Genomic DNA, 57,671 nt, shown 5'->3' with positions numbered 1-57,671 from the left:
TGACGACCAGCACCGGCTTGAAGCCGAAGCGCCGGAGGATCGGCGTCGTGCCCGGCTTCATCGCCAGATTGCCGGCAAAGACCGCCAAGGTCAGCATGCCGGCGTGAAAGGCGCTGAGCCCGAAACCGACTTGGAACATGAGCGGCAGCAGGAAAGGCACGGCGCCGATGGCGATGCGAAACAGCGAGCCGCCGGAGATGGTGATGGCGAAGGTCGGCGATTTCAGTCCGGCAAGATCGATCAGGGGATGATCGGTTCGCAGGAAATGGACGGTCGCGCCTGTGAGCAACGCGAAACCAACGCCGACATAACCCCATGCTTCCAGCCACACCAGATCGGGACGGCCGATCAGCTCAAGCCCGTACATCAGGCTCGCCAGGCCGAAACCGCTGACGACAAAGCCTGTCCAATCGAAGGGTGGTCGCGCGGAATTCTTGGTCTCCGGGATCAGCATGAGGGCAAAGATGAACGCCAAGATACCGAGCGGCAGATTGAGGAAGAAGATCCAGCGCCAGCTCGCATGATCGGTGATGAAACCGCCGAGCGGCGGCCCGAGAATGGGTGCCACGAGCGCCGGCCAGGTGATCGTCGCGATTGCCGAGATCAACTGATCCTTCGGCGTATTGTTGAGAACCAAGAGGCGGCCGACCGGCACCATCATTGCGCCGCCAATGCCTTGCAGGATGCGCATGGCGACAAAAGAGCCGACACCATTGGCAAAGCCGCAGAAAACGGAAGCCAAGGTGAAGATGACGACCGCGGTGGTGAAAACCAGGCGAGCGCCGAACCGATCGCTGATCCAACCACTGATCGGAATGAAGACGCCGAGCGTCAGCAGATAGGCGCTCATGCCGATATTGAGATCGACAGGACGGGCATCGAAGGAAGCGGCCATCTGCGGCAAGGCGGTGGCAATGACGGTGCCATCCAGGTTTTCCATGAAAAACGCGCCAGCCACGAGCAGCGCAATCTTAAGCGGCCGTGAGCTGGAAGCTTGCGCCACCTCCCCCCGTTGGCGCGTGGACATATCAGTCATTCACAAAATGCTCCGAATCCGCTTTTCAACCTCGTCATTTAAGCGGTTCGGAATCGTTTTCGATAGCCTGAAATCGTCCTACCATTCGACAGAATGATCACGTTTCATTCAACGGCCTGATCAGAATTTGATCATGATCCGCGCCTCTTCAATTCGACCGCGCTACATTGAACGCCGCGCCCAGGAGCCGTCGATCCGGCGCTAGTAGGCATGCGCACGCAAGACATGGTAGAGTCACCCCGTCGAGATATGGCGCAATGAGAACGGCCGAATCGGCATCGAGCAACTATGGAACCGCTGCGAGCAAACCGAAAATATCAGCACGAAGCCCCAAAAGGGGCCGTCATAAGCTGAAGATTTTCTCGTATCGGCTCTTCAACAGGAATGAGAGTCCCGGATAATGAAATACGGCATTGGCGCAACGACTGCCTCTCGGGTGAGCCCGGAAACGAAACTGATCGTGTCGCAGTCGCCATTCGATGCCTATGTGCGCAAGTACGGCACGATCCCGCGGCGGGGCGTCTTCGGCTATTTCGTGCATGAACTCGGCCGCCGCATCGTCGGCGGCGACTATCCCGTCGGCTCGACGCTTCCGAACGAACCGGAACTCGTGGAGCAGTTCGGCATCAGCCGCACCGTGATCCGCGAAGCGATGAAATGCCTTGCCGGCAAGGGGCTGGTGGAGATCAAGACCCGTGTCGGCACGCGCGTCAAGGATCGCTCCAACTGGCATCATCTCGATACCGACGTCATGGTCTGGTACTACGAGACCGGCCCTTCGGTGGAGATCATGCGCTCGATCAAGGATCTCCGGCGGGTGCTGGAGCCGGAAGCCACCGCGCGAGCCGCTGCGCGCGGCACCGCCGACGATCTCGCCGCCATCGCCTCTGCCTATGACGACATGGTTTCCACCATTGGCGACGTCAACACCAATGCCGATGCCGACCTGCGCTTCCACACCGCGATCTTTGCCGCGACCCGCAACATGATCTACGCGCAGCTCATCGATTTGATCGCCGTTGCGATCTACGCCAACCGAGCGCTTTCGAGCCATGACGAAGTGGCGGAAGGCCAGAAACGTTCCCTGCCCTATCACAAAGACGTCCTGGACGCGATCATTGCCCGCGATCCCGATGCGGCGCTCAAGGCCTCACATCGCCTGCTCGACGCCTGGCGCATCGATCGCTACGATTTCTGAGGCGGCAAAGACGGCCGTTGATTGTTTCCACGGCGCCGGAAAATCATCACGCAAGAGATTGTAATAACGATATAAACCCGACGGAGTGCATCGCATTCCGCCGGGCTTTGCGCAATATTTCAAATATGATGAGCTCAGTGCGTCATTGCTTCCTGCGCATCCGTCTTCGGTACTTGCCGGCGGCCGGCATCATGCGCCACCGGGATGAGCCAGGTGGTCGCGAAGGTCAGGATCGCGACGACGACAACGCCCCAGAAGCTCCAATGCAGGGCCGCATCGAAGACGCCGCGGATTGCCGGATCACTGGCGAGATCAGAAAGGCCGGTCGGCTGGTTCAGGACGCCATGCAGCTTGGCGGCCAGATCGCCGCTGCCGAAGTGGACGATGCCGATATTGAGCACGGCGCCCAAGGCGGTCGCGCCGAGCGTATTGCCAAGGCTGCGTGAAAAGATGATCGACGCCGTGGCGCTACCGCGCATCGACCATTCCACACTCTCCTGCACGAGCACGATACTGGTGAGGCTGATGAGACCCATGCCGAAACCCATCAGGAAGGAGCCGATACCGGCCAGAACCGGGCTGCTCTCCGGCGTCAGGAACAGGAGGAAGGCCGCGCCGAAGGGGAACATAAAGCTGCCGACGCGCAGCGTCCTGCGAATGCCGAACGCGCGGAAGAAGCGGCTCGATAGCATCACCGCCAGCGGCCAGCCGACAATCAGCATCGTCAGCGTGAAGCCTGCCACCAGCGGCGAACGGCCGAGCACACCCTGTACGTAGATCGGCAGAATAGTCGTCAGCCCGATCAGCGCCATGCCGGCCAGAAGCGTCGCCGCATTGCTGGTCGCCACTAGCCGCCGGCCCCAGAGCTCGATCGAGATGATCGGCTCCGGCGCGCGCCGCTCTTGCAGGAGGAACAGCACGCCGGTGACGACGAAGACGAGCGCGAGCGTGCCTAGAATGCCGAATCCGGAGTCGGTCTCGGTGAGGATCACCAGCAATGAGATGATCGATATCGAAAACAGGATCGTGCCGAGATAGTCGATCTTCGCCTCGCGCGGCGTGATCTGCTCATGCAGGAAAAGGGTGAAGCCGATGATGGTCAGCACACCGACCGGCAGGTTGATCCAGAAAATCCAGGCCCACGAGAAATTATCGACGATGATGCCGCCGGCAAGCGGGCCGATGACGGCCGACACCGCCCAGACACTGGCGAGCACGCCCTGCACCTTGGCGCGCTCCTCCAGCTTATAGAGATCGCCGACCACGGTCATCGTCACCGGCTGGATGGCACCGGCACCAAGGCCCTGCAGCAGTCGGAAGGCAATCAGCGAAGCCATCGACCAGGCCAAGCCGGCGAGCGCCGAACCGACGAGGAAAATGAGGATACCGCCGATCAGGATCGGCTTGCGGCCAAAAATATCCGACAGCTTGCCATAGATCACCGTCGTCGTGGACTGTGCCAGGAGGAAGGCGGAGAAAACCCAGCTATAATAGGTAAAGCCACCGAGCTGACCGACGATGCGGGGCATGGCGGTGGCAACGATCGTCGCCTCGACCGCGACCATGAAAGTCGCGAGCATGATCGAGACAATGACCAGCGGACGTCTTGAACGATCGGCCGTACTGGACATGACATTCCTTTCTGACTGTTCCGCCCGGCAGCAAACGCACGCGAACCGTCAAAGACGGCCATGGGCGAACGATAAATTTTGGAATCGACGTCGAAGGATTAAACAACTGCAGGGGCGTCGGCCTGCTGAAACATTATAGTAAGCTTTGCATACTTATGCCAGCATGTGTCAATCGTTTGACAAAGGGCATGCCTTGTTCGCCGATTGGCTCATCTTTGCGGCCGTGACGCCGCAATTCGCGTGTCACCATACGCCATCATGCAATACCGTCGCCTCTTCGCAAAGCATCGGCCCGACAACCTCGACTTTACGCTGGCCCGCTTCGAAGACGACGCGACAGGGCAGATCAAGCGTCGGATTTTCGGGATGATTGCCGATAATCGCCTTCAACCGGCTTTCACTGAGACCATAGACGACACGACCGACGCCAGCCCAATAGGCGGCGCCGGCGCACATGGCACAGGGTTCCGCGGAAGTATACATCGTGCATTGCACGAGGAAACCCGGCGAATATTGCTGCGAAGCCCGTGTCATCAGTACGCGCTCGGCATGGCCGGTCATGTCCTGCGTCGGATTGAAAGCGTTTTCCTGCTCCATCAGCACCGTTCCGTCGGGGCCGACGAGAATGGCGCCGAAAGGATGATTGCCGTTAGTTCGCGCCCGCGACGCGACCTCGAAGGATCGGCGCAAAAAGACTTCGTCGTCGAGAGGTGCGGTCATAGGTCCGGGCCTTGCGATGAAACAGGATATCAGCAGCTTGCGCGTTGCTAACCTAGCTGACAAGTCGCTATTTCGAGGCATGGCAGGAAACGCGCTGCCCTTAGGTGGCAGCGATCACGCTCTTCGGTTCCAGATAGGCCTCCAAGCCAAAGACGCCGTATTCGCGGCCGATGCCGGATTGCTTGAAGCCGCCGAAGGGCGCCATAGGCTCATTGTGAAATCCATTGATCATCACTCGCCCGGCCACGATGCGCGAGGCGACCGCGCGGGCGCGCCCGGGGTCGGACGAAATCACATAGGCTTGCAGCCCGTAGACGGTATCGTTGGCAATGGAGATCGCTTCCTCTTCACTCCTGTAGGTGAGAACGCAGAGGACCGGCCCGAAGATTTCCTCGCGGGCGATCGTCATGTCGTTGGTGACGTCGGTGAAAGCGGTCGGCTTGACGAAATAGCCGCTTTCCATATCGTCCGGCCGCCCCTCGCCGCCGACAAGGACCGTCGCACCGTCCTGAATTCCCAACTGGATGTAGCGCTGCACGCGCTCATATTGCTTTTGGCTCACAATCGGGCCGATTGCGGTTGCGGGATCACGGGGATCGCCGACTTTGATGTTCTCGACCGCAGCCTTGAGCATTGCATTGAATTCCGCCGCACGCGATTCCGGCACAAGTACACGCGTGCCGGCAATACAGGCCTGGCCGCTATTGGCAAAGCCGGCGGCGATGACATGCGGGATGGCCTCGGCAAAATCGGCGTCATCGAGAACCAGCGTCGGCGACTTGCCGCCAAGCTCCAGCGTCACCCGCTTCATGGTTTCAGCCCCTGCACGCAGGATCGCCTTGCCGACGGCGGTTGAGCCGGTGAAGGAAATCTTGGCGATGTCGGGATGGCTGCTCAATTCGGCGCCGACCACATCGCCGCGGCCGTTGACGATGTTGAACACGTCGGCCGGCAAGCCGGCATCGTGCAGGCACTCCGTCAGGATTTGCGTCTGCAAGGCGCTCATTTCACTCGGCTTGATGACGGCGGTGCAGCCGGCGGCAATCGCGGTCGCGAGCTTGTTGCAGATGAAGCCGTAATCGTTGTTCCAGGGCGTGATGAGGCCGACAACCCCAAGCGGCTCCATGAGCACCTCCGCCGATCCGATCCGCCGCGTGAATTCATAGTGCTCGAGCGTTTTCGCGGCATTGAGAAAACAATCTGCCGCATAACGCGTTGCCCAGGAGGCGCGGGAAACCGGGGCGCCATATTCCTCGATCGTCGCCTCCGTCAGAGCTTCAGCCTTTGCGAGAACGGAATCGTGCAGCCGGGTCAGCAAGGCGATGCGCTCTTCCTTGCTTGTCTGTGAAAACGACGGAAAAGCCCGCTTGGCGGCCGCGATGGCGCGGCGCGCATCCTCTGCGTCGCCGAGCCGGACCTTGCCGATGACTTCGCCCTTTGCCGGATTGAAGAGATCGAAAAGCTCCTCCCCGTGCGGCGCAACGAAACTGCCGTCGATGTAAATTTTGTCGATGATCCTCATGATGATCTCCTTGCCCGGCGATGCGGTTTTTGTGGCTATTTCCGATATAAGCCGATAGGTTTGGATCAATAAGCGGGACAAAACACCATGAAGTGGTGCGGAAATCGGGATAATGCATAAGTCCGGATTGATCGAACTCGAAGCCATCATCGCGGTCGCCCGGCGCGGCAGTTTCCGAGCCGCAGCGGTGGAGCTCGGCATGTCGCCGACGGCGCTGAGCCATGCCGTCGCCGGATTGGAAACCCGGCTTGGTGTGCGCCTGTTCAACCGGACGACGCGCAGCGTGTCGCTTTCAGCCGCCGGCGAGCAGTTTGTCGCCACGGTCGCACCGGCGCTTTCGGACATCCACGGCGCCATGGAAGCGGCAAACAGCCACCGTGACACGCCGGCCGGTATCCTGCGCATCAACAGCTCGGTCGGCGCAGCACGCCAGATCCTGACGCCGATCGTTCTTGAATATCTCAAACGCTATCCGGACATGCGTCTCGATCTGGTGACCGAGGCCCGAATGATCGATATCGTCGCGGACAGCTTCGATGCCGGCATCCGTACGATGGATACCGTTCCGAAAGACATGATCGCCGTGCCCTTCGGCCCGCCATTGCGCTATGCCGTCGTCGGATCTCCCGCCTATTTCGAAGCGCACCCAAAGCCCGGCAAGCCACAGGATCTAATGCAGCATTGTTGCATCCGTGCCCGGTTACCGAGCGGCGCGCTCTATCGCTGGGAATTCGAAAAACAAGGCGAAGTGCTGACCCTCGATGTTCCCGGTTCCCTCACTCTCGACGAGCCGACATTGATCCTGGAAGCGGCCCGCGAGGGTGCAGGCCTGGCATATCTTTCGGAATGGTCCACCGCTGCCGATATCGCTGCGGGACGATTGGTGCGCATACTGGAAGACTGGACGCCTGCTCTGCCCGGCCTCTGCCTCTATTATCCCAGCCGCCGGCTCCTGCCGGCCGGGCTGCGGGCGCTCGTCGATTTGATCCATGAGGTCGGCCGGCGCTGACTGCCGAAAGTGGCGCGCTCGCCAGCAACGCGCACGAGCTGCTCCCTGCAAGTCCGAGCAATGGACTTAAGCCATTTTTGTGATTTATTGCGATTAATTTGTTCAATTGCTAAACTTATTTTCAAGCCAAAATAATCGGCAAATACCCAGGCGGAACACCGAATTGCTCACCTCTTCGCAGCGACAGCTCCTGCGTGTCATCAGCGAATCCGGCCCGCTCAGCCGGACGGTTCTTGCCGCATCGATGGGGCTCAGCAAGGCAGCGATGAGCGGCATTGCCCGCGATCTGATCACGCTTGGCGTCCTGCATGAAACCGAAACGGTCTATGGCCAGGGCCGGCCGTCGATATTGCTTGATCTGCATCCTGAAGGCGCGTTCTTCGTCGGCATTTCACTGCTTGAGGATCCGGCGCCGATGGTCCTCAGCGATCTCAACGGTAAGATTATTGCCCGCGAGAATATGCCCTTGTCGCGCGATCCGGAGGTCATAGCGAGGCTGATCGCCGATGCGCTTCCGAAACTGCTCGCCGGGCGGCCTGATGTGGCAGCCAAACTATCGGGCCTTGGCGTGGCGCTCTCCGGTTTTGTCGACGAGAAGCAAGCCAATTGCGTGCAATCTACCCTGCTTGGCTGGCAGGACGTGCCGCTTGCTAAGATCATCCGGCAGAAGACCGGCATCGAGACCTTCATTGAAAACGACGCCAAGGCCATAGCCGTCAGCGAAAAGCTGTTCGGCAGCGCTCGCGACATCCGGAATTTCAGCGTCGTCTCGTTGGGAGACGGCGTCGGATGCGCCCATTTCATCCGAGGCAAGCTCTATCGTGGCAATCACGGCGGCGCCGGTGAGATCGCCCATTGCACCATCGAGCCCAACGGCTCGCCCTGCCGCTGCGGCAAGCGCGGCTGCCTCGACACCGTGGCCTCGATAAACGCGATCAAGGAAATGTCGAAGGCGGAAGGCCTTTCCTGCACATCGCTCACCGAGCTGGAGGAGGAGGCATCGGCCGGCAATGCCATCGCCATCCGTATCCTGCACCGGGCCGGTGGCGCCCTCGGCCTGGCGATCGCTCATCTCATCCAGTTCAACGATCCCGGCATGATCCTGATCACCCATGTCGAAGGCAATTTCGACGGATTGTTCGGCACCGTCGTGCAGCAGGCGATCGAAGCCAATGTGTTGCCGCGCTACGCCGGGCAGACGCCGATCCGCACTCAATGCGTCAACGGCGACATCTGGGCGCGAGGTGCGGCGAGCATCGCCGCCCATAATTTCCTGATTGGTCCCAACCCGAATTGAGGTTTTCCATGCGTATTGCCGTTGGTGGCATTCATATCGAATGCAGCACGTACAATCCGGTTCTGAACGAAGAAAAGGATTTCCGCGTCGTGCGCGGCGAGGAACTGACGGCCGCACCTTATTTCGCATTTCTCAAAGACTATGACGCCGAGTTCCTGCCGACGATCCACGCCAGGGCCATCGCCGGCGGGCCTGTTGCGCGCCACTCCTATGAAGCCTTCAAGGCGGAATTCCTGGAGCGGCTGAAGCCGCTCTTGCCGCTCGACGGTCTCTACCTCGCCATGCATGGGGCAATGTATGTCGAGGGCATGGAGGATGCGGAGGGCGATTGGATAAGCGCTGCCCGCGAGGTCGTCGGCGACGACTGCATGCTTTCGGCGAGCTACGATCTGCATGGCAATGTCACCCAGCGTATCATCGATGCATTGGACATGTATTCCACCTATCGCACCGCGCCGCATATCGATGTCGAGGAAACCATGCGCCGTGCGGTGACGATGCTCACTAAAAGCTTAAAGACCGGCGTGAAGCCCGTCCTGCTTTGGGCGCCGATCCCGGTCGTGCTGCCCGGAGAGCGCACCAGTACGGTCGATGAGCCTGCAAAGAGTCTCTACGACCTGCTGCCCGGCATCGATGCCATCGATGGTGTCTGGGATGCCTCGCTGATGGTCGGCTATGTCTGGGCCGACGAGCCCCGTGCTACTGCGGCCGCCATCATGACCGGCACGGACCGCTCCGTTCTCGAACGCGAAGCCAAACGGCTGGCGCAGGCCTATTGGGATGTCCGCAAGGATTTCGTCTTTGGTTGCGAGACCGGCTCGATCGAGGAATGTGTCGCAAAGGCAATCGGCAGCCCGACCGCGCCTGTTGTGCTTGCCGAATCCGGCGATAACCCGACCGGCGGCGGTGTCGGCGACCGCGCCGATGTCCTGGCGGAACTGATAGCCCAGGGCGCGACCGACGTCGTTTTCGCGGGGATCGCCGACAGAGCGGCAACCGAAGCCTGCTATGCTGCCGGTGTCGGCGCCAGACTCGATCTCACTGTCGGCACATCGCTGGACACTGAGGGCAGCAAACCGGTGACCGCCGCGTTCACAGTCAAGTTTCTGCTGAATACCGACGATGCCACAGACCGCCAGGCGGTCGTCTCGGTGGGTGGCATCGATCTGGTGCTGTCGGTCAAACGCCGCCCCTATCACAATATCGCCGACTTCACGCGTCTCGGGCTCGATCCGCACCAAGCCAAGATCGTCGTCGTGAAGTCCGGCTATCTCTCGCCGGAACTGGCTCCAATCGCCAATCCGAACCTGATGGCGCTCTCACCCGGGGTCGTCGACCAGTTCGTCGAGCGGCTGCCGCGGCTGCGCAAGCAGAAGCCCACCTACCCCTTTGACAGGGATTTTACCTTCACGCCCGAGGTGGCGATTTCAGCCCATTCGACAAACCGACGCTGATTGTCGCGGAGGTACGGCACCACAAAATTATTATGCATCGTAATATGTTGCGAAAGAACTTGACGCAGGGCGTGCGTTGACCTTGTATTGAACCAATTTAAAATTGGTCCGATATATAAAACATCATGACAGCGGGCAATCTTCCCGAAAATTCCACCTATGCCCTGGAAAAGCTCCGGGGCCTGTTGGAATCGGACAAACTGGAATCGGAAGGCAAGCTGCCGACAGAGCGGGCTCTTTCGGATATGTTCGGCGTCAGCCGCCGCGCCATCCGGCGGGCGCTGGAGGTGCTGGAGGCAGAAGGCCGCATTTGGCGGCGCCAGGGGTCGGGGACCTATGCCGGCCAGCGCCCGGATGACTGGAGCAGGCATGTCGGCTCGCTCGTCGCCGGCACCAATCTCATGGAAGTCATGGAAGTGCGCCTGCGCATCGAGCCGCAGCTCGCCCAGCTCGCCGCGATGCGCGCCAAACCCGACGATATCGAGCGCATGTACGAGCTGACGAAAAAGATCTTCGCCAGCGGCGATGCCGATAGCCGTGAACTTTGGGACGGCGCGCTGCATCGCCTGATCGCACAAAGCGCCGGCAATCAGTTCTTTCTGTCGATCTTCGATGTCATCAACCATGTCCGTCAGGATGAGGCATGGCAAACCATTCGCGAATTGGCCCGCAGCGCCAACAGAACGCGTCCGGTAACCTACACACAGCATATGGCAATCATCGATGCGATCGCTGCTCGCGATCCGATGAAAGCTGCCGAAGCCATGCGCGAGCATCTGCTGATGCTGCAGGAAAGCCTGATCCGCGTCACCTCGCTCGACGCGCAGCATCCGCAGAAGGAGCTGGCCGACGAGTTTGCCGAGGATTTGAAATGATCGCACGAAGCATGAATCATCTGAAAGGGCTGCTGCAATGACCGCATTTACGACACGTCCGGAAATTCTCGGCACCTTCGGTGTCGTCACCTCCACGCATTGGATCGCCTCGGCGGTCGGCATGAGCATCCTCGAAAAGGGCGGTAACGCCTTCGATGCGGCTGTTGCGACCGGCTTTGTCCTGCAGATCGTCGAGCCGCATCTCTGCGGTCCCGGCGGCGATATGCCCGCGGTCATTTATTCCAAGAAGAAGGACAAGGTCGAAGTCATCTGTGCCCAGGGCACGGCTCCCGCCGGCGCCACTCTCGAACATTATGCGAGCGAGGGCCTGTCGCTGATACCCGGTGACGGCCTGCTTGCAACCGTTATCCCCGGCTCCTTCGGCGGCTGGATGCTGATGCTGCGCGACTATGGCAAGCTCACCGTCCGCGACGTCCTCGAGCCGGCGATCCTCTATGCCGAACATGGCCATCCGGTGCTACCGCGCGTTTCCGAGACCATAGCCGGCCTCGCCGATTTCTATCGCCAGGAGTGGCCGACCTCCTATGAAACCTGGCTGCCAGGCGGCTTCGCTCCCGAACCCTGGTCGAACTTCAAGAACCCGGTGCTTGCCGAAACCTGGAAACGCGTGGTCGCGGAGGCGGAAAACAAAAGCGGCCGCGAGGCGCAAATCGAAGCGGCACGCGACGCTTACTATCGCGGCTTTGTCGCCGAGGCGATCGACGCTTACCTCCGCAAGGCGGAAGTCATGGATGCGAGCGGCCAACGCCACAAGGGCGTGCTGACGGCCGACGACATGGCCAACTGGTCGCCAACGATCGAAGAGCCGTTGACCTACGACTATCACGGCTGGACGATCGCCAAGATCGGCCCTTGGGGCCAAGGGCCGGCTTTCCTGCAGACGCTGTCGCTGCTCAAAGGCTTCGATCTCGCGGCCATGGAGCCGGCCGGCGCAGATTTCGTCCACACGATCACGGAAGCGATGAAGCTCGCCTTTGCCGACCGCGAGGTCTATTACGGCGATCCGAACTTCTCCAAGGTGCCGCTCGATATCCTGCTGTCGGATGCCTATGCCGAAGAGCGTCGTAAGCTGATCACCTCGCAAGCGTCCTATGACCTGCGTCCCGGCAGGCTGCCCGGCTTCGAAAGCCAATATGATCTCACCATGGACATGCTGGAAACGCCGGAAGCCAAGGCTGGCGTGGTCTACGAGCCAACCATGTCGCATCTGAGGGAGAAACGCGGCGATACCGTGCATATCGACGTCATCGACCGCGAAGGCAATATGGTCTCGGTGACGCCCTCGGGCGGTTGGCTGCAATCTTCGCCGGTCATCCCCGGTCTCGGCTTCTGCCTCAATTCGCGCGCGCAAATGTTCTGGCTGAAGCCCGGCCTGCCTTCGTCGCTCGCGCCCGGCAAGCGGCCGCGCACTACGCTGACGCCATCGCTCGGCCTCTATGAGGGGCGTCCGACGCTTGCCTTCGGCACACCCGGCGGCGACCAACAGGAACAATGGCAGCTCTCCTTCTTCCTGCGCTATGCCCATCACGGCATGAACCTGCAGGAGGCAATCGATCAGCCGCTGTTCCACAGCGCGCATTTCCCGAGCTCCTTCTATCCCCGCACACGCGAGCCCGGCAGCATTACGGCAGAAGCCAATTTCAGCGCCGAGGTGCTCGATGCATTGCGCAAGAAGGGCCACAAGCTGACGGTCGCGCCGGAATGGACGGTCGGCCGGCTGACCGCCGCACGGCGCGATGCCAGCGGCCTGCTGCGGGCGGCCGCCACGCCGCGTTTGATGCAGGCCTATGCGGTCGGGAGGTAATCTGATGCGGCTGGATCTGGCCGCATAACGCAATCGTGCCGTTGACTTCAGCCGGTTCGCGCGCTGATATCGGCAGCCTGTTTTCAAAATGATTTGGAGTGATTGTGATGACTGATACCGTGCTCGATATCCCGGTGAAGCGGATCGATGGCAGCGAGACGACACTTGCCGATTATCGCGGCAAGGTCATCATGGTCGTCAACGTCGCCTCCAAATGCGGGCTGACGGTTCAATATGAAGGGCTGGAAAAGCTCTACGAGGACAAGCGCGATGACGGTCTCGTCATTGCCGGCTTTCCTGCCAATGATTTCATGGGCCAGGAACCGGGCACGAATGACGAAATCTTGAGCTTCTGCACCCTCACCTATGACGTGCAGTTTCCGATGTTTTCCAAGATCGCAGTGACGGGCGAAGAGCGGCATCCGCTCTACAACAGCCTGATCGCCTCCGGCGTCGAAACGACCGGTGATGGGCCGATGCGGGAACGCCTGGCGAAACACGGCCTCGAAACCGGGCAGAATGGCGGGATCGTCTGGAACTTTGAGAAATTCGTGATCGGCCGGGATGGCAAGGTCGCTGCCCGCTTCGCACCTGATGTTACGGCAGACGATCCGCGCTTGCTCTCGGCTCTGGAAAAAGAGCTGGCCCGCGCCGGCTGAGGCACGACGTAGATTTCGAAAAATATATCATAATCCCAATAGGTTACGCTTTCTCTAGGGCAGCAGCGCAAAGATGCTTAGCCCGGTCGTATCATTGCCTCCCCTCCTAGCCGGGAGTATCTTCCGGCTTCCGAATATATCCGGACGGAACGCTGCAGCAGTTCTGATGGGAGGAGGATGTCATGCGCGAACCTGATATGCAAAAACTTGACGCCCTGGTCGGACGCCTAGTCGGCGACGTCGGCGCGGCGGTCTCGGGAGTGTTGGTGACACTCGGAGACCATTTAGGCCTGTTCAAAGCCATGGCGGACGGGACGCCGATGACGTCGACGGAACTGGCCGACAAGGTGGGCGTGAAGGAGCGCTATGTGCGCGAATGGCTGTCGGCCCAAGCCGCAGCCGATTATGTCAGCTACGACGACAAGACCGAACGCTTCTACCTGACTCCCGAACAAGCGATGGTGTTTGCTGAGGAAAACAGCCCCGCCTTCTTCACCGGCGCCTTTGACGTCGTTCAGTCCATGTGGATGGACGAGCCGAAGATCGCCAATGCTTTCAAGACCGGTAGCGGTCTCGGATGGCATGAACACAGCGCCTGCCTGTTCCGCGGCACAGAGCGGTTTTTCCGGCCGGGCTACAACAGCCACCTCGTCTCGGAATGGATACCGGCACTGGAGGGCCTCGATGAAAAGCTTCAGGCCGGCGCTGCGGTGGCCGACGTTGGTTGCGGTCATGGCGCCTCCACCATCCTGATGGCGCAGGCCTATCCGAACTCGACCTTCTTCGGTTTCGACTACCATCTCCCCTCTATCGAGCGGGCGAGAGCCGCAGCGAAGGAGGCAGGCGTCGCCGGCCGCATCACCTTCGAGCAGGCGTCAGCCAAGGATTTCCCGGCTGCCGGCTATGATCTCGTGGCGATGTTCGATTGCCTGCACGACATGGGCGATCCCGTGGGTGCTGGCAAGCATGTCAAGGAAAGCCTTGCTGACGACGGCACCTGGATGATCGTCGAGCCTTTCGCGCATGATTGCCTGAAGGACAATCTCAATCCGGTCGGCCGCGTCTTCTACGGCGCCTCGACCATGATCTGCACGCCGGCTTCATTATCGCAGGAAGTCGGTCTGGGTTTGGGCGCGCAAGCCGGTGAGATGAAACTGCGCAAAGTCGCCATGGATGCGGGCTATTCGCATTTCCGCAAGGCGACTGAAACGCCGTTCAACATGGTCTTCGAAGTCAGGGCATGAAGACCGCGCCGCGCGCTGTTGAACGCGCGGCGCGACTCGATCCTTCAAAGACGCTGACCATCTTCACCAAACAGGGACGCGAGCGCCGGCTGGAAATAGACCGGCTGCTCGCTCTCCAACGCAACCTCCTCATCGGCATCGATGCGCACCGACATGGTCTCCTTGCCGACCTGGCCCCAGACCAGATTGTCCGAGCCCATGGGCTCGACGATGCTGAAGGTTGCCGGCAGGCTGGACATGCGGCCATTGGCAGGGGCGAACTGCATCTGTTCCGGCCGCACGCCAAGCGTTGCGGGACGGCCATCGCCGGGCGTGCCAGAAAACTCATAGCCATTCAGGTCGATCTTGCGTCCATCAGTCAAGATGAAGGCGGGCGTACCCCCATTGCTCGCCACCTGCCCCGATAGGAAGTTCATGGATGGCGAGCCGACGAAACCGGCAACGAAGCGATTGACCGGCCGGCGGTAAATTTCCTTCGGCGCGGCGAACTGCTGGATGACGCCGCCGCTCATGACGGCTATGCGGTCGGCGAGCGTCAGTGCCTCGATCTGGTCGTGCGTGACATAGATCATTGTCGAGCCGAGGCCGGCATGCAGGCGCTTCAGCTCGACACGCAGCTCGGTGCGGAGCTTGGCGTCGAGGTTGGAAAGCGGTTCGTCGAACAGGAAGACATCGACGTCGCGTACCAGGGCGCGGCCGATGGCGACACGCTGGCGTTGGCCGCCCGAAAGTTCGCCCGGCCGTCGCTTGCGCAACGGATCGATCTGCAGGATCTGCACTGCGCGATTGACGCGCTCGGCGATCTCGTCCTTGCCCATGCCGGCGATGCGCAGCCCGAAGGACAGATTTCCCTCGACCGTCATCGTCGGATAGAGCGCGTAGGACTGGAACACCATGCCGATGCCGCGATCCTTCGGTTCCTCCCAGGTTACGTTTCTGTCGCCGATCCAGATCTGGCCGCCGCTGATGTCGGTAAGACCGGCGATGGCGTTGAGCAGGGTGGACTTGCCGCAGCCGGACGGTCCGAGAAGGACGATGAACTCGCCCGACTGGATTTCAATATTCAACGATTTCAGCACGCTGACGCTGCCGAAATCGATTGCTAGTTCGCGAATGGAAACATTGGCCATGGATTATCCCTTGACTGCGCCCGCGGTGATGCCGCGCACGAACCAGCGACCTGAACCGAAATAGACGATCAACGGAACCAGGGCCGTGAGGATGGTTGCCGCCATGTTGACGTTGTAGAGCTTCTCGCCCTGGGTGGAGTTGACGATGTTGTTGAGCTGAACCGTCATCGGGAAGTTTTCCCGCCCGGCAAAGACGACGCCGAAGAGGAAGTCGTTCCAGATGCCGGTAACCTGCAGGATGGCCGCCACTACCAGGATCGGGATCGACATGGGGATCATCAGCCGGAAGAAGATCTGCCATAGTCCCGCACCATCGACGCGCGCCGCCTTGAACAACTCCATCGGCAGGCTGGAATAATAGTTGCGGAACAGCAGCGTCAGCACCGGCAGGCCGAAAACCGTGTGGGTGATGATGATGCACGGCAGTGTCGAGTAGATGCCGACGCCGCGGTAGATGAGCACCAGCGGATAGATGAAGACCTGATAGGGAATGAAGGCGCCGAGCAGCAGGACGGCGAAGAGAACGTTAGCCCCCCTCACCCGCCAGAAGGACAGCGCATAGCCGGTCAGCGACGAGATGAAAATGGACAGTATCATGCTCGGTATCAGGATCTTCACCGAATTCCAGAAGCCGACGCTGATGCCGCCGCATTCGAGGCCGGTACAAGCCGTGCTCCACGCCTGCACCCAGGCTTCGCCTGTCCAGATCTGCGGAAAGGCGAAGATATTGCCCTGGCGGATTTCCGGCATGGATTTCAGCGAGGTGACGATCATCACATACAGCGGCAGCAGGAAGAACAGAGCCGCTATGACCAGAAAGGCGTAGAGGCCGATGCGCGCCGGAGACAAATGCTGCGGCTTGCGCCCGGCCGGCCCCTCCATGGCGACTGCGACGGAAGATGGCACTGTCATCAGTTCCCCCTCGGTTTTTCACGGAAATATTCGTAGTAGAGCCATGGCGTGACCAGGATGACCACGGTGATGAACATGACGGTCGAAGCTCCGGTCGCAAGACCGATATTGCCGCGGCCGAAGAGGTAATCCATGATGAATTTTCCCGGTACCTCGGTCGATATGCCCGGCCCGCCGCCGGTCGTCGCCAGCACCAGTTCGTAAACCCTGACCACGGCAATCGCCAGAAGCACGCTGGCGGTGATGATGGTCGGTCTCAGGATCGGAATGACGATGTGAAGATAGACGCGCCATGCCGGTATGCCGTCGATGCGCGTTGCCTTCCAGAGTTCGCGATCGACGCCACGCAATCCCGCCAGCATGATCGCCATCACCAATCCGGACGATTGCCAAATACCAGCGAGCACGATGACGTAGAGCGCAAGATCGCTCTGGACGATCCAGTCGAAGCGGATCCAGGTGAACCCGATCGCGTCGGCGACCTTTTGCAGGCCGAGCGTCGGGTTCATGATCCACTGCCACACGAGCCCGGTGACGATGAAGGACATTGCGAAGGGATAGAGGAAGATCGTCCGGAACGTATTTTCGAACCGGACCTTTTGATCCAGCGCTACGGCAAGGAGAAAGCCAAGGATCAGGCAGCCGGCGATGAAGAGGATGCCGAAGACGACGACGTTCTGCAGGGATAGCAGCCAGCGCGCGGTCGTGAACAGTCGTTCGTATTGCTTAGTGCCGACAAAGATGTTGACGGGCAATACCTTGCTGTCGGTGAACGATATCCAGATGTTCCAGATAACCGTCACGACATAGGCGAGCAAGACGATGATAAAGGCTGGGAACAGGGCAACATAGGCGGAAAGATGCCTCTTCTTCCTAGTGGCAGTCGTCCCGGCACCGGTCCCCGCAATGGTTCCCGCAGCAGTTTCGGGGGTACTCATGACCTCAGCTCCTCCTCAGCATTCATGGAAACCGGCGGCAGGTAGGACCTGCCGCCGCATGGATGTCGGATGAGGCTTACTTCGCCTGTTCGATGACCTGTGCGAATTGGTCGGCGAACTGGTCGGCCGTCATGCTTGGGGTCGTCCAATACTGGGCGACGAGGTCCTGTTCCGTCTGAACGATGTCCTGAGCGGTGAGCACATCCGGCGCCAGAATCTGCCGGCTCGGATCCTTGAGCGCCATCAGGCCCTTCTGGGCGCAGGCATCGAGCTTGGACGTGTCAACGTCGAGGCGGACCGGCACGGAGCCTTTCTTGGAGTTGAAGGCGAGCTGGCCTTCCTTGGACATGATCACAGTCGCAAGCAGCGTCTGTGCATCCGTCGCCGTCTTGTCCTTCAGGACCGGGAAGACGAAGATGTCGCCGCCCATCATGAAGTTGGATTCGCCCGGTCCGAGGATACAGCCGAAATCCTTGTCGGCGACCATGTTGGCATGGATGAACTCGCCCTTGGCCCAGTCGCCCATGAACTGGATGCCGGCCTTGCCGTCGATCAGCATGCCGGTTGCCACGTTCCAATCACGGTTCGGGCTGCCCGGGTCCTGATAGTTACGCAGCTTGGCGAAGACTTCCGCCACATGCTTGAACTTGTCGGACTTGACGGCGTCGGTGTCGAGATCCTTCCAGACCTTGGCATAAAGTTCCTTGCCGCCTTCGCCGAGAAGGATGGCATTGAACATCAACTGGAGTTGCCAGGGCTGACCGCCAACGGCGACCGGGATCAGGCCGGCGGCCTTGATCTTGTCGAGCGCAGCAAACATTTCGTCCCAGGTTTTCGGCTCTTCAGTCACGCCTGCCTTGGCGAAAACCGGCTTGGAGTAGAACAGCCAGTTCTGGCCATGGTCGTTGATCGGTGCGCCATAAATATGCCCCTGGAACTGGATGGCATTATAGAAGGCCGGCGTCAGCGCCGATTTCCAGTCCTGCTCTTTGGCGAGATCGTCGAGCGGACGCAGCAGGCCCTGCTGTGCCAGGTCGTTCATCTGCGTGCCGGTGTTGAACTGCATCGCTGTCGGCGGATTGCCGCCGATGATGCGGTTGATGCCGATCGGACGTGCGGTCGAGCCGGACCCCGCGATCGCGGTGTCCACCCATTGGCCACCGGCGGCGTTGAATGCATTGGCCAGTTCCCGCACGGCTGCGGCTTCGCCACCGGATGTCCACCAATGCAGGACTTCGGCTCTCTTCCCCTCAGCCTGAGCGCCGGTGACGCCCACCGCGATCAGCGCCGTGGCGCCAACCAATGCCATTAACAATCCACGCATATGCTCCTCCTCCTCTTGTGGCGTTCTTCTGAACGCCTGTATTTCAGCCGCCGCCGTCACAAGACCATCGGGTGCCGAATGCTGTCGTCCTCCAGAACCGCGCCGCCGGGCCTCCATTCCCTGCGGCGAACGGGCAATGCTTCCTCGGCATCGCCCGTTCGTCAAGCATGCAGTCTCAGAGGACTGCCAATTCTCCTAATTCTCTATAACCCAGCCTATGCGAAACGTCCCTCACTAATTGTGCGCGGGATCGGATCCGGACGGCCGCAACTGCTATGGATTGCAATCACCTTGCGCGATTGCGTCGAGCGCTCGAAAGCGGTCATCACTTCCAATGCGTGGAAGGCGAGTTCCGAGGATACGCGATGCTGGCGCCCTGCGCGAAGGGAATCTACCATTTCGGCCGCGCCCAAACCACGCAGCCCGAGATGGCCCGGCACGCCTTCCGTGTAGGGATGGTCGACGGGGATCTCTTCCCAGGCTTCACCGCCATCGCGGAATATCTCAACCTTGCCGCTAAAATTATTCGGGTCCGGTGTTACCATGCTTCCCTCGGAGCCGTAAATCTCGATCTGATTGTGCTTGTGTTTGATGACATCGAAACTCGTGGCAATGGTGATCGTCGCGCCGCTGTGGAACTCCATCACACCGGTCAGATGCGTCGGCACCAGCACCTTGATCGTCTCGCCGCGGCGCGGATCGGTCTTCACCTCGCGTTCGATGCGGGTGATCTTGGCGGTGCCGAAAACTTCACGTACCGGACCGAGCAGAGCAATCAGGTTAGTGACGTAATAGGGACCGACATCGAGCATCGGCCCGCCGCCGTGGCCGTAGAAGAAGGCTGGGTTCGGATGCCAATGCTCATGGCCGGGCAGAAGCAGCATGGCGGTGGCCGACACTGCCTTGCCGATGCGACCCTCATCGTACAGACGGCGCGTCAACTGATGGCCACCGCCGAGAAACGTGTCGGGCGCACAGCCGAGGCGCAGGTCGCCGGCGCGAGCGATCGACATCAGCTCCTCGGCTTCCGACATGCTGATGCCAAGCGGCTTTTCCGAATAGACATGCTTGCCGGCAAGAAGCGCCTTCTTGCTGATCATGTAATGCGAGACCGGCGTCGTCAGGTTGATGATCAGGCCGATTTCCGGGTCGGCAAGCATGGCATCGAGTGAGACTGCCTCTATGCCGAATTGGGCGGCAAGCTTTTGTGCTGGCCCTTCATAAAGATCGTAGACCGATTTGACGCGGATGAAATCGAACATGTGCAGGGTTGCGACATAGGTGGCGCTGATGTTTCCAGCGCCGACGATGCCGACTTTCATGGGTGCGGTGCTCATGAATATGGCCTCTAGGAAATGGTAATGTTGAGTTCAGCGGCGACGTCGCGCAGATAGTTCATGCCACGCCGCATCTCCTGATCGAATTCGGGTGTCGCCTCGCGGAAATGCGTCCAGTGCGACGCCCCGGGCGCATCCTCCAGCTCTAGCGTGATCGGACCGGAATAGCCGATCGCCTGCAGAGCGGCGAAGATCGCCTTCCAGTCGATCTTGCCGCGCCCCGGGCGCCAATGGGCATTGGTATGGCCCTCATTGTCGGAGAAATGCGTGTTGAAGATGCGGTCGCCGAGCGCCAGTACGACATAGTGCGGCATGTCCCCGGCCGGAAAGAGGTGGCTTGGGTCGAAGTTCAGACCAAGGTTCGAAGCACCCGTGCGCTCGATCAACCGCAGCATGCCCTGGCCGGAACTGACCCAGCGATAAGGATGCGGCTCGATGGCGACGCGCAGACCGGCTGATCCTGCGATTTCGCAGGCCTTGGCGAAACCATCGACGACGGCGTTGTATTCCGCCGTCCAGTCCCATTGCGGCTCGACGGCGGCCGTCCACTCCTGCGAGATCGGCCGCTGCAGGATCGGCTTGACGTCGGATTGGAATGGATAGGGCGTCATGCTGGTCATGATCGGCGCGCCGATCTCCGCCACGATATCGACGCCGCGCTTGTAGCCGTCGAGATCGACGGTGGAAAAGGCGGCGCCCGCCTGGCGGCTGAAGGGCAAATTGAAAAAGAAATTGGTGAGCGTCAGCCCCTCATCCGCAGCGATCTCCTTCAGACCGCGGATTGTCGCCGGCGTATAATAGTCCAGCATATCGACCGACCAGGCGGTGAGCTCGAAACCCCTGCAGCCGGTACGCGCGAGCCGCTTCAGCGACGCCTCGTAGGGCGGGTTCCAGTTGAACGTCCAGATTGGCGATCCGAAAAAAAGCGAGCCGGCGCCCATGACATCCTCCCATGGAATGCGGTTGCCTGCGAGATACGAGGCTCCCGTTCTCTAGCTGACATTCTCTGCCGAACGGAGCCTTTTACTCCCTCCAATCAGCAATTCGTAACGTTACGAATGAGGGATGGCTGTAATTCTGTCAAGCAATCCTTTTCAGCCCATTAGGCATGGATTCTCCGGCGTCACCTGAAATGATAACGTTACGAATGGCTTCGACGGATCACTTGATGTTTGGAAGCGGATCGAAATTATGCAGAGAGCGCCTGGCTGTCGTGATCCACGAATTCCGCATGCACCAGTTCGCGCAGATTGCCCGGATCGTCACCGTCGATCGCGCGGTATAAGAGGGAGGCAAGGCGCTCCCCGATGATATAGTTGGAATAATAGAAGGCACTGAGCGGCGGATTGAAGAAATCATGCAATCGGGTGCCGCCATAGGTGATCAATCCGAAATCCTTGCCCGCATGCCGGCCCGCCTTGCGCAGCCCGGCGAGGAAGCCGAGAGCGGCCTCTTCACTGGCGACAAAGGCGCCGGTCGCCTCCGGATGCCAGGCGACGATATTTTTCGCCAGCTCCTGGCCGCTGTCCGGCGTCGTTGCGGCAAAGTGAATAAGGTCGTCGGGAACGATGAGGTTGCGCGCCGTAAAGGTCTTGCTCCAGCCTTTGACGAATTGCAGGCTGTAAGTGAACTGGCTGGACGGCGCGATCAGAAGCGGCCGGTGATGGCCGGCATCGAGCAGCAGCCGCGCTGCTTCCGCACCGATCACCTCATGATCGAGATCAACGCTCGGGTGGACACTCAAGAGTTCGGTGCGCCCGAAGGTGACGAAGGGCGTGCCGACCTCCAGCAGATATTTGACGCGGTCGTCCTGCGGTCTCGTATGGGTAATGATGATGCCGTCGACAGAGCCCTCTTCGACGAGATCGCGAACCGTCGCCAAGGGATCGTCTGCCTGCAACTGCGGCACGACGGTCGTCCGGTAGCCGCAGCCCTTCATATGGCGCGACACGCCTTCCACCAGCGAGGCGACGACGATGTTCATCTCGCCTTCGCGCTCGAAGGGCAGCACGATGCCGATGGCATGGGTCTTGCCGGTGCGGAGATTGAGGCCGCCGAGATTTGGACGATAGCCAAGTTCGCCGGCTACCCGCTTCACCAGCTCGATGGTTTCGCGATTGACCTCAGGGCCTTCCTTCAGCGCGCGGCTGACGGTGGTGATCGACAGGCCAAGTGTGGTCGCGACCGTGCGCAACGTCACACGCTGACCCGCATCACGCCGCAAGCCGCGCCCTATCCCCGATCCCTGCATGCTGGACAAATCCCTTCGCTTCACTTCGCCTGCCCGACAATGCCCGCTGTCAAATGCGCGTGCAAGCACGGCCCTTGGGTCGTCAGGATGTCGCGATCTCTATTGATGGCTTTCCCCAACAAGAAAATCGAGGTCGCAGCCGTCCTCGGCCTGGAGGACGTGCTTGTTGTAGAGGCCGAGCCAGCCGCGGGTCTCGGCAGGAGGCGCCGGCGTCGGATCGCGCTTGGCAAGCTCCGCCTCGTCGACCAACAGATCCAAACGCCGTTCCCTGACGCTGATGCGTATCAGGTCACCGTTGCGGACCAGCGCCAGCGGCCCGCCTGCCGCGGATTCAGGCGAAATATGCAGTACGATCGTCCCGTAAGCCGTGCCGCTCATGCGTGCATCCGAGATGCGCAGCATGTCCTTCACGCCCTTGCGCGCCAGCTTGGCCGGTATCGGCAGATAGCCAGCCTCCGGCATGCCGGCAGCCTTCGGGCCAGCATTCTTCAGCACGAGAATATCGTCTTCCGTGACCTCGAGATCGGGATCGTCGATCCGCTCCGAAAGGTCCTTGAGCCCTTCGAAAACGACGGCGCGGCCGGTCTTCTCGAAGAGCCTCTCGTCGGCCGCCGCGCGCTTGAGGATCGCCCCTTTTGGCGCCAGGTTTCCGAACAGCGCCACGAGACCGCCGTCAGCGCGGATCGGCGTTTCGGTCGGGCGGATGATCTTGTCGTCCACCCAGGCATCATCATCGGGGACTAGCTCAGCAAGCGTTTCTCCCGTGACCGTGCGTGCCGATAGGTCGAGGTGATCGCCAAGACGCTTCAGCAATGCGCCGACGCCGCCGGCGTAGAAGAAATCCTCCATATAGGCATCGCCCGTCGGCTTGAGATCGACGAGCACAGGCGTTGCATCGGACATCGCATTCAGCGCCTGCAGATCGACCTTCAGGCCGAGACGTCCCGCGATCGCCGCCAGATGGATGATGGCATTGGTCGAACCACCGATCGCGAGCAAGGTCTTCAACGCATTGTCGATGCTCGCCTGGGTGACGGTCTCGCGAATGGTCGTTCCCGACGAAACCAAGCCCATTGCGGCAACACCCGTCGTTTCCGCTGCTCGCAGGCGATCGGCATGGACGGCGGGAATCGCTGCCGTTCCGGGTAACATCAGGCCCATCACCTCCAGCATGATTGCCATGCTGCTGGCCGTTCCCATCACCGCACAGGTGCCCGCGGTCGTCGCCAGGGCGCCTTCCACCGCATCGATCTGCCTGTCGTTCAGCTCACCGGCGCGATAGCGGCCCCAGAACCGACGGCAATCCGTGCAGGCGCCGAGCCGCTCGCCTTGATAACGCGAGGTCATCATCGGCCCGGTGGACAGCACGATTGCCGGCTTGCCGGCGGAGGCCGCGCCCATTACCAGCGCTGGCAAAGTCTTGTCGCAGCCACCGACAAGCACGACGGCATCCATCGGCTGGGCGCGGACCATTTCTTCCACATCCATCGCCATCAGATTGCGGAAGACCATGCTGGTCGGATTGAGGAAGACTTCACCGAGCGAGGTCACGGGGAAATCGAGCGGCAGGCCTCCGGATGCCAGCACCCCGCGTTTGACTGCCTCCACCAGCTCCGGCACGTTGCGGTGACAATTGTTGAAGCCGCTTGCCGTCCAGGTGATGCCGATGACCGGCTTTTCCAGCATGGTGCGCGAATACCCCATCGAAGAGGCGAAGGAACGGCGTAGATAGGCGGCAAAACGAGGATCGCCGTAATTGGTGAGACCGTTGCGGATACCTTTTCCCGGCTTGCTCATGTCTGCCCTCCCTTTAGGAAAACGCGCCTGGATCGACCGGCAGCTATCCGTCGGATCGGTTTTCCCCGAACCCATATCTCATTGCCATATTGGCTGAGCTACATGCAAAATGTCGAGCGCGGCGCTGTGCTAATGTTAGGATTGCGCTATCTAATTTCTCTCATCGGTCAGCAGGAAAGGCGCGTTCCCATGTCGCAGGCTGTGGTTTTCAAACTTCTTGGCAGGCGGGTGCGGCTCGGCCTGATCGGCGGCGCGCAGGGTTCGCTCATCGGTCCGGTGCATCGCACTGCCGCACGCCTCGACGATTGCTTCGATCTTACGGCCGGCGTCTTCTCCTCCGATCCGGAGCGGTCGCTAAACTCCGCCCATGCCTTTGGCATCAAGCGCGGCTATGCCGATGTATGGAGCATGATCGAAGCCGAAACCCTGCGGGCTGACGGCATCGACGCGGTCGCCATCATGACGCCGAACGACAGCCATTATGAATATGCGGCTGCTGCTCTCGACGCCGGTCTTGACGTCATCTGCGACAAGCCGCTGACCAACGATTACGACAGCGCGCTGGCGCTCGCCCGCAAGGCCCATGACCGCGGCCGTATCCTGTCGCTCACCCATAATTATTCCGGCTATCCCATGGTGCGCGAGGCGCGTGCCACCGTCACCGGCGGCGAGATCGGCGCTCTCCGTCTCGTCAATGTCCGCTATGTACAGGGCTCGCTCAGCCGGCCTATCGAGGCCGACCCGGACAAGATGGCGCCCCGCACCAAATGGCGGCTCGATACGGCCAAAGGCGGCAAGAGCCATGTGCTTGGGGATATCGGCGTGCATGCCCATCAACTGATGAGCTTTGTTTGCGGTCGCCGCATCGCCGCAGTGCTTGCCGATGTCGGCCCATCGTTACCCGGCCGCACGGCACACGATACGGCGCAAGTGATCCTCAGATTCGATGACGGTACGCGAGGCCAGATGCTGGTGAGCAAGGTGGCGACCGGCGCGCAGAATGTCGTCAGCATCGAGGCTTATGGCGAAGACGGCGGCATCTCGTGGAACCAGGCCGAAGCCAACGATCTGCGCGTCATGCGGCTGAACCGCGCCGACGAGCTACGCACGCGCGGCCTTCCGAGCCTGCATCCGCATGCCCAGCGAGGCACCCGCCTGCCCACCGGCCATCCCGAAGCCTTCTTCGAAGCTTTCGCCAATATCTATACCGATTTCGCCGAACTGGTTGCCGCCCGCATTGCTGGCGCCGAGCCTGACCCGCTGGCGGAACTGACGCCCAATGCCTGGACCGGCGTTGACGGCCTCGCCTTCATCGACGCCTGCCTGCAGTCGACGGCGACGGGAACGTGGGCTGACGTGGTCTATGAGCACGATCGGTATTGATGTCCGGATAGTGACTTTTCCATCCGGGTCCGCGCCACAGATTTCGATCCGCATTCCCCTCGCAATCGCACGAGAATCACATTAGACCCATCCGCATAAGTTGTATATTGAGGGGAATATAGTGGACAAATATACGAAGACGATTCTGACTGTGATCGCCGCCGCGCTGGTATTGATCGCATTGCAAAATTTTATCACGCCGGCACAAGCCGTCGGCGGTGGCTGCGGCTTTAACATGTACAATCCCTGCTATGTAAAAATCGGCCCCTGAAGGATCGCGACGACTCCATTGCGGCAATAATGATCCCTGCCGTGAGTTTCATGATTGGCCTTTTGCGCGCCATGTTTCAGCAGCAAAAGAGCCTTGGTAAAAGCGGCCTAATCGAGCGCTTTCAAACGGTTACGGGGATCGCATGAAGAAGTTGACGGCTATTGCGATCCTGTGCGTTTGTCTTGTCGTAGGAACGCTCTATGCCATGGCAGGCGGCGATTATCCGCCGCTCAAAGACGGCGATCTGATTTTTCAGACATCGACCAGTAACCAATCAAGCGCGATTATATTCGCCACTGGTTCTGCCTTTTCACACATGGGCATCATCAAAAACGACAATGGGGCAATCACGGTCATCGAGGCCGGGGCAAAGGTCAAGGAAACACCGCTGAAAACCTGGGTCAATCGCGGTTTGTTGAGACGGGTGGCGATCTATCGCGATCCGCGACTCACCCCCGAAACCGCACGGCAGCTCCTGTCCTACGCCCGCACGCTCTACGGCAAACCCTATGACCTGTTTTTCTCGTTCAACAACGATGCGATTTACTGCAGTGAACTGCCCTATCTCGCCTACAAGGCTGCGGGCATCGAGATCGGCAAGGTGCAGAAAATATCTGAGCTACACATCGACAACATGCTTGTCAGAAACCTGGTGCAGTCGCGGTGGCAGCGCGATAGCGAATGCACTGAGCGCGGCTACGATTTCGATCAGTGCTATAAATACATCCTCAATCAGAGCCTCGTCACTCCAGTGAGCATCGCCAATGATCCAAATCTCAGGATGATTTATTCGAACTACCCGCTGTGATGGGGTGTCCACCCCATCACCAAAGATCCTCGATGCCGAATTGGCTCCAATCCCGATCAGGAAGCCGCAACCTTGCGGGCAGCGGTAATTGCAGCGCGAGCACCGGCGCGGAGCTGTGCGGTTTCGGCGCCGGCAATGACGAGATCCAGGCCGAGCTTCAGGAATTGCCCGGCGCGTTCGCCGTCCGTGCCGAAGGCGCAGATCAGCTTGCCATAGGCGCGGCAACGCGCCACTGCATGCGCCAATGTCTGATCGATCGCGGCGCTGTCGGGCGCCAGACGCGCGCCATTCGAGAGCGCGATGGAGAGATCGGACGGGCCGATGAAGATGCCGTCGATGCCGTCGACCGCGAGGATTTCATCGATGGCATCGAGCGCCGCGCGGGTCTCGACCATGGCGATGGTGACAGTCAGGCCGTTGGCGCCCTGCAGATACTCGTCAGCAGCGATGCCGAAATGATTGAGCGCGAGCGAAGGTCCCCAGCTCCGTTCGCCGAGGGGCGGATATTTCGTTGCTTTCACTAGAGCGCGGGCGTCATCGGCGGAATTGATCATCGGCGCAATGATGGCGGAGGCACCGGCATCGAGCAGCCGCGACGCTGACGCGAAATCGCCGACCGGGATGCGCGCGATCGCCGGCTTGCCGGCCAGGCGCACCTGCGCAATGCCGTTCGCCGCGGAGGCCATGTCCCACATTCCATGCTGCATATCGAGGACGATGGCGTCGAAAGCTTCCTGCGAGAGGTGATTGACCAGCAGCGGATCGGGCGTGCCGATCCAGGCTGAGATCATGCCGCCATTTTCCCGGCGCTTCAGGCGACCCGCGAAACCGTCGATATCAGTGGTCATAATGATTTTCCTCAATTACCAAGCCCGCTGAGGGCGAGATATTTCACTTCAAGATATTCTTCCATGCCCTCTTTCGAGCCTTCGCGGCCGAACGGGCGACAGGCATGGAAATAATATCTTCGTTGATGCCGACAATACCGGATTCCCGCGCCTCGGCTACCCGAAAGATGCGCGCGACGTTGCGCGGATAGGAAAACTCACCATTGGTCTGCGGCTATCTTACAACGGCGACCGCGGCAAGCTGGGGTAGCTTGTCGCGGTCCAATATTTCGCTGCCCAGCAATGGGCGACCGTATCAATGAGCCCCTGCCCCGCCGCCGGGCTGCGGTTTGCGGGCAAAAAGCGTGGCGATTGCGGCGGTCGCCAAGAGGATGCCGATGACGGCGAAGGTGTCGCTGAAGCCCATGATCAGTGCTTGCCGCTTGATGATGCTGCCGAGGGCGACCGTTGCTTTCTGCGCGGCAAGGGCATGATCCGAAACGCCGTGCGACAGGAAATAATTGGTCGTCTGCGTCAGCCGCTCCCTCACCTCATCGCGCGCCAGCGTCACAGACTGGCCGATGATGTTGGAATGGAACTGCTCGCGCTTGGTGAGCACGGTGCCGAGCGTTGCCGTTCCGACCGCGCCGCCGAGATTTCGCAGCATGTTGGTCAAGCCGGATGCGGCGGCGGCATCGGCAGGTGCGATACCGGCGGTGGTGATCGCCGTAATCGGTGTGATGACCATGGCCTGCCCGATAGCGCGCACGATATTCGGTATCCAGAACTGATCACCCGCGGTGTCGGCGGAAAGCGTCACGTTCATGAAGCAGCTTATGGCAAAGATGGCGATACCGAGGAAGCCGATATAGCGGACGTCGAAGCGCTTCATCATCACCGGAACCAGCGGAATGAGGATGAGTTGCGGCAAGCCGGTCCAGGCGAGCACGTTGCCGATCTGCTCGGCATTGTAACGCTGCACCTGGCCGAGATATTGCGGCAGGATATAGACCGAGCCGAAGAGCGCGAAGCCGACCAGCACGTTGACGAGAACGCCGATGCCGAAATTGCGTTGCTTCAAAAGCCGCAGCTTCACCAGCGGATTCTGAACGGTCAACTCTATCCAGATGAAGGCGCTGAGCGAAACGACAGCGATAGTGCTGAGCTTCAGAATGAAGGGCGAGGAGAACCAGTCATCCTTATTGCCCTCCTCGAGCACGGTCTGTAGCGCCGAAAGCCCGATCGCCATCGTCACGATGCCAGCCCAATCGCCGTGCTTCAGAAGGCCAAGTTGCAGCGGCCCCTTTTCGAGTGTCAGGGCAAGGGCGATCGCCATGATGGCGCTCGGCAGGGCATTGATGAAGAAGATCGTCTGCCAGCCGTAATTCTCCGTCAGATAACCGCCGATGGTAGGGCCGATGGCAGGAGCAACCGTGACCGATAGCGCGAAGATCGCAAGGCCGGTCGGCTGCTGCGCCTTGGGCAGCTTGGTGAGGATCATCGTAAAGGCCATCGGGATCAGAACGCCGCCGGCAAAGCCCTGCAGCCCGCGCAGCGCGATCATCGTCCCGAGATCATGCGCAAAGGCACAGGCGATCGAGAGCAGCGGGAAGAGGATCGAATTCACGAGGATATAACGGCGAAACGAGAAGACGTTGCTGAAAAAAGCGGTCAGCGGGATGACGACGATTTCGCCGATCAGATAGGAGGTCGATATCCAGGCACCGTTATCGACGCCCGTGCCGATGCCACCCTCTATATCGAGAAGCGAGGCATTGGTGATCTGGATGTTGAGGATCGCCATGAAGGCGCCGATCATGCCGGCGAGTACGGCGATCCATTCCCTGGTGCTGGCCTTCGCGCTTGGCTGCGGGATGGCGATAGCGGTGGTGGCTGAGATGGTGGACATGGCTCAATACTCCTCATCCTTCACCGTTCATGCGCCGTGGCTCTGGTCGGCCGTCTTGATGTCGATGCTCGGCTGCACCGACATGCCGGGGCGCAGATCGCCGGAGGCGGCGCTATCGCCATCGAGGACGATCTTGACCGGGATGCGCTGCACGACCTTGGTGAAATTACCCGTGGCATTGTCCGGCGGCAGCAGCGCGAATTCCTGGCCGCTCGCGGGCGCCAAGCTGTCGACATGACCGTGATAGACGCGGCCGGGGAACATATCGACTTCGATGTCGACCGGCTGGCCGGCATGCACGTCGGTCAACTGCGTCTCCTTATAATTCGCAACGATATAGGCGGCCGACGTCGGGACCACCGACATCAACTGCGTGCCGGCCTGCACATATTGGCCGACGCGGAGCGTGCGGTTGCCGATGACACCATCGAGCGGTGCGACGATCGTCGTATAGGACAGATTGAGCTCCGCCTGGCTCTGGACGGCCTGGTCGTGGGCAAGGGTCGCCCTGGCTTGCGCCAATTGCGCCTTCAACAGATCGACCTGCTTGATGGTCCCGGCAAGCGATGCCGTATCGCGGTCGATCGCGGCCCGGGCGGCGGCGATCTGCGAGGCGGCCTGTTGTGCGGTTTGCACCGGCGCATAGCCGTTTACCGATAGGCTTGCATAACGCTTGTCGTTCTGCTCCGCGAAGGTCTCGTTGGCCTTGTCGACATCGACGGTCGCCTGGGCGGCTGCGATCAATGATTGCTGCATGTCGAGAGAGGCCTGTTTGGCCTCGACATCGGCTTGAGCGGCGGCAACATCGGCCTTGGCCTGATCAAGCGCCGTCTTGAAATCGCGGCCGTCAATACGGGCCAGTACCTGCCCCTCCTTGACCGTCTGATTGTCGTTGACGACGACGCCAGTAACATAGCCGGAAATCTTCGGCGCGATGGCGCTGTTATCGGCTTGCACATAGGCATCGTCGGTCGATACCTGGAAGCGGCCGACGGTCCAGTAGTTATGACCGTAATAGGCGGCGGCTGCGATGACGGCGAGTGCCGTGGCGCCGAGCAGGAACGACTTGCCCCGCTTCTTCGCCGCCGGCTTTTCCTCGGCGGCAATACGCATCAGTTCGACCGTAACGTCCGGCTTGCCGGCATCCATGGTCGATGCTTCGGCAACCGGTGCCTGCTTGCTCGCATTCAATACATGAACCTTGTTTTCCACTGTCGTCTCTCCTGATGGCCGATCGTCTTGGAGGTACATGCCCGCAAAAATTATCGGCCGCACATTTAGGAAACTTGTTGTTTTCCAAAATATGCGCTGTAAAATGGAAGTCAACAGGAATTCGGAAAATTGTCATGGTCGAAATTCAAATAAATGAGAAGCGCTCCCGCGGCCGACCCCAGCTTCGCTGCGACGACGATACGAAGAGCCTGATCATCGAGGCAGCCGATACGCAATTTCGGGAAAACGGCTATGCGGCCGCGAGCATCAACGCGATCGCACAATCCGCAGGCGTCTCGACCAAGACGCTCTATCGGCTGTTTCCGACCAAGGCAGACCTGTTTTCGAGCATCGTTTCCGACCGTATCGGCCGGTTTTTCCTGGCGCTGGACCAGTCGACGCTGGCGACGATGGATTTGCGGCAGGGCCTGGAGCGACTGCTGACGGCCTATGGCATGCTGACGATGTCGGACGATACGATCGACATTATGCGTCTCGTCATCGCCGAATCGGACCGCTTTCCGGAAATCGCCACATCATTCTATGAGACGGCCATCGTCGGCTCGAATGCCATCATGGAGAAATGGTTGACGACGCAATGCGAACGCGGGCTCATCCGTCTGGAGGACCCCCATATGGCTTCCGGCATGCTGCGTGGCATGATGATTATGGAGCCGCAGCGCGCCGCCATCCTGCGCCAACTCCCCCCTCCGAACATCGCGGAGATCACCCGGCGGGCACGCATTTGCGCCGAGGTGTTTCTCAAGGGTTGCCAGGTTTGATTGGGATCAACCTTCAATAACCACCGGCATCCTTATGCGCGGAATTGACATGATTCCAGGGCTGCATCTGATGATGCATTGACGAAACTCTAAGCCACTCCTACAATATGACTACTGTAGTCATATTGGTGATCCCATGAAGGAAATTCAGCTCAAGGATGCGAAAGCAACGCTTTCTGCTGTGGTCGATGATGCTCTCAGCGGCAATCCAGCGGTCATTACTCGCCATGGCGAGCGCACCGCGGTCATCATCTCTTATGACGAATATCAAAAATTGAAGCAGGTTCCGTCCTTTGGTTGGTTACTCACCAATGCACCACTTGAAGACGACGACCTGCCAGTGCGCAAGCCGGGCCGGCTGCTACGCGATGATGATATCTAATGTATCTTCTGGATACGAATATCATCTCCGCGACATCGCCATTGCGCGCGCAAGATTTACTATCGCAGGCGGTTCGGGCATGGATTGCAGCCCATGCCCATCAGTTTTACCTCTCCACCGTGACTGTCGCCGAAATAGAAACAGGGATTGCGAAAGCCCGTCGGATGGGCGCGTCCAAGAAAGCTGAGCTGCTTGGCGAGTGGCTTGAACTCACTCTCCATCTTTACGGCGACCGCATCCTACCGCTCGATACAGAAACTGCCCGCATCGCGGGCCGACTATTCGACCAGGCGGTAGGACGGGGCGGAGATCCAGGTTTCGAAGATGCTGCGATTGCCGCAACAGCACTGCGACACGATTACACGGTTCTCACCCGAAACCTAAGGCATTTCCGGCTGATGGATGCGCGCTCGCTCGATCCGTTCGCGAATCCACCGGAAGTATAGGCTCTTTAGATAATTCCGCCCCCGCCTGCCGCCGAGGCTGGGCGTTCGCTCGCAACCTTCTTCCGGTAGCCGCTCGTCCGATAAGTCGCAACCGGATCGATGGCGCCGCCGGTGCGGCGGCGGGCTTCGGCGAGGATGGGTTCCACATCGGCGCGGTAAGCGCGCTTCAGGGTTTCGGAGGCCATCAGGGCGTCGTTGGAGTCTTGATAGTCCGCCAATGCCCCTCGATCGACGATCAATGCCTGCGCATAGGCACGGCGGATTTCGTTGGCGCTGGAAATTAGGCTTTCGATCGGATCGGTGACATTGTGCGACTGGTCGATCATGTGAGCCGGATGGAAGCCTTTTACCCCGCGATGCTCGGCGTCGACCAGTTCGTTGAAGACGAGGAACAGGCGATAGGGCTCAATCGCGCCGGCGTCGAGATCGTCGTCGCCATATTTCGAATCGTTGAAGTGGAAGCCGCCGAGCTTGCCGAACTGGATGAGGCGGGCGACGATCATCTCGATATTGGTGTTCGGCGCGTGGTGGCCGAGGTCGACGAGGCAGTAGGCCTTGGGCCCGAGCGTCTGGGCGATCAGATAGTTTGTGCCCCAGTCCTGCACCACGGTCGAATAGAAGGCCGGCTCATACATCTTATGCTCGGAAAACAGCCGCCAGTCATCCGGCAAGGCGTTATAGATCTCCGCCATTGCGGCGAGGTAACGCTCAAACGCCTTGGTGAAATTGCTCTGGCCGGGGAAGTTGGAACCGTCACCGATCCAGACCGTCAGCGCCTTTGAACCGATCGCCTTGCCGATCTCGATGCATTCCAGATTGTGCTCAACCGCCTGGGCGCGGGTCGCTGCGTCAACATGGCTGAGCGAGCCGTATTTGTAGGAATGTGGCTGGCCGGGAGCATCGGAGAAAGTATTGGAATTCATGGCATCGAAGCCGAGGCCGAGCGCATCGCCCTTGGCCTTCAATTCCTTTGCATCGGCTTTGTCCCAGGGAATGTGCAGCGAGACGGTCGGCGTCGCCCGCGTCAACTGATGGATGACGGCGCAATCATCGAGCTTGTCGAAAATGCCGCGTGGTTCGCCGGTGCCGGGAAAGCGGGCAAAGCGTGTACCGCCGGTGCCGACACCCCAGGAGGGCACGGCAACGAAGAATTCCGAGACCTTTTTCGTTACGGCCTCGATATCGACGTCGCGACGCGCGAGCGTGGCGCCTAGCGCTTCATAATCAGATTTCAGCGCAGCAGCGCGCTTGTCGTTTTCCGCAGCGACCAGATCCGGCGCAATTCTGAACTCGGCCATTCTTTCCTCCCAGATATGTCATTCGAAATGTTACGGTGCGTTCATCCTGCAAGCCATCATCCGCCCTCGCCCTTCGAGGGCCCTATGGGGCCACCTCAGGGTGAGGGCTGATCTCCCCGTCAGTTCGGCGCAATCGTTACCCCACCCTCATGGTGAGGTGCGCTGCCGCAAGAGCGAAACGAGCGCGGCAGGGCCTCGAACCGCGAGGGTGGCCCCGAGGCCGCCACCGCCTCGCAACTACCGCGTAAAACTCTGCGCATTGCCGGCATCGACATTGATGATGTTGCCGGTCGACTTGGCGGAGAGGTCAGAGGCGAGGAAATAGATAGCCTCTGCAATATCTTCCGGGAAAACATTGAGCTTCAGCATTGCGCGCTTGCGGTAATGTTCTTCCAAGTCATCCACCTCGATCTTCGAAGAGGCCGCGCGCTGTTCGCGCCATTCGCCGTTCCAAATCTTGGAGCCGCGCAGGACGGCGTCGGGGTTGACCGTGTTGACGCGAATGCCCGCCTCCGCCCCCTCGAGCGCCAGGCAGCGGGCCAGGTGGATTTCGGCGGCCTTGGCGGTGCAATAGGCGGCCGCATTCGGCGACGAGGCAAGGCCATTCTTGGAGGCGACGAAGACGACGTTGCCGCCGAGATTCTGACGCCGGAACAGCCGGAAAGCTTCACGCGAGACGAGGAAATAGCCGGTGGCGAGGATGTCGATATTGCGGTTCCACATCGAAAGCTCCGTGCTTTCGATCGGCGCAGAGGAAGCAATGCCGGCATTCGAAACGAGAATATCGATGCCGCCGAATTCGACGCAGGCTTCCGCGAAGGACGAAATCACTGCGTCCTCCTTGGTCACATCAAGCTTGACACTGCGTACAGAGTCCGCGCCGTATTTCTTGGCGAAATCCTCCTGCGTGTTCTCAAGTGCCGACTGGTCGATATCGGCCAGCACCAGGCAGGCGCCCTCGCCCACCAGACGCGCCGCCGTGGCGCGGCCGATGCCGCCGGCGCCGCCTGTGACGAAAGCCACGCGACCGGCTAGGCTCTTCGGCTTCGGCATGCGCTGCAGCTTAGCTTCTTCCAGCAGCCAATATTCGATATCGAAGGCTTCCTGCTCGGGCAGGCCCTGATATTCGGATACGGTCGAGGCGCCGCGCATGACGTTGATGGCGTTGACGTAGAACTCGCCGGCAATGCGCGCCGTCGCCTTGTCGCGGGCAAAGGAGAGAAGGCCGACGCCCGGCACCAGGAAGATTACTGGGTTCGGATCGCGCATGGCAGGCGAATTGTCGTGCTTGCAGTCGTTGTAATAGCGGGCGTAGTCAGCACGGTAATCCTCCAGCGCCTGGTCGAGACCGGCGATGACGGCGTCTGCGTCAGGCTTTGCCGGATCGAAGTCGACGATCAGCGGGCGGATTTTGGTGCGCAGGAAATGGTCCGGGCAACTCGTGCCGAGCGCACCGAGCGGACGGAGATTGTTCGAATTGACGAATTCAAGCACGGCGTCCTGATCGTCGAAATGACCGAGCTTGCGCTCCGCCTTGCCGATGCGACCGCGGATTTCCGGCATGAGCTTGGCGGCAATCGCGCGGCGTTCGGCCTGCGGCAGGCTCTGGACTACCCCGCCGCCGAAAATGGTCTTGCCTTCAGTCTTCGCCACAAACCATTGAATTGCTTTGTTGATGATCGCGAGCGTCAGTTCGTAGCAGCCCTTGGCGTCATTGGCCCAGGTGAAGAGGCCGTGGCTTTCGAGAACAACGCCCTTGGCATTCGGATGCGCCTTGACGAAGGCTTCGAGATCGAGGCCGAGCTGAAAACCGGGGCGCCGCCATGGCAGCCAGCCGATGTCTTCACCGAAGATTTCGCGGGTCAGCTCGCGGGAATTTTTGGAAGCCGCGATCGCGATGATCGCGTCGGGATGCATGTGGTCGACATGGGTAAAAGGCACGAAACCGTGCAACGGCGTGTCGATGGAAGCGGCACGGGCATTGAGGTTGAAGGTGCAATGCGGCAGGAAGCCGACCATGCGGTCCTCGTCGGCAACGCCCTTGTAGATGCCCTTCAGGCTGTCGAGCTTGTCCTGATAAAGCGTGGCAAAACCGTCGAGCTTGATAGTGCCGACATCGCCGCCAGAGCCCTTAACCCACAATACCTTCACTTTTTCTCCGCTCAGCGGATCGGTTTCCATGACCTTGGCCGATGTGTTGCCGCCACCGTAATTGGTGATACGCTTGTCAGCACCGAGCAGATTCGACCGGTAGAGCAGCTTGCCCGGCTCATCGAGGCCGGCCGCATATGCATCATCCCAACGGTTTTCCAGAAGCTGAACACCAGCCGCCATGTCATCCTCCCATAAGATCATGTCTTGCGGACGGTCTAAAAGATGCTCAAACCGCCCTTGTTAATCACGATATCGCTCACGGATAGTCGCTTTGTCAATCGAAAACGATCATAATTGATAATGCTGCGATGCAATATGAAAGTTTTTGAGCGTTTGTGATTGACACTTTGTCACATTTGCGAAATAACCCGAAAAGGAGGAGCCGATGCACGAACGTGAACGCCATCGCATCATTTTGAGCGCCGTACAGGAAAAGCCCGTGGTGACGATTCAGGATATTTCCGAATTGACCGAGGCCTCCGAAGCGACGATCCGCCGTGATATTGCGGCCCTGCATGTGCAGGGAAAGATCCGGCGCGTGCGTGGCGGGGCGGAATCGATCCATCCTCCGCAGCTCGGCAATCTCGCCGGCCGCCCCTTCCGCGTTTCGGAAGGCGTCAATATCGATAAGAAACGCGCAATTGCGCGCAAGGCCGCTGAATTATGCAGTCAGGGCGACGCCATCATCATCAATGGCGGCACGACCACATTCCAGCTTGTCCACTACATCTCGGCTTATCGGCTGCAGGTGATGACCAATTCCTTCGCCATTGCCGAACATCTGGTGAAGCACTCGAAGAACACGGTAACGATTCCGGGCGGCGCGATCTATCGCGAGCAGAGCCTGATCCTGTCACCCTTTGACAATGATACGACCCGGAACTTCTATGCGCGGCGCATGTTTATCGGCGCGCAAGGCGTTGGTCCGCTCGGCGTCATGGAAGCCGACGCGCTGGTTATCCAGAGCGAGCAGAAGCTGATGCGCCAGGCCGACGAGCTGGTCGTGATGGTCGATTCCAGCAAGTTCCGTCAGCGCTCCAGCCTGATCCTGTGCCCACTTGAGCAGGTAACGACCATCATCACCGATGACGGCGTGTCGGCGGAGACTGTACGCATGATCGAGGATGCCGGCGTGTCGCTGATTATCGCGAGCGTCACGGCGCAGGCCGAGAGGGAGGATTCCCCGTCCGTCGCATGAGATGCGCGGCTGTGGCGGGGTGAGCATAGCCTATCAACTTTGGGAGGAAGAGACATGAATATTGCAAAGAAATTGGCGATCGGCGTAGCGCTGGCCGTCGCAATGATGGCCGGCACGGCAAGTGCGAAAGACATCAAGATCGGCCTCGTAGTGAAGTCGCTCGGCAACGGCTTCTTCGAAGCGGCCAATAAGGGCGCTCAGGAAGCCGCCAAGGAACTCGGCGGCGTGCAGGTCATCTACACCGGCCCGACGCAGCCGACCGCCGAAGCCCAGATCGAAGTGATCAACTCGCTGATCGCACAGGGCGTCGATGCCATAGCTATCTCCGCCAACGACAAGGATGCTGTGGTGCCTGCCTTGAAGAAGGCCACGCAGCGCGGCATCAAGGTTATCTCCTGGGATTCCGGCGTGGCTCCGGCCGGCCGCATCCTGCAGCTCAATCCGTCTTCAAACGAGCTGATCGGCAAGATGTGCCTGACGCTCGCCAAGGACCATCTTGACGGCGGCAAGGGCAATTTCGCCATCCTGTCGGCGACTTCGACCGCCACAAACCAGAACATCTGGATCGGCGAAATGAAGAAGCAGCTCAAGGATTTCCCGGGCCTCAACCTCGTTACAACCGTCTACGGTGACGACCTTTCGGACAAGAGCTACCGCGAAGCCCAGGGCCTCCTGACCTCGCATCCGGAAGTCAAGGTCATCGTCGCTCCGACGACCGTCGGCGTGCTCGCCGCTTCGCAGGCCGTCAAGGATGCCGGCAAGATCGGCCAGGTCTATGTGACCGGTCTCGGCCTGCCATCCGAAATGGCTGGCGCCATCAAGTCGGGCGCCACGAAGGAGTTCGCGATCTGGAACCCGATCGACCTCGGCTATTCCGCAACGCAAATCTCCTACCGTCTCGTCAAGGGTGAAACCGACGGCAAGCCGGGCAGCGAGATCAATGCCGGCCGCATGGGCAAGATCAAGGTTGGAGACAACGGCGAAGCCGCCATGGCCGATCCCTTCGTCTACAACGCCTCGAATATCGATCAGTTCTCCAAGGTCTTCTGATCGACGGACCCATTCGCAGCTTTCCGGCGGCTTCAGCCGCCGGACTTGGTTAACTTATCCGGTACATTGCTGATGACCACAGTCCTTCAACGACCCGCCACGGGCATGCCAAGCTTGGGCAATACCGCCATTCTGGAGATGCGCGGCATTTCGCAGATCTTTCCGGGCGTGAAGGCGCTCGACGGCGTCAGCATCTCGCTTTATCCCGGCAAGGTCACCGCCCTGATCGGCGAAAACGGCGCCGGCAAATCGACGCTGGTCAAGATTTTGACCGGTATCTATCGTCCGAACGAGGGCGAAATCCTCGTCGACGGCAAGCCGGTTGCGTTTCACAGCGCCCAGGCCGCGATCGACGCCGGCGTCACCGCCATACATCAGGAGACCGTGCTCTTCGACGAGCTGACGGTTGCCGAAAACATCTTTCTCGGCCATGCGCCGCGCACGAAATTCCGCACCATCGACTGGAAGACGATGAACAGCCGGTCAAGGCTGCTGCTGGAATCGCTGGAAAGCACCATCGATCCGTCGATCCGCCTGAAGGACCTGTCCATCGCGCAGCGCCATCTCGTGGCGATTGCCCGCGCCCTGTCTATCGAAGCACGCATAGTCATCATGGACGAGCCGACCGCGGCTCTTTCCCGCAAGGAGATCGATGACCTCTTCCGTATCGTCGAAGGTCTGAAGGCCAAGGGCAAGGCCATATTGTTCATCAGCCACAAGTTCGACGAACTCTATGAAATCGCCGATAATTTCGTGGTCTTTCGTGATGGCCGCGCCGTTGGTCATGGCCCGCTGAAGGAGACGCCGCAGGACGAGATCGTCCGCATGATGGTCGGTCGCGACGTCAAGGATGCCTTCCCGAAAGTGCCCGTTACCATTGGCGACGTGGTGTTCGAGGTCGAAAATTATTGCCACCGCACCGAGTTCCGCGACATCTCCTTCAAGCTCCGGCGTGGAGAAATCCTCGGCGTCTACGGCCTTATCGGCGCCGGCCGTTCCGAACTGTGTCAATCGCTGTTCGGGATCACCAGGCCGCTCTCCGGACGGCTGACGCTGAACGGTCAGGAAATCCATATTCATTCGCCGCATGACGCCATCCGCGCCGGCATCGTCTATGTGCCGGAGGAACGCGGCCGCCATGGCCTGGCGCTGCCGATGCCGATCTATCAAAACATGTCGCTGCCTTCGCTCGGGCGGACCTCGCGCAAAGGCTTCCTGAAAGCAGCCGACGAGTTTGCGCTCGCCCGCAAATATGCCGAGCGGCTGGACCTGCGCGCCGCTGCCCTTTCCGTGCCTGTCGGCACGCTCTCGGGCGGCAACCAGCAGAAGGTGGTGATCGGCAAATGGCTGGCGACGCAGCCGAAGATCATCATTCTGGATGAGCCGACCAAGGGCATCGATATCGGTTCGAAGGCGGCTGTGCACGGCTTCATCAGCGAGCTGGCGGCAGAAGGCCTCAGCATCATCATGATCTCCTCCGAACTGCCTGAAATCCTTGGCATGTCGGATCGCGTGCTGGTGATGAAGGAGGGACTTTCGGCCGGCCTGTTCGACCGCGAGGGGCTGACGCCGGAAACGCTGGTGCGCGCAGCCACGGGCAATGCATAGGGAGGGCCGGATGCTACGCATACTCAAAAAACGCGAAACGCTGCTCTTCCTCATCATCATCGTGGTGATCGCCGGATTCGCAACGCGTGCGGCCGGTTTTGCCGAGCCCGCCAATCTTGCCAACATCTTCAACGATACGTCGATCCTGATCATCCTGGCGCTGGCGCAGATGACGGTCATCCTGACGAAATCGATCGATCTCTCCGTCGCCGCCAATCTCGCCTTTACCGGCATGGCGACCGCCATGCTGAATGCCGCCTATCCCGATCTGCCGCTGATCGTGCTCGTTATCACGGCTATCGTTATGGGTGCAGTGCTCGGCGCCATCAACGGTTATCTCGTCTGGGCTCTGGAAATCCCACCGATCGTCGTCACCCTCGGGACACTCACCATCTACCGCGGCATGGCCTTTGTACTGTCCGGCGGCGCGTGGGTCAACGCGCATCAGTTCACGCCGATCTTCCTCAACGTGCCGCGCACGCTGGTCCTCGGCCTGCCCGTGCTCTCCTGGGTTGGCATCGCCATCGTGCTGATGATGTATCTCCTGCTGCGCTACACGCGCTTCGGCCGCTCCACCTATGCCAGCGGCGGCAATCCGGTTGCGGCGGTTTATGCCGGCATCGATGTCGGCTGGACGCGCTTCCTCGCCTTCGTGCTTTCGGGCGCGTTGGCCGGCCTAAGCAGCTACCTCTGGGTGTCGCGCTATGCGGTCGCCTATGTCGACATCGCCAACGGTTTCGAACTCGACAGCGTCGCAGCCTGCGTCATCGGCGGTATCTCGATCGCCGGCGGCGTCGGCTCGGTCGCCGGCGCTGTGCTCGGCGCGCTGTTTCTCGGCGTCATCAAGAATGCACTGCCGGTCATCGGCATTTCGCCGTTCACGCAGATGGCCATCTCCGGCACCGTCATCATCCTGGCAGTCGTCTTCAACGCCCGGCGCGAGCGCAATCGCGGCCGCATCATCCTCAGGGATCAGGCAGCGAAGGAAACCTCGGGTAAGGAGGTCACCGCATGAGCACCGTATCCGAAACCGCACCGGAAAAGCGCAGCATTCCCGATCGTCTGGGCACGCCCTTCAAGCGCATAATGGCGAGCTGGGAAATCCTGCTTCTCGGCGTCGCGATTGCCATTTTCATTTTTAATTCATTGGCTTCGCCCTATTTCCTCGACCCTTACAATCTCTCGGACGCGACCTTCAATTTCACCGAAAAGGCAATGATCGCCTTTGCCATGGCGCTGCTCGTCATTGCCGGCGAAATCGATCTGTCCGTCGCCGCCATCATCGCGCTTGCGTCGACCGCCATGGGCGCCGCTGCGCAGGTAGGCGTGGGTACGGTTGGACTGGTAGCGATCGGGCTGGGCGTGGGGCTCGTCTGCGGCCTTTTCAACGGCTTCCTCGTCTCGGTACTGAAACTGCCGTCGATCGTCGTGACCATTGGCACGATGAGCCTGTTTCGCGGCATTTCCTATATCGTCCTCGGCGACCAGGCCTATGGCAATTATCCCGACGCTTTCGCCTATTTCGGCCAGGGCTATATCTTCTGGGTCTTCTCCTTCGAATTCGTTCTCTTCATCGTGCTGGCGACCGCCTTCGCCATCCTGCTGCATGCGACGAATTTCGGCCGTCAAGTCTATACGATCGGCAATAATGATTTTGCGGCGCGCTTTTCCGGCATCCCTGTCGAACGGGTCAAATTCATCCTGTTCCTCCTGACCGGCATCATGAGCGGTATCGCCGCCGTCTGCCTGACCTCACGTCTCGGCTCCACCCGCCCCTCGATCGCGCTCGGCTGGGAGCTGGAGGTGGTGACCATGGTGGTGCTCGGCGGAGTGTCGATCCTTGGCGGCTCCGGCACGATCGGCGGTGTCGTCATCGCCGCTTTCGTCATGGGTCTGGTGACGTTCGGCCTCGGCCTTCTCAACGTGCCAGGCATCGTCATGTCGATCTTCATCGGCCTCCTCCTCATCATCACCATCGCGCTGCCGATCGTTGCACGGCGCGTCAAAGCGATGAGCTCGAAATGACCTCATCCCTCGAACGCCACGCCTTCAAGATGACGCTCAATCCCGGCATGGAGGGCGAGTACAGAAAACGTCATGACGAGATCTGGCCGGAACTGGTGGAGCTGCTGCACCAGGCCGGCGTGAGCGATTATTCCATCCATCTCGATCGCGAGACGAACACGCTGTTCGGCGTTCTGACGCGGCCGAAGGATCACACGATGGCCAGCCTTCCCGACCATCCGGTCATGAAGAAATGGTGGGCGCACATGGCCGATATCATGGCGACCAATCCTGACAATTCGCCAGTGCAGAGCGATCTCGTGACGGTTTTCCATCTGCCATGACCGCTCCATCGACCTATCGCCGCATTGCCGTCCTCGATATCGGCAAGACCAATGCCAAGGTCGTGGTGCTCGACGCGCAGACCGGCGCTGAGATCGCCGGCGTTCGGACGTCCAATACCACGCTGAAGACCGACCCCTACCCGCATTATGACATCGAGGGCTTGTGGGATTTCGTTATTGGTGCGCTGAAGAACTTTGCTGCCACACCCGGCTTCGACGCCATATCGATTACCACCCACGGCGCCTCCGCCGTTCTACTTGCTGAAGACGGCAGCCTTGCTCTGCCGGTGCTCGATTACGAGCATCGCTATCCTGAAGCCGTGCAGGAAGCCTATGACCGCCTGCGCCCGCCCTTCAGCGAGACCTTTTCACCGAGGCTTTCCGGCGGGCTGAATGTCGGCGCGCAAATCCATTATCAGAAGAGCATATTTCCCAACGACTTCGCGCGCGTCAGCACGATCCTGACCTATCCGCAATATTGGGCCCTGCGGCTGACCGGCGTTGCCGCCAACGAGGTCACCTCGCTCGGCTGTCACACCGATCTCTGGAATCCGACCACCGGCGCTTATTCCTCGCTGGTCGACACGCTCGACATTCGTTCTCTCATGGCCCCGATCCGTTCCGCCTTCGATGCGCTCGGACCTCTATTGCCGGCGATCGCGGCAGAGATCGGCCTCAGTGCTCCGGTTCCGGTCTATTGCGGCATCCATGATTCCAACGCGTCGCTGCTGCCACATCTCGTGGAGAACGAAGCGCCCTTTGCCGTCGTGTCGACCGGAACATGGGTGATCAATTTCGCCGTCGGCGGCGATCTCGACCATCTCGACCCGGCGCGTGACGCGCTTGCCAATGTTGATGCATATGGCCGCGCCGTGCCTTCCTCGCGTTTCATGGGCGGGCGGGAGTTCGAGATCCTGGCAGGTGAAATCGGGCCGGTATCACAGGAAACGACGGAGGAGATGCTCGCGACCGTTATCGAAAAAGGCATCATGCTGCTACCGAACGTGGTCGAGGGTTCCGGCCCCTTCCCTGGCAAAAAGATGCACTGGATCGGGCAAGCGCAAGCGAGTTCCGAGGAACGTCTAGCCGCCGCCAACCTCTATCTAGCATTGATGACTGAAGCCTGCCTGGATCTGATCGGCGCCAAAGGCCCGATTTTCGTCGAGGGACCTTTCGCGCTTAATCGGACTTATCTTGCAGCCCTTTCTTCGCTGACGGGATCTAACGTCGTCGCCCTGCCCGGCTCGACCGGCACCAGCCAAGGTGCGGCGCTGCTGACCGGCATCAAACCTGCGGCCGCGCCGGAAAACCACCCCGTTCGGGCCGATCTGCCGGGTCTGCGAGCCTACAGGCAGGCCTGGCATCAGGCTTTGGCAGAATAAACGCCCTTCGAATCTTCGGCAGGGCATTCGAGGTGCAAAACGACCTCACGCCCCCCAAACTCCACTCTCGGTACCTCGATAGAAATTTCCGGGAAATCGTCAAAATTGTCTCCACGACGGTTATTTTCTTGCGGAATCGCGGTAATATTCCTACAGAAACTACCCTTATGAGCGCTTTTGAGGTCAAAAATGTCCGAAAGCGATCATCAGCTTCGATGTCACTTCTGTCTCCCTTTTCAAGGCGCCTTACGGCAGTTCGCGCGCGACGACAGACCATTGCGGCGGGTTCAAAGGGCGCTGCCGCGCCATCCAAGGAGAGAAAAAATGAGTCTGAAGACATTGACGGCTGCGACGTTCGTCGCCTCGCTGGCCTTCGCGCCGCTTGCGCATGCGGATATCGTGATCGGCCTCATCGCGCCACTAACCGGCCCTGTGGCCGCTTACGGCGACCAGGTCAAGAACGGCGCGCAGACCGCCATTGACGAGATCAACAAGGCCGGCGGTATCCTCGGCCAGAAAGTCGTGCTGAAGCTGGGAGACGATGCCGGCGATCCGAAGCAGGGCGTCTCCGTTGCTAACGATTTCGTGGGTCAGAGTATTCGTTTCGTCGTCGGTCCGGTAACCTCGGGCGTTGCCATTCCGGTATCGGATGCACTCGCTGAAAACGGTATCCTGATGGTGACGCCGACCGCGACCGCGCCGGATCTCACGAAGCGCGGCCTCCCCAACATCCTGCGCACCTGCGGCCGTGACGACCAGCAGGCCGATGTCGCCGCGAAATATGTGCTGAAGAACTTCAAGGACAAGAAGATCGCCATCCTCAACGACAAGGCCGCCTATGGCAAAGGTCTGGCGGACGCCTTCAAGGCAACGCTCAACGCCGGTGGCGTAACCGAAGTGCTCAACGATTCCCTGACCCCTGGCGAAAAGGATTACAGCGCGCTGACGGCGAAGCTCAAGGCTGCCGGCGTCGATCTCGTCTATTTCGGCGGCTATCATCCGGAGGGCGGCCTTCTCGCCCGCCAATTGCACGACATCTCCGTCAAGGCGCAGCTCATCGGCGGCGACGGCCTGTCGAATACCGAATATTGGGCAATCGGCAATGAAGCCGCTGCAGGCACGATCTTCACCAACGCCTCCGACGCGCTGAAGAACCCGGATTCCCAGACCGCCGCCGCGGCGCTGAAGGAGCGCAACATCCCGGCGGAAGCCTTCACGCTGAACGCCTACGCTGCCGTGCAAGTCCTGAAGGCCGGCATTGAGAAGGCCGGCAGCGCCGACGACGCCCAAGCCGTCGCCACCGCACTGAAGAGCGGCGAACCGATCCAGACCGCTATTGGGAAGGTCACCTATGGCGAAACCGGCGACCTCACCTCGCAGAGCTTCTCGCTCTACAAGTGGGATGCGGGCAAGATCGTCCCAGTCGAATAAGCCGCTTTGGTTTAAGTCTTCAAACTTCGCCGGGCCATTTGTGGCCCGGCATTTTTTATGCCTGCCTGATCGGGCACACGTTGCGCCTTCAACAAACCGTGCGGAAACGTTCGATGCAGGTGGAAAGGACCTCCTCACCCGGCCTTTTCCACCAATTCGCCTCCGAAAAGATTTCCACCTCCTGCGGACCGAAAAAGCCGGCCTCCTCAACAGCGGCGCGAATACGCTTCAGGTCGATGACGCCGTCGCCCATCATGCCGCGATCGAGCAGCAGATCCGTGGTCGGTACCAGCCAATCGCAGATATGGTGCGCCAGGATCTGGCCCTTGGCGCCGGCACGCGCGATCTGTTCATAAAGCTTCGGGTCCCACCAGACATGGTAGACATCGACTGCGACACCGACGCCCTCGCCCAGCAGATCGCAGATATCGAGCGCTTGTTCTAGCGTATTCACACAGGCACGGTCGGCGGCATACATCGGGTGCAGCGGCTCGATTGCCAGCGGAATGCCGGCGCTGCGAGCATGCGGCAGGATCGCCGCGATGCCATCCGCCACCATTTCGCGAGCGTGAGCGATATCCTTCGAACCGTTCGGCAGACCGCCGACAACGAGCACGAGGCAATCGGCATTCAGCGCCGCCGCTTCGTCGATCGCCCGTCTATTGTCATCGATCGCGGCCCTCAGGCCCTCAGCATCTGCGGCTGGGAACATGCCGCCACGGCATAATCCGGTGACCTTCAACCTATTATCGGCAACGATCCTCGCTGCTTCCGCCAAGCCGATCGCATGCACCTGATCGCGCCAGGGCGCAATCGCGACGATCTCTTGCTTCAGGCAGGCCTCGACCGCCTGACGCATATCATATTGTTGGCGCACGGTCGCAAGATTGATGGAAAGGCCGGATACAGCCATTCTGATGATCCTCCCAGATCCCGTTTCCCGATTAGAGCAGTTCAGCGCTTCACGGAATCGCCGAACTACTCTATCTCTTTGTTTTCACGCAATTCCGGACGGAAAACCGCCACGCACTTTTCCTAGAATTGCTTTAGGCGACGCCGACCGTGGCAAGGATCGTCTTCATCCGCTGCACGGCAAGATCGGGGTCTCTGAGAACGCGGGCCGTATCGGCCAGACGGAACAGTTCCGACAAGTGTACGATGGAGCGCGTGCTTTGCTGGCCGCCGAGCATCTGGAAGTGATCCTGGAAGCCGTTGAGATAGGCGAGGAAGACCACACCGGTCTTGTAGAAGCGTGTCGGCGCCTTGAAAATATGGTGCGACAGAGGGACGGTCGGCGCCATCATCTCATGGAAAGCTTCGAGATCGTTCTCGGCCAGCTTCGCGAGAGCGGCGCTTGCCGCAGGCGCGATCGCGTCGAAGATGCCGAGTAGCGCATGCGAATAGCCCTGGCTGTCACCCGCGATCAATTCGGCATAGTTGAAATCGTCACCGGTATACATCTTGACCGCCGGATCAAGGCGGCGGCGCATGACGATCTCTTTTTCCGCCGACAGCAGCGAGATTTTGACGCCATCAACCTTGGCGGCGTTGTCGTTGATGATCGCGACCGCCGTCTCCATTGCCCGCATATCGTCGGACGAACCCCAATAGCCGGCCAGAGCCGGATCGAACATCGAGCCGAGCCAGTGAATGATCACCGGCTGTTGGACCTGCCCGAGGATGCGGTTGTAGACGCGGATATAGTCGTCCGGTCCCTTGGCAGCCGCCGCAAGCGCGCGGCTCGCCATCAAAATGATGCGCCCGCCTTGCCCCTCGACGAAGGCCACCTGCTCCTCATAGGCGCGGATCACATCATCGATGGTGACATCGGGACCAGGCGCCAGATGATCGGTGCCAGCGCCGTAGGCGATCAGCGAGTCCGACCGATTGCGGGCGGCCGACTGCGCATGCGTGATCAGCTCCTTGGCGCCGGCCCAGTCGAGACCCATGCCGCGCTGCGCTGTATCCATGGCTTCCGCAACGCCAAAACCGAGATCCCAGAGATATTCGCGGAAAGCGATCGTCCGCTCCCAATCAATGTTGCGGTCAAGCCATGGATCATTGTCGGCCAGGGGATCGACGACGACATGAGCCGCGGCATAGGCGACGCGATTGAAGCGATGGCCGCCTGCCGGGCGCTCCGGTGGGCTAAGCGGTGTGTTGGCGACGGTGAATTCGGCAAGCTTGCCGTCGGTGCCGGGCAAACGAAGGGTCTTCGTCATGGTCTTGTCTCCTAGCGAGCGGAAAGCGAGGGAACGTCGACCCAGCGGCGCTCTGCCCAGCTCTTTTGAGCGAGTTCGGCGAGTTGAACGCCCTTGGCGCCCTCACGCAAGGTGAATTTCCATGGCGTATCGTCGACGACATGCCGCAGGAAATCCTCCCACTGCGCCTTGAAACCATTGTCGAAGGTCTGCGTGTCCGGCACCTCGTCCCAGGTCTCGAAGAAATTGATCGGCTGCGGCAGGTCCGGGTTCCAGACCGGCTTCGGCGTGTTAACGCGATGCTGCGTCCAGCAGCGCATCAGCCCGCAGACCGCGGAACCATGCGTTCCGTCCACCTGGAAGGTGACGAGATCGTCGCGGCGCACGCGCACCGCCCAGGAGGAATTGATCTGCGCGACAACGCCGCCGTCGAGCTCGAACGTGGCATAGGCAGCATCGTCAGCATCGGCGACATAGGTCTTGCCGTTTTCATCGACGCGGCTTGGAATATGCGTCGCGCCGTAGCAGCTCACGGCTTTGACTTCACCGAAGAGATTGTCGAGCACATAGCGCCAGTGCGGCAGCATATCGAGGATCATGCCGCCGCCCTCGGCCTTGCGGTAATTCCAGGAGGGACGCTGCGCTTTCACGCCCCAATCGCCTTCGAAAACCCAGTAGCCGAACTCGCCGCGCACGGAGAGAATCTTGCCGAAGAAACCGCTGTCGCGCAGCATGGCGATCTTGCGAAGGCCCGGCAGATAAAGCTTGTCCTGCACTACGCCATTCTTGACGCCGCGACGCTCCGCCGAGCTTGCGACCGAAAGAGCTTCGTCCAGCGTCTCGGAAATCGGCTTCTCGCAATAGACATGCTTGCCGGCTGCGATGGCTTTCTCCAGCAGCGAGACGCGCATCTGCGTCGAGCCGGCGTCGAAGAAAATCGTGTTGTGGGGATCGGTGAGAGCGCTGTCGAGATCGGTGGTCGTCTTCGCGAGGCCGTGCTTGCGCGCGACTTCCGCGATCTTTTCGGCATTGCGACCGACGAGGATCGGGTCCGGCATCAACCTGTCGCCATTGGCAAGCAGCACGCCGCCCTGCTCGCGGATCGCCAGGATCGACCGCACGAGATGCTGATTGTAGCCCATGCGGCCGGTGATGCCATGCATGATGATGCCGATCGGCTTCGTCACCATATCCCACTCCTCCCGTAAATAACTATATAGTTACATGAGTGACACGGCAAAGCGGCGCTGTCAACGGCCATCATCAGCGGCCGCAGCGGCAATTGCGCGGATTCGGCGGGATTAAGAGGCGTTTTTAAGCTTAAGGACGCAGGTAGGCGAAGATGACGTCGACGATATGCTCGCCCCAGGCATCGATCTCCGACTTGTCGGAAAGGTTCCGCCGGAAGATCGTCGACAGCGTCCAGCGGTTCGTTAGGAAGAAGGAACCGAGGGCCGCGATGCTCATGTAGATCTTGACGGGATCGCAGCCCGGACGGAAATCGCCGGCCGCAGCGCCGCGATCCAGCAGACCGGAAATCTCCGCGACCAGGGGCGAATGCAGCTCGAAAATCCGCGCCGACCTCTTCAGAAAGCGGGCCTTATGCAGGTTTTCCGTGTTGAGAATGCCAAGAAATTCCGGGTGATCCAGAAAATATTTCCATGTGAAAACAACAAGCTCCCGCATGCCCTCCGCGGGGCTGCGGTGCGAGAGATCGAGCCTTGCCTCCGCCGAACGGATGGCAACGTAACTGCCTTCCAGCACAGCGACATAAAGGGCATCCTTGCCCCCGAAATAGTGATAGAGCATGCGCTTGTTGATCTTGGCGCGCTCGGCTATGGCATCGACACGGGCACCGCCATAGCCGCGCTCGGCAAATTCCTTGGTCGCCGCAGCCAGGATCGCCTTGCTCGTGCGCTCCGCATCCCTGAGGCGCGGCCGCTCGGCGGGTGAGGTCGATACCGCCTGATCGGTGGACCCGACCACAGTTTCAGCCTCCGGGCTCTTCGATCGGCCCTTCGTGATTTTGGCTTCGGTCATCGCGGCTCCCGATTGCGTTTGGCAAGGCCACGCGGCCCCCTAGCCGCCGACAATTACTCGATCATGACACAAGTTGACAGCCCCAGGAAAATCGGAAGCGATAGTAACTATATGGTTATATAAAAATTGCACCGTTGGCAACCTGAGGGCAGCGCGCAAGCTCGAAGCATCGCGCTGGTCATCGATTATGCCTTCTTGGACGATGGCGAGCGGAACGTGCGATCCGACAGCTTTGCGAGGGCTCGCACCTATAACGGCAGCTCCTCGCCGGCTTGTTCCCGGACGATGTATTCGGCGTACCAATCCGGCCAATTCTCGTCGCGCTGGCCTCCGGTTCGCTCCTCGTGTTCGCCATGCGCAGCGGCAGCTCGTCGCAGTGCGGCCGCAAGCTCGGTCGAAGAGGTGAATGACGTGGCATTTTTGTCCACGCGGCCGGGCAAACGCGCCGTAACCTCTTGGAGCAGCCAGTTGTTGCCATCCGGATCACTGAATGATGCGAGCGAGGCGTAACTGCGGCGCTGAGGATCCGGCCCGCTCACACGGCCTGGCCCTTCGCCGCGGTGGAATATCTCGCTGATCTCGACACCGCGCTTGGTAAGCTTCGCATGGGCCGCTTCGATATCGGATACGACGAGAAAGAAGGTCGACGTCGACCCCAAATGGATTGAGCATTGCGAGCCGGGAGGCGTAAATTGGACGGCGCGAGATCCGTCGCTTCGAACAAAGTCTGCGTCGAGCCGCCAGCCAAGGCCTGCATAAAAATGCTTGGCGCGATCGACATCTGCGACGGGCAGGACAGCGACCTCCAGCTTCTGCGCGACCGTTGGGATTGTCGAAGTCTCCGTTGTGCTTTGTGCCTGAATGTTGCTCATGCGGGGCTCCCTACGTTTAGAGGTCGAGACGAGGTCGGAGATTGTGAACACGATAGTACGGTCTGCGCCGTCGAAAGGTAGTCCTTCACGATGGCATGACCGAGAGTACAGATTGCCAAGCAATGACTTAGGCGAGACACCTTGCTTTCAATGCCGGCTCGGCCCAAGAGAACAAAAACAATTCAACACCGGGCGGCTTCATGACAGGAAAGCAGATCGCGATTATCGGTGGCGGGCCCGCGGGGCTGATGGCGGCCGAAGTGCTGTCGCTCTCCGGTCATCGCGTCACCGTTTACGATAGCATGCCGACGGTCGCCCGCAAATTCCTGCTGGCGGGGAAATCCGGCCTCAACATCACCCATTCGGAAGACTATATCCGCTTCGCCAATCGTTTCGGCCAAAGCTCCGACCGGTTATGTTCGGCCCTCGACGCTTTTACGCCTGATGATATCAGGAGCTGGGCGGCAGGACTTGGCACGGAGACATTCACCGGCTCTTCGGGCCGTGTCTTTCCAACGGTCATGAAGGCCTCGCCGCTGCTGCGCGCTTGGCTCGGCAGGCTGGAGAAACAAGGCGTCAAGGTTTTGACAAGGCATCGCTGGTCCGGTTTTGCCGAAGGCGGCTTTGCCTTTGAGACGCCAGAGGGACGAACGATCGTTCAATGCGACGCAGCCCTGCTCGCGCTTGGTGGCGCGAGTTATCCCCGGCTCGGCTCGGACGCCGCCTGGATCGCCTGGCTTCGGAATAAAGGCATCGACATCGCCGACTTCCAGCCCGCCAATTGCGGCTTCGATGTCGCCTGGAGCGCCATTTTTGGCGAGCGCTTCGCCGGAGAGCCGCTGAAAGCCGTGACCGCAACATCGGCCGCCGGCACTTTTCCCGGCGAGTTCGTCATTTCCCGACACGGTATCGAAGGCAGCCTCGTCTACGCCCATGCCGCCAGCCTGCGTGACCGGCTCGCAAACGACGGTAAAGCCGCGCTCATGGTCGATCTTACGCCCGGCAGGACAGCGCAGCGACTATCCCGCGATCTGACGCGGCAGGACGCCAAAGCCAGCCTTTCCAATCGCCTTCGCAAAGGGGCGGGAATCGAAGGCGTCAAGACGGCGCTGCTGCGAGAACTGGTTCCATCAGCCAATTTGGCAGATCCGGAACGACTGTCGCACCTGATCAAGGCCCTGCCGATCCCGCTCCTGAGGCCGAGGCCTATCACCGAGGCCATCTCATCGGCCGGCGGCATCCGCTGGAGCGCTATCGACGACGGATATATGCTGAAGGCCCTCCCCGGCGTGTTCGTTGCCGGAGAAATGATCGATTGGGAAGCGCCGACCGGCGGCTATCTTCTCTCCGCCTGTTTCGCCACCGGACGCGCGGCAGCGAAGGGAATAGAGGTTTGGCTACAACGGTAACGGGATGCCGTCACCCGATCCGTCTCTTCTCCATCAGCCAAGCCACGGATTCCTGCACGGCCTGCAGCGAGGTATAGCGCGGCGCGTAGCCGAGAAGCCGCTCAGCCTTTGCGATCGAGCAATTCGGGCTGCGGGCGATATGCTCCCACGTCGCCTCGGCATCCTCCGGCGTCTGGCCTTCCGCCCATTTTTCGTAGGGAAGAAATTCCAGTTTCGGCTCGTGGCCGAACCAGCGCGACATCGCCTCGGCATAGCCCCTGAGCGTCAGCGCACCGCTCGACACGGCATGAAAACTCTCGCCGGTCGAGGCGCGCCAATTGGCAATTGCGCCCATGAACATTTGAGCGACATCGTCGGCATGGACATGATGGACCGTTTCCAGACCGAAATTAGGCAGCACGAGCGTTTCACCCCGCGCCAAGGTCGAAAATGCCGCGAGGTTGAAATGGCCAGCCGGATTGAGCGGCGCCCAGCCGGGGCCGACAATATGGCCCGGATGGATCAGCGTCGCCGGGAAACTCTCGATCCGCGCCTTCGTTAGCAAATAGCTCTCAATCGCGGCCTTCTGCGTTCCGTATTCGCCGAACGGTCGCTTCGGCGTTTCCTCGAGCGTCGGCACGACGGTGGAAAAACCGTGCGTCCAGATCGTGCCCGTATGCAGGAAATGGCCGACATGACCCGACAGAGCCTCGGTCAGATGCTTAGCGCTTTCCAATGTAAAGCAGATCATATCGATGACGATATCCGCCTTCAAAGCGCGGATCGCCGGCCCGAAACTGCCGTCCTTTTCCATCGCGGCGCGATCCATCGTCAATTGCTCAACGGCATCCCACGCCCGGTTCGGCGAATAGGGTTTTGCTTGGCCCCGGCTCAGCGCCACCACCTCATGCCCGGCCTCCACCAGCCGCGGCACGAGATAAGTGCCGACATGGCCGGTTGCTCCTATGACCACTGTACGCGTCATGATGTCCTCCCAAGGATATTTTCAAAATCGGATGATGCCGGAACCGGAATGAAGAGAATGATCGCCTAAAGAATAGGAGCATGCACCGTCTTGTCATCCCCAAACAGAGGAGGACACGGCTTTGTTACGATTAGACATTCCTGCGCAACTTGGATGGCAGGCGCTCGTCATCCTCATCTTCGGACTTGATATAGACCTGCAGCGTATAGCCGATATGCTCGGTCATTAGCGCTCGAGCGCGCTCGATATCGCGATCGAGGGCCGCTTCCATCAACTCCGTATGCCGCTCGATCGCCATTGCCTCCCGCAGGGCGGCGACCGCCTTTTCATAACCGCTCTGCAGACCAGCGGCGGCGCGCTGCGTCGGCGCCAGACCGAGAAAACGATGATGACGGCGGAGCTGGTCGGAAATCGTGCTTTGAAAGCGCAGGAGCCAGCTCGATGTCGCAGCGCTTAAGAGAGCGGCATGAAATGCTGTATGCTTTTCATCCCATTCATCCGCCATTTCCTCAGAAGCGGCGTCGGGTACGATCTTGCAGCGAGAGAGGCGGTAGTGGGCCGTGACCACAGCGGATTCCCAGGCCGGACCACCCTTCTCGATCGATTCCAGCAGCAACGGCAGCTCGACAACCATCCGCGCGCGCATCAGATCTTCCAGCTCCGTGCGGGAAACCGGCGCGACAGCAAAACCGCGATTGCTGATGGCCGTCACCAGCTTTTCGGCTTCCAGCCGGGACAAGGCTTCGCGCAGCGGAGTCCAGCCGACGCCATAGGTATCCCGCAAAGTGCTGAGCTTCAACGATGCGCCGGGCCGCAGCTTCGTGTTGAGAATATCCCGGCGCAGGAGCCAATAGGCCGCTTCCGTCTTCGTCAGAGGTTCCTTGTCCTGCATAGCGTCGATCCCGATACCTGAAGCCGCAAATTATATATAAATCTGGTTTTCAGTAAAATTATATATCAAAGGTGCTTATGGTGCATATCATATATCGTAAATTGACAGCACCACCGCAACCGGTATGATCTCAACAACAAAGTTGAGAGAGCGAGGCTCTCTTATAAAATCCGGGAGGAAATCATGAGGAAGTCCACATCCAGATGGTTGTCGGGGCTGGTCGTCGCCGGCGCGGTCATGGCGAGCATTGCGACGGCAGCCGCCGAGCCGATCAAGATCGCGATTGCCAATTTCGGCGAACATCCGCAGCTCAACGCTTCGATCGCCGGCTTCAAAAAGGCGCTGGCCGACAATGGCTTCGTCGAAGGCAAGGATGTCGTCTATACCGAGAGCAACACCAGCTTCGACGCTTCGCTGGTGCCGCAGATGATCGCCAAGTTGCAGTCGGACCATCCGAAGCTGATGTACACCATCACGACGCCGGTCTCGCAGATCGCCAAGAAGGCGCTCGCCGGCTCCGGCATTCCGATCGTATTCTCGGCCGTGACCGACCCGGTCGCCGCCAAGCTGGTTCCTTCCTGGGATGCCGGCGATGAGGGCATTACCGGCGCAAGCGACCTGCAGGACATCGCCGCCATCTTGACCTTCACCAAGAAGCTGCTTCCGAACGCCAAGCGCATCGGCGTGCCTTACAATCCGGGCGAGGCTAACGACGCTGCCCTGATCGAAAAGGTTAAGGCAGCCGCTCCGGCCGCAGGCTTCGAACTGGTCCCGGTGGGTGTCGACAATGTCAATGACATCCAGCAGCGCATCGCCTCGCTCGCCGGCAAGGCAGACGTGATCTACACGCCCGCCTCCAACCTCTTGCAGCCGGCAATCACCGCCGTTGCCGCAGCCGCCCGCCAGGCCCAGATCCCGATCGTCAATTCCGACGACGCCGCTGTTCGCAGCGGTGTCGTCCCGGCAAGCTTCGCCGTCAACTACGAGCAGGTCGGTGAAAATGCCGGCAGGATCGCTGCAAAGATCCTCAAGGGTGGCGATCCCAAGACGATCGCGCCGTCGCGTCCTGCCTATGAGGACCATGCTCCGTTGATCAACAAGACCGTTTTGAAGGCATTCGGCGCCGACGTTCCGGCCTCGCTTGCCGATTGCAATTGCTTCACGAAGTAATAGGCGGCATCTTCGAAGGATCCATCTGATCCATGGCGGCGTTGAAAGCGCCGCCATTTCATAACCCTACAGTACAGGGGAGGCACGGATGCTGGACATCAAATCCGCGCGCAAGGTTTTCTACAGAGGCCAGCCCGACGAAAAGATCGCGCTCAACGGCCTGACGCTCTCCCTCAAGACCGGCGAATTCGGCGTCGTCATTGGCTCGAACGGCGCCGGCAAGAGCAGCATGCTGAATGCGATTTCCGGTGCCCTCAGCCTCGATTCCGGCCAGATTCTCATCAATGGCAACGACGTCACGAGCATGCCGGTCCACAAGCGTGCGGCGCGGCTCGCCCGCGTCTTCCAGGACCCGATGAAGGGCACCGCCGCCAGCATGACCGTCGGCGAGAACATGCTTCTGGCGGAGCTGCGCGGGAAGAGCCGGGGATTTCGGCCTGGCCTGAATGCCACACGTCTCGGCGCCTATAAGGAACGCCTCGCCGTTCTCGGTCTCGGCCTTGAGAACCGGCTGGATACCAAGGTGGAACTGCTTTCCGGCGGTCAGCGGCAATCGCTGTCCCTCATCATGGCAGTCTGCGGTTCGCCCGACGTATTGCTGCTCGACGAACACACCGCCGCCCTCGATCCGCGCACGGCCGACATTGTCATGCAGGCAACGGTGCGAACCGTCGAAACGTTAAAGCTTACGACCCTGATGGTGACGCACAATATGCAGCACGCCGTCGACTTCGGCGACAGCGTTATCATGCTCGACGCCGGCAAAGTTCATCTCGAAATCATCGGTGAAGCGAAGAAGCGGATCACCGTTCCCGAATTGATCGGCCACTTCGCCGTCAAGTCCGACCGCATGCTGCTGGTGAGCTGATATCATGGATTTCATTCAGACAACGGTTTCGAGCTTCGTCTCGCTCATCCCGGTCACGCTGGCGCAGAGCTTCATCCTGAGCTTCGTCGTGCTGGGGATCATGATCCCCTTCCGCATGCTGAGCTTTCCGGATCTGACTAGCGAAGGCGCCTTTCCGCTCGGCGGCTGCGTCTGTGGCATTCTGCTCGCCGCCGGCGTCGCACCGCCACTGGCGATCATTGCGGCTTTTGTCGTCGGCCTTGCTGCGGGTTGCTGCACGGCCTTCATCCATCTGCGCTTCCGCATCCACACGCTGCTCGCCGGCATCCTGATGTCGACCATGCTCTACAGCATCAATCTCGGCATCATGGGCAAGTCGAACCTCTCGGTCTTCGGCCAGCCGACCGTATTCGATTGGGTGCCCCTGACCCAACCAGGCTTTCCGGCAAGCAAGATCGTCATTGCCGGCCTCATCGCCTTGATCGTGCTCATCGCGCTGAACCTCTATTTCAAGACGGAGAAAGGCACCGCCATGCGCGCTGTCGGCTCCAATCCGGATATGGCCGAAGCGCAAGGCATCAATGTCTGGGCCGCGACGATCGGCGGCGTCGGCCTCGCCAGCGCCTTTTCTGCCTCCAGCGGCGCCTTGATGGTGCAATCGCAGGGCTTTGCCGACGTCAATATGGGCATCGGCATCCTGATCAACGGCTTGGCGGCCCTAATGATCGGCGAGGCCTTCACCGGCAAGCAGACGGTATTGCGGCAGCTATTGGCACCCTTCGTCGGCTCGATCATCTATTACCAGCTCGTCTCGCTCTGCCTCGCTGCCGGCATGCCGCCGCCGAACCTGAAGCTCGCTACCGGCCTGTTCGTCCTACTGATGCTGGCCCTGCCAAGCATCAAGCGCAGCCGCGGCGGCGCGCCCGCCCGGGAAACCATTCGCGAATAAAGTGAGACCCGACACCATGACCAGCCTTCCCGATCTCGCCGCTGTCGAGGCCATGGATGTGGCCGATCCGCTGCGGTCCTTCCGCAGCCGCTTCGCCTTGCCTGAGGGCGTCATCTATCTCGATGGCAATTCGCTCGGTGCCGCCTCGCATGATGTTTTCGCCGAATTGCAGCAGGCGGCAAAGGAGGAGTGGGGCAACGGCCTCATCCGTAGCTGGAACAGCGCCGGCTGGTTCCACCTGCCGCTTGAGCTCGGCGACCGCATCGGACGTCTGATCGGCGCGGCGCCGGGGCAGACCGTGGTTACGGACTCGACCTCGATCAACATCTATAAAGCCCTGCATGCCGCACTTGCCATGCGGCCGGGCCGCAGCATTATCGTCGCGGAAGGCGACAGCTTTCCGACCGATCTCTATATGGCCGAAGGCGTTGCCTCGACGCGCCCAGGCGTTACCCTTCGCCTCGAAGGCCGAGATGCAGACACTATCGAGGACCTGATCGACGATCAGGTCGCGGTCGTGCTCATCAATCACGTCAACTACAAGAGCGCCGAGCTGCGCGATATGGCGGCGCTGACGCGCCGGATCCACGAGGCCGGTGCGCTGGTGATTTGGGATCTCTGCCACAGCGCCGGTGCATTGCCGGTCGATCTTGACGGTGCCAACGCCGATTTCGCTGTCGGCTGCACCTACAAATACCTGAACGGCGGTCCCGGCTCGCCGGCCTTCATCTATGCAGCCCATCGACACCACGACGCCATCACACAGCCGCTCAGCGGCTGGTGGGGACATGCGCGGCCTTTTGCTTTTGAGCGGAATTTCGCCGGTGGCGAAGGCATCAAGCGTTTCCTCTGCGGCACCCAGCCAATTCTGTCGCTGCGAGCGCTGAAGGGCGTGCTCGGCGTCTGGGATGAGGTCGACATGGGCGCGCTTCGCAGGAAGAGCATTGCGCTGACGGACCTCTTCATACAGTTGGTCGAGGCGAAATGCGGCCAATATGGCGTTGTCCTGGAAACCACGCGCGATAGCGAAAGACGCGGCAGCCAGGTCTCCTTCACCCACAGCAACAGCTATGAAGTGATGCAGGCCCTGATTGAACGCGGCGTAATCGGCGATTTCCGCGCGCCCGTAACCCTGCGGTTCGGCTTCACGCCGCTTTATGTTGGCTACCGCGACGTCTGGCAGGCGGTGAAGGTGCTGGAGGATATTCTGAGCAGCGAATCGTGGAGGGACGCGCGTTTTGCCGTGCGGTCGACTGTGACCTGATAGGGAATTGGCGCTCGCGAAGCGGGGGGACATGGCGATGAGGTATTTCAGAATTACCGACTGGGAAAGTGCCTACACCAGCGACGCCTATGTGGTCGGCGGCGACCGCTGGCCGGCCGCCTGGGTGGAGCCGGCGCAAACCTTCCGCGATAGCCTGGCCACGACCGGTCGCGCCAAACTCGATCTCGCCTATGGGGCTGGCGAGCGCAATCGCTTCGACCTCTTTCTGCCTGCCGAGGCACCGAGGGGAGTGGTGGTCTTTATCCATGGCGGCTATTGGCTGGAACTCGACAAGAGCTATTGGTCGCATCTCGCTGCTGGCCCGATCGCCAATGGCTACGCCGTCGCCATTCCCTCCTATACGCTTTGTCCTGCTATCCGCCTTTCCGGCATTGCCAAGGAGGTTGCGGCCGCG

At 60.3% G+C, this 57,671-nt stretch carries 52 protein-coding genes and 1 pseudogene (2 of these 53 running past the window's edge); 28 read left to right on the top strand and 25 right to left on the bottom strand.

Annotated features, from left to right (window positions below; translation table 11 throughout):
- Positions 1-1,027, bottom strand: partial view of an MFS transporter gene (locus QA648_RS24350; RefSeq protein WP_283054262.1) — the 5' portion only. The gene continues 428 nt to the left of window position 1, outside the view; 1,027 of the gene's 1,455 nt are visible here — the first part of the coding sequence; its start codon is at positions 1,025-1,027; its stop codon lies off the left edge, out of view.
- Between the two features lie 409 nt (positions 1,028-1,436).
- Here QA648_RS24350 and QA648_RS24345 point away from each other — a divergent pair, with 409 nt between their 5' ends.
- Positions 1,437-2,234 (top strand): FadR/GntR family transcriptional regulator, encoded by a 798-nt coding sequence (locus QA648_RS24345; RefSeq protein ID WP_260305067.1) that lies wholly within the window; start codon positions 1,437-1,439, stop codon positions 2,232-2,234.
- Between the two features lie 134 nt (positions 2,235-2,368).
- On the opposite strand, the gene QA648_RS24340 is transcribed toward QA648_RS24345, so the two are convergent.
- From QA648_RS24340 to QA648_RS24330, 3 genes are all read right to left on the bottom strand, one after another.
- Positions 2,369-3,865 (bottom strand): MDR family MFS transporter, encoded by a 1,497-nt coding sequence (locus tag QA648_RS24340; RefSeq protein WP_283054010.1) that lies wholly within the window; start codon positions 3,863-3,865, stop codon positions 2,369-2,371.
- 243 nt (positions 3,866-4,108) lie between these two features.
- Positions 4,109-4,585, bottom strand: a complete 477-nt coding sequence (locus QA648_RS24335; RefSeq protein WP_283054009.1) for a nucleoside deaminase — start codon at positions 4,583-4,585, stop codon at positions 4,109-4,111.
- 100 nt (positions 4,586-4,685) lie between these two features.
- Positions 4,686-6,107 carry an aldehyde dehydrogenase family protein gene (locus QA648_RS24330; RefSeq protein ID WP_283054008.1) on the bottom strand — a complete coding sequence of 474 codons (1,422 nt, stop codon included), beginning with the start codon at positions 6,105-6,107 and terminating at the stop codon, positions 4,686-4,688.
- A 112-nt stretch (positions 6,108-6,219) separates the two neighbouring features.
- Here QA648_RS24330 and QA648_RS24325 point away from each other — a divergent pair, with 112 nt between their 5' ends.
- From QA648_RS24325 to QA648_RS24295, 7 genes are all read left to right on the top strand, one after another.
- Positions 6,220-7,116: a LysR family transcriptional regulator gene (locus QA648_RS24325; protein WP_283054007.1), complete on the top strand. Its 897-nt coding sequence runs from the start codon at positions 6,220-6,222 to the stop codon at positions 7,114-7,116.
- A gap of 163 nt (positions 7,117-7,279) precedes the next feature.
- Positions 7,280-8,413: an ROK family transcriptional regulator gene (locus QA648_RS24320; RefSeq protein WP_283054006.1), complete on the top strand. Its 1,134-nt coding sequence runs from the start codon at positions 7,280-7,282 to the stop codon at positions 8,411-8,413.
- 8 nt (positions 8,414-8,421) lie between these two features.
- Entirely contained in the window at positions 8,422-9,867 is a 1,446-nt protein-coding gene (locus tag QA648_RS24315; protein WP_283054005.1) for a M81 family metallopeptidase, read from the top strand.
- Positions 9,868-9,992: 125 nt separating this feature from the next.
- Positions 9,993-10,742 (top strand): FadR/GntR family transcriptional regulator, encoded by a 750-nt coding sequence (locus tag QA648_RS24310; protein ID WP_283054004.1) that lies wholly within the window; start codon positions 9,993-9,995, stop codon positions 10,740-10,742.
- A gap of 37 nt (positions 10,743-10,779) precedes the next feature.
- Positions 10,780-12,567 carry a gamma-glutamyltransferase family protein gene (locus QA648_RS24305; protein ID WP_283054003.1) on the top strand — a complete coding sequence of 596 codons (1,788 nt, stop codon included), beginning with the start codon at positions 10,780-10,782 and terminating at the stop codon, positions 12,565-12,567.
- A 107-nt stretch (positions 12,568-12,674) separates the two neighbouring features.
- Positions 12,675-13,226, top strand: coding sequence for a glutathione peroxidase (locus QA648_RS24300; protein WP_283054002.1), 552 nt, complete (start codon positions 12,675-12,677; stop codon positions 13,224-13,226).
- Between the two features lie 182 nt (positions 13,227-13,408).
- Positions 13,409-14,470, top strand: coding sequence for a class I SAM-dependent methyltransferase (locus QA648_RS24295; RefSeq protein ID WP_104826751.1), 1,062 nt, complete (start codon positions 13,409-13,411; stop codon positions 14,468-14,470).
- A 44-nt stretch (positions 14,471-14,514) separates the two neighbouring features.
- Here the strand turns inward: QA648_RS24295 and QA648_RS24290 are convergent, their stop codons facing one another.
- The 8 genes from QA648_RS24290 to QA648_RS24255 all read right to left on the bottom strand — a co-directional run bounded on the left by QA648_RS24290 (position 14,515) and on the right by QA648_RS24255 (position 24,159).
- Positions 14,515-15,600 (bottom strand): ATP-binding cassette domain-containing protein, encoded by a 1,086-nt coding sequence (locus QA648_RS24290; protein ID WP_283054001.1) that lies wholly within the window; start codon positions 15,598-15,600, stop codon positions 14,515-14,517.
- A 3-nt stretch (positions 15,601-15,603) separates the two neighbouring features.
- Positions 15,604-16,482 carry a carbohydrate ABC transporter permease gene (locus QA648_RS24285; protein WP_283054261.1) on the bottom strand — a complete coding sequence of 293 codons (879 nt, stop codon included), beginning with the start codon at positions 16,480-16,482 and terminating at the stop codon, positions 15,604-15,606.
- 29 nt (positions 16,483-16,511) lie between these two features.
- Positions 16,512-17,450 carry a sugar ABC transporter permease gene (locus QA648_RS24280; RefSeq protein WP_283054000.1) on the bottom strand — a complete coding sequence of 313 codons (939 nt, stop codon included), beginning with the start codon at positions 17,448-17,450 and terminating at the stop codon, positions 16,512-16,514.
- A 76-nt stretch (positions 17,451-17,526) separates the two neighbouring features.
- Entirely contained in the window at positions 17,527-18,774 is a 1,248-nt protein-coding gene (locus QA648_RS24275) for an ABC transporter substrate-binding protein (RefSeq protein WP_283053999.1), read from the bottom strand.
- 215 nt (positions 18,775-18,989) lie between these two features.
- On the bottom strand, positions 18,990-20,111 hold the full coding sequence (locus tag QA648_RS24270; protein WP_283053998.1) for a Gfo/Idh/MocA family oxidoreductase: 1,122 nt from the start codon (positions 20,109-20,111) through the stop codon (positions 18,990-18,992).
- An 11-nt stretch (positions 20,112-20,122) separates the two neighbouring features.
- Positions 20,123-21,052: a sugar phosphate isomerase/epimerase family protein gene (locus tag QA648_RS24265; RefSeq protein ID WP_283053997.1), complete on the bottom strand. Its 930-nt coding sequence runs from the start codon at positions 21,050-21,052 to the stop codon at positions 20,123-20,125.
- A 248-nt stretch (positions 21,053-21,300) separates the two neighbouring features.
- Positions 21,301-22,362 carry a substrate-binding domain-containing protein gene (locus QA648_RS24260; protein WP_283053996.1) on the bottom strand — a complete coding sequence of 354 codons (1,062 nt, stop codon included), beginning with the start codon at positions 22,360-22,362 and terminating at the stop codon, positions 21,301-21,303.
- A 99-nt stretch (positions 22,363-22,461) separates the two neighbouring features.
- The gene (locus QA648_RS24255) at positions 22,462-24,159 is read right to left on the bottom strand and encodes a dihydroxy-acid dehydratase (RefSeq protein WP_283053995.1); all 1,698 of its coding nucleotides are present in this window, start codon (positions 24,157-24,159) and stop codon (positions 22,462-22,464) included.
- A 189-nt stretch (positions 24,160-24,348) separates the two neighbouring features.
- Between QA648_RS24255 and QA648_RS24250 the strand changes: the two genes are divergently transcribed.
- From QA648_RS24250 to QA648_RS24240, 3 genes are all read left to right on the top strand, one after another.
- Positions 24,349-25,542, top strand: a complete 1,194-nt coding sequence (locus QA648_RS24250) for a Gfo/Idh/MocA family oxidoreductase (RefSeq protein ID WP_283053994.1) — start codon at positions 24,349-24,351, stop codon at positions 25,540-25,542.
- Positions 25,543-25,663: 121 nt separating this feature from the next.
- Positions 25,664-25,813 (top strand): hypothetical protein, encoded by a 150-nt coding sequence (locus QA648_RS24245; protein ID WP_283053993.1) that lies wholly within the window; start codon positions 25,664-25,666, stop codon positions 25,811-25,813.
- Positions 25,814-25,955: 142 nt separating this feature from the next.
- Entirely contained in the window at positions 25,956-26,621 is a 666-nt protein-coding gene (locus tag QA648_RS24240) for a YiiX/YebB-like N1pC/P60 family cysteine hydrolase (RefSeq protein WP_283053992.1), read from the top strand.
- 56 nt (positions 26,622-26,677) lie between these two features.
- On the opposite strand, the gene QA648_RS24235 is transcribed toward QA648_RS24240, so the two are convergent.
- The 4 genes and pseudogenes from QA648_RS24235 to QA648_RS24220 all read right to left on the bottom strand — a co-directional run bounded on the left by QA648_RS24235 (position 26,678) and on the right by QA648_RS24220 (position 30,569).
- On the bottom strand, positions 26,678-27,472 hold the full coding sequence (locus tag QA648_RS24235; protein WP_199773661.1) for an aldolase/citrate lyase family protein: 795 nt from the start codon (positions 27,470-27,472) through the stop codon (positions 26,678-26,680).
- 8 nt (positions 27,473-27,480) lie between these two features.
- Positions 27,481-27,665, bottom strand: a pseudogene (locus QA648_RS24230) (succinate-semialdehyde dehydrogenase (NADP(+))); the annotation flags it as partial.
- 99 nt (positions 27,666-27,764) lie between these two features.
- On the bottom strand, positions 27,765-29,357 hold the full coding sequence (locus QA648_RS24225; protein WP_283053991.1) for a DHA2 family efflux MFS transporter permease subunit: 1,593 nt from the start codon (positions 29,355-29,357) through the stop codon (positions 27,765-27,767).
- Positions 29,358-29,384: 27 nt separating this feature from the next.
- Entirely contained in the window at positions 29,385-30,569 is a 1,185-nt protein-coding gene (locus QA648_RS24220; protein ID WP_283053990.1) for an HlyD family secretion protein, read from the bottom strand.
- A gap of 134 nt (positions 30,570-30,703) precedes the next feature.
- Between QA648_RS24220 and QA648_RS24215 the strand changes: the two genes are divergently transcribed.
- From QA648_RS24215 to QA648_RS24205, 3 genes are all read left to right on the top strand, one after another.
- On the top strand, positions 30,704-31,351 hold the full coding sequence (locus tag QA648_RS24215) for a TetR/AcrR family transcriptional regulator (RefSeq protein ID WP_104826764.1): 648 nt from the start codon (positions 30,704-30,706) through the stop codon (positions 31,349-31,351).
- A 136-nt stretch (positions 31,352-31,487) separates the two neighbouring features.
- A complete protein-coding gene (locus QA648_RS24210) occupies positions 31,488-31,733 on the top strand; it encodes a type II toxin-antitoxin system Phd/YefM family antitoxin (RefSeq protein ID WP_104826765.1) in 246 nt (81 codons plus the stop codon).
- Positions 31,733-32,179 carry a type II toxin-antitoxin system VapC family toxin gene (locus QA648_RS24205; RefSeq protein ID WP_104826766.1) on the top strand — a complete coding sequence of 149 codons (447 nt, stop codon included), beginning with the start codon at positions 31,733-31,735 and terminating at the stop codon, positions 32,177-32,179. The genes QA648_RS24210 and QA648_RS24205 overlap by 1 nt, the downstream gene beginning before the upstream one ends.
- A 5-nt stretch (positions 32,180-32,184) precedes the next feature.
- Here QA648_RS24205 and rhaI read toward each other — a convergent pair whose 3' ends face one another.
- Both rhaI and QA648_RS24195 read right to left on the bottom strand, forming a co-directional pair.
- Entirely contained in the window at positions 32,185-33,477 is a 1,293-nt protein-coding gene (gene rhaI / locus QA648_RS24200; RefSeq protein WP_104826767.1) for an L-rhamnose catabolism isomerase, read from the bottom strand.
- Between the two features lie 237 nt (positions 33,478-33,714).
- On the bottom strand, positions 33,715-35,811 hold the full coding sequence (locus tag QA648_RS24195; protein WP_283053989.1) for a bifunctional rhamnulose-1-phosphate aldolase/short-chain dehydrogenase: 2,097 nt from the start codon (positions 35,809-35,811) through the stop codon (positions 33,715-33,717).
- Positions 35,812-36,016: 205 nt separating this feature from the next.
- On the opposite strand from QA648_RS24195, the gene QA648_RS24190 reads away from it, so the two are divergent.
- The 8 genes from QA648_RS24190 to QA648_RS24155 all read left to right on the top strand — a co-directional run bounded on the left by QA648_RS24190 (position 36,017) and on the right by QA648_RS24155 (position 44,648).
- Positions 36,017-36,829, top strand: coding sequence for a DeoR/GlpR family DNA-binding transcription regulator (locus QA648_RS24190; RefSeq protein ID WP_104826769.1), 813 nt, complete (start codon positions 36,017-36,019; stop codon positions 36,827-36,829).
- Between the two features lie 54 nt (positions 36,830-36,883).
- Entirely contained in the window at positions 36,884-37,879 is a 996-nt protein-coding gene (gene rhaS, locus QA648_RS24185) for a rhamnose ABC transporter substrate-binding protein (RefSeq protein WP_104826770.1), read from the top strand.
- 72 nt (positions 37,880-37,951) lie between these two features.
- Complete coding sequence (locus QA648_RS24180; RefSeq protein ID WP_260305092.1) at positions 37,952-39,487, top strand: sugar ABC transporter ATP-binding protein; 1,536 nt, start codon at positions 37,952-37,954, stop codon at positions 39,485-39,487.
- A gap of 10 nt (positions 39,488-39,497) precedes the next feature.
- Positions 39,498-40,502, top strand: a complete 1,005-nt coding sequence (locus QA648_RS24175) for an ABC transporter permease (RefSeq protein WP_283053988.1) — start codon at positions 39,498-39,500, stop codon at positions 40,500-40,502.
- Positions 40,499-41,512 (top strand): ABC transporter permease, encoded by a 1,014-nt coding sequence (locus QA648_RS24170; RefSeq protein ID WP_283053987.1) that lies wholly within the window; start codon positions 40,499-40,501, stop codon positions 41,510-41,512. Before QA648_RS24175 ends, QA648_RS24170 begins: the two co-directional genes overlap by 4 nt.
- The gene (gene rhaM / locus QA648_RS24165) at positions 41,509-41,835 is read left to right on the top strand and encodes an L-rhamnose mutarotase (protein ID WP_283053986.1); all 327 of its coding nucleotides are present in this window, start codon (positions 41,509-41,511) and stop codon (positions 41,833-41,835) included. The genes QA648_RS24170 and rhaM overlap by 4 nt, the downstream gene beginning before the upstream one ends.
- The gene (locus QA648_RS24160) at positions 41,832-43,217 is read left to right on the top strand and encodes an FGGY-family carbohydrate kinase (RefSeq protein ID WP_283053985.1); all 1,386 of its coding nucleotides are present in this window, start codon (positions 41,832-41,834) and stop codon (positions 43,215-43,217) included. The genes rhaM and QA648_RS24160 overlap by 4 nt, the downstream gene beginning before the upstream one ends.
- A 324-nt stretch (positions 43,218-43,541) precedes the next feature.
- Positions 43,542-44,648 carry a branched-chain amino acid ABC transporter substrate-binding protein gene (locus QA648_RS24155; protein ID WP_283053984.1) on the top strand — a complete coding sequence of 369 codons (1,107 nt, stop codon included), beginning with the start codon at positions 43,542-43,544 and terminating at the stop codon, positions 44,646-44,648.
- Between the two features lie 88 nt (positions 44,649-44,736).
- Here QA648_RS24155 and QA648_RS24150 read toward each other — a convergent pair whose 3' ends face one another.
- The 5 genes from QA648_RS24150 to QA648_RS24130 all read right to left on the bottom strand — a co-directional run bounded on the left by QA648_RS24150 (position 44,737) and on the right by QA648_RS24130 (position 49,761).
- The gene (locus QA648_RS24150; protein WP_283053983.1) at positions 44,737-45,561 is read right to left on the bottom strand and encodes a sugar phosphate isomerase/epimerase; all 825 of its coding nucleotides are present in this window, start codon (positions 45,559-45,561) and stop codon (positions 44,737-44,739) included.
- A 133-nt stretch (positions 45,562-45,694) separates the two neighbouring features.
- Positions 45,695-46,870: a dihydrodipicolinate synthase family protein gene (locus tag QA648_RS24145; RefSeq protein WP_283053982.1), complete on the bottom strand. Its 1,176-nt coding sequence runs from the start codon at positions 46,868-46,870 to the stop codon at positions 45,695-45,697.
- Positions 46,871-46,881: 11 nt separating this feature from the next.
- Positions 46,882-48,039, bottom strand: coding sequence for a Gfo/Idh/MocA family oxidoreductase (locus tag QA648_RS24140; RefSeq protein WP_283053981.1), 1,158 nt, complete (start codon positions 48,037-48,039; stop codon positions 46,882-46,884).
- A 130-nt stretch (positions 48,040-48,169) separates the two neighbouring features.
- Entirely contained in the window at positions 48,170-48,889 is a 720-nt protein-coding gene (locus QA648_RS24135) for a TetR/AcrR family transcriptional regulator (RefSeq protein WP_283053980.1), read from the bottom strand.
- 248 nt (positions 48,890-49,137) lie between these two features.
- Positions 49,138-49,761, bottom strand: a complete 624-nt coding sequence (locus QA648_RS24130; protein WP_283053979.1) for a VOC family protein — start codon at positions 49,759-49,761, stop codon at positions 49,138-49,140.
- Positions 49,762-49,961: 200 nt separating this feature from the next.
- Between QA648_RS24130 and QA648_RS24125 the strand changes: the two genes are divergently transcribed.
- Positions 49,962-51,170, top strand: a complete 1,209-nt coding sequence (locus QA648_RS24125) for a TIGR03862 family flavoprotein (protein WP_283053978.1) — start codon at positions 49,962-49,964, stop codon at positions 51,168-51,170.
- A gap of 10 nt (positions 51,171-51,180) precedes the next feature.
- Here QA648_RS24125 and QA648_RS24120 read toward each other — a convergent pair whose 3' ends face one another.
- Complete coding sequence (locus QA648_RS24120; RefSeq protein WP_283053977.1) at positions 51,181-52,134, bottom strand: NAD-dependent epimerase/dehydratase family protein; 954 nt, start codon at positions 52,132-52,134, stop codon at positions 51,181-51,183.
- A 130-nt stretch (positions 52,135-52,264) separates the two neighbouring features.
- Positions 52,265-53,026 (bottom strand): GntR family transcriptional regulator, encoded by a 762-nt coding sequence (locus QA648_RS24115; protein ID WP_283053976.1) that lies wholly within the window; start codon positions 53,024-53,026, stop codon positions 52,265-52,267.
- Positions 53,027-53,209: 183 nt separating this feature from the next.
- On the opposite strand from QA648_RS24115, the gene QA648_RS24110 reads away from it, so the two are divergent.
- The 5 genes from QA648_RS24110 to QA648_RS24090 form a co-directional block, all read left to right on the top strand.
- Positions 53,210-54,196 (top strand): ABC transporter substrate-binding protein, encoded by a 987-nt coding sequence (locus tag QA648_RS24110; protein ID WP_283053975.1) that lies wholly within the window; start codon positions 53,210-53,212, stop codon positions 54,194-54,196.
- An 88-nt stretch (positions 54,197-54,284) separates the two neighbouring features.
- The gene (locus tag QA648_RS24105; protein WP_283053974.1) at positions 54,285-55,064 is read left to right on the top strand and encodes an ABC transporter ATP-binding protein; all 780 of its coding nucleotides are present in this window, start codon (positions 54,285-54,287) and stop codon (positions 55,062-55,064) included.
- A 4-nt stretch (positions 55,065-55,068) separates the two neighbouring features.
- Positions 55,069-55,992, top strand: coding sequence for an ABC transporter permease (locus tag QA648_RS24100; RefSeq protein WP_260305107.1), 924 nt, complete (start codon positions 55,069-55,071; stop codon positions 55,990-55,992).
- Between the two features lie 16 nt (positions 55,993-56,008).
- The gene (gene kynU, locus QA648_RS24095; protein ID WP_283053973.1) at positions 56,009-57,256 is read left to right on the top strand and encodes a kynureninase; all 1,248 of its coding nucleotides are present in this window, start codon (positions 56,009-56,011) and stop codon (positions 57,254-57,256) included.
- A 37-nt stretch (positions 57,257-57,293) separates the two neighbouring features.
- Positions 57,294-57,671, top strand: the 5' portion of a protein-coding gene (locus QA648_RS24090; protein WP_283053972.1) for an alpha/beta hydrolase. 453 nt of this gene lie beyond the right edge of the window; 378 of the gene's 831 nt are visible here — the first part of the coding sequence; the start codon lies at positions 57,294-57,296; the stop codon falls past the right edge of the window.

This window comes from Rhizobium sp. CB3171, assembly GCF_029714265.1.
Taxonomy (GTDB): Bacteria; Pseudomonadota; Alphaproteobacteria; order Rhizobiales; family Rhizobiaceae; genus Rhizobium.
This window is presented reverse-complemented; position numbering and strand designations above follow the sequence as displayed.

Coding starts and splice junctions, on each gene's coding strand:
- QA648_RS24345 (WP_260305067.1), top strand. CDS start 1,437: ATGAAATACGGCATTGGCGCAACGACTGCCTCTCGGGTGAGCCCGGAA.
- QA648_RS24340 (WP_283054010.1), bottom strand. CDS start 3,865: ATGTCCAGTACGGCCGATCGTTCAAGACGTCCGCTGGTCATTGTCTCG.
- QA648_RS24335 (WP_283054009.1), bottom strand. CDS start 4,585: ATGACCGCACCTCTCGACGACGAAGTCTTTTTGCGCCGATCCTTCGAG.
- QA648_RS24330 (WP_283054008.1), bottom strand. CDS start 6,107: ATGAGGATCATCGACAAAATTTACATCGACGGCAGTTTCGTTGCGCCG.
- QA648_RS24325 (WP_283054007.1), top strand. CDS start 6,220: ATGCATAAGTCCGGATTGATCGAACTCGAAGCCATCATCGCGGTCGCC.
- QA648_RS24315 (WP_283054005.1), top strand. CDS start 8,422: ATGCGTATTGCCGTTGGTGGCATTCATATCGAATGCAGCACGTACAAT.
- QA648_RS24310 (WP_283054004.1), top strand. CDS start 9,993: ATGACAGCGGGCAATCTTCCCGAAAATTCCACCTATGCCCTGGAAAAG.
- QA648_RS24305 (WP_283054003.1), top strand. CDS start 10,780: ATGACCGCATTTACGACACGTCCGGAAATTCTCGGCACCTTCGGTGTC.
- QA648_RS24300 (WP_283054002.1), top strand. CDS start 12,675: ATGACTGATACCGTGCTCGATATCCCGGTGAAGCGGATCGATGGCAGC.
- QA648_RS24295 (WP_104826751.1), top strand. CDS start 13,409: ATGCGCGAACCTGATATGCAAAAACTTGACGCCCTGGTCGGACGCCTA.
- QA648_RS24290 (WP_283054001.1), bottom strand. CDS start 15,600: ATGGCCAATGTTTCCATTCGCGAACTAGCAATCGATTTCGGCAGCGTC.
- QA648_RS24285 (WP_283054261.1), bottom strand. CDS start 16,482: ATGGAGGGGCCGGCCGGGCGCAAGCCGCAGCATTTGTCTCCGGCGCGC.
- QA648_RS24280 (WP_283054000.1), bottom strand. CDS start 17,450: ATGAGTACCCCCGAAACTGCTGCGGGAACCATTGCGGGGACCGGTGCC.
- QA648_RS24275 (WP_283053999.1), bottom strand. CDS start 18,774: ATGCGTGGATTGTTAATGGCATTGGTTGGCGCCACGGCGCTGATCGCG.
- QA648_RS24270 (WP_283053998.1), bottom strand. CDS start 20,111: ATGAGCACCGCACCCATGAAAGTCGGCATCGTCGGCGCTGGAAACATC.
- QA648_RS24265 (WP_283053997.1), bottom strand. CDS start 21,052: ATGGGCGCCGGCTCGCTTTTTTTCGGATCGCCAATCTGGACGTTCAAC.
- QA648_RS24260 (WP_283053996.1), bottom strand. CDS start 22,362: ATGCAGGGATCGGGGATAGGGCGCGGCTTGCGGCGTGATGCGGGTCAG.
- QA648_RS24255 (WP_283053995.1), bottom strand. CDS start 24,159: ATGAGCAAGCCGGGAAAAGGTATCCGCAACGGTCTCACCAATTACGGC.
- QA648_RS24250 (WP_283053994.1), top strand. CDS start 24,349: ATGTCGCAGGCTGTGGTTTTCAAACTTCTTGGCAGGCGGGTGCGGCTC.
- QA648_RS24240 (WP_283053992.1), top strand. CDS start 25,956: ATGAAGAAGTTGACGGCTATTGCGATCCTGTGCGTTTGTCTTGTCGTA.
- QA648_RS24225 (WP_283053991.1), bottom strand. CDS start 29,357: ATGTCCACCATCTCAGCCACCACCGCTATCGCCATCCCGCAGCCAAGC.
- QA648_RS24215 (WP_104826764.1), top strand. CDS start 30,704: ATGGTCGAAATTCAAATAAATGAGAAGCGCTCCCGCGGCCGACCCCAG.
- QA648_RS24210 (WP_104826765.1), top strand. CDS start 31,488: ATGAAGGAAATTCAGCTCAAGGATGCGAAAGCAACGCTTTCTGCTGTG.
- QA648_RS24205 (WP_104826766.1), top strand. CDS start 31,733: ATGTATCTTCTGGATACGAATATCATCTCCGCGACATCGCCATTGCGC.
- rhaI (WP_104826767.1), bottom strand. CDS start 33,477: ATGGCCGAGTTCAGAATTGCGCCGGATCTGGTCGCTGCGGAAAACGAC.
- QA648_RS24195 (WP_283053989.1), bottom strand. CDS start 35,811: ATGGCGGCTGGTGTTCAGCTTCTGGAAAACCGTTGGGATGATGCATAT.
- QA648_RS24190 (WP_104826769.1), top strand. CDS start 36,017: ATGCACGAACGTGAACGCCATCGCATCATTTTGAGCGCCGTACAGGAA.
- rhaS (WP_104826770.1), top strand. CDS start 36,884: ATGAATATTGCAAAGAAATTGGCGATCGGCGTAGCGCTGGCCGTCGCA.
- QA648_RS24180 (WP_260305092.1), top strand. CDS start 37,952: ATGACCACAGTCCTTCAACGACCCGCCACGGGCATGCCAAGCTTGGGC.
- QA648_RS24175 (WP_283053988.1), top strand. CDS start 39,498: ATGCTACGCATACTCAAAAAACGCGAAACGCTGCTCTTCCTCATCATC.
- QA648_RS24170 (WP_283053987.1), top strand. CDS start 40,499: ATGAGCACCGTATCCGAAACCGCACCGGAAAAGCGCAGCATTCCCGAT.
- rhaM (WP_283053986.1), top strand. CDS start 41,509: ATGACCTCATCCCTCGAACGCCACGCCTTCAAGATGACGCTCAATCCC.
- QA648_RS24160 (WP_283053985.1), top strand. CDS start 41,832: ATGACCGCTCCATCGACCTATCGCCGCATTGCCGTCCTCGATATCGGC.
- QA648_RS24155 (WP_283053984.1), top strand. CDS start 43,542: ATGAGTCTGAAGACATTGACGGCTGCGACGTTCGTCGCCTCGCTGGCC.
- QA648_RS24150 (WP_283053983.1), bottom strand. CDS start 45,561: ATGGCTGTATCCGGCCTTTCCATCAATCTTGCGACCGTGCGCCAACAA.
- QA648_RS24145 (WP_283053982.1), bottom strand. CDS start 46,870: ATGACGAAGACCCTTCGTTTGCCCGGCACCGACGGCAAGCTTGCCGAA.
- QA648_RS24140 (WP_283053981.1), bottom strand. CDS start 48,039: ATGGTGACGAAGCCGATCGGCATCATCATGCATGGCATCACCGGCCGC.
- QA648_RS24135 (WP_283053980.1), bottom strand. CDS start 48,889: ATGACCGAAGCCAAAATCACGAAGGGCCGATCGAAGAGCCCGGAGGCT.
- QA648_RS24130 (WP_283053979.1), bottom strand. CDS start 49,761: ATGAGCAACATTCAGGCACAAAGCACAACGGAGACTTCGACAATCCCA.
- QA648_RS24125 (WP_283053978.1), top strand. CDS start 49,962: ATGACAGGAAAGCAGATCGCGATTATCGGTGGCGGGCCCGCGGGGCTG.
- QA648_RS24120 (WP_283053977.1), bottom strand. CDS start 52,134: ATGACGCGTACAGTGGTCATAGGAGCAACCGGCCATGTCGGCACTTAT.
- QA648_RS24115 (WP_283053976.1), bottom strand. CDS start 53,026: ATGCAGGACAAGGAACCTCTGACGAAGACGGAAGCGGCCTATTGGCTC.
- QA648_RS24110 (WP_283053975.1), top strand. CDS start 53,210: ATGAGGAAGTCCACATCCAGATGGTTGTCGGGGCTGGTCGTCGCCGGC.
- QA648_RS24105 (WP_283053974.1), top strand. CDS start 54,285: ATGCTGGACATCAAATCCGCGCGCAAGGTTTTCTACAGAGGCCAGCCC.
- QA648_RS24100 (WP_260305107.1), top strand. CDS start 55,069: ATGGATTTCATTCAGACAACGGTTTCGAGCTTCGTCTCGCTCATCCCG.
- kynU (WP_283053973.1), top strand. CDS start 56,009: ATGACCAGCCTTCCCGATCTCGCCGCTGTCGAGGCCATGGATGTGGCC.